Source organism: Streptomyces morookaense (assembly GCF_013030945.1).
GTDB lineage: Bacteria > Actinomycetota > Actinomycetes > Streptomycetales > Streptomycetaceae > Streptomyces > Streptomyces morookaensis.
Window position 1 is genome coordinate 1 of sequence record NZ_JABBXF010000077.1, and the last position, 50,741, is coordinate 50,741.

The following is a 50,741-nucleotide window of genomic DNA, read 5'->3' on the forward strand; positions in this document are numbered from 1 at the left end:
GCCGGGTGACCAGCCACACCTGCGGGCGCACCCCGTCGGGCAGTCCGGCGCAGGCCTCGGCCAGGGCCCGCAGGGCGGCCGCGCAAGCGGTCGTGCGGGCGACGACGCTCTCCGTACCGTCCGGCTCGGCGAGCAGGAAGGCGATGCCCAGTTCCCCTGCCTCCGTGGGCAGTTGCGCGATCCAGTTGGAAGGGTCGTCCGTTGCCGTGACCGTCCCGGTGCCGCCCAGCAGGTCGGAGACTGCTCGGCCCGTCGGCACCTCGGCGGGACCCTCCACGGCGACGACCCACGCCATGCCGGCAACCGGCTCCGGCAGGGCGGGCTCGCACACCGGCGGCCGGTCGGCGGCGGCGAGGAGGACGGACCGCTCCTCGGTGCCCGTGCGCACAGCATCGGTGAAGCCGCACTCCCCCAGCAGCCGCATCCACCGGTCCCAGGGCAGCAGCCGGTGCTGCGGGCGCAGTGCACGGTCGCTGCGCTGCCAGAAGGCGTCGGTGCTGCCGTCCAACAGGCCGAGCCGCTGCACGTGGTGCGGTTCCGTGGCGAGCAGCAGGCCGCCGGGGGCGAGCACGGTGCGGAGGCGGCGCAGGGCCGCGGTCAGGTCGGTTGCGGTGTGCAGGGCGTCGTCGGCGACGACCAGGTCGAACTCTCCGCCGTGGAAGCCCTGGTCGACGGGATCGGCATCCAGGTCGAGAACGCGGTGGTGGACGAAATCGTAGGCGGCGAAGCGCTGTTCGGCACGGCTCGAACCGCTGAGGCCCGAACCACTGGTGGTGCAGACATAACGGGTGCGGTCCGCGGGCAACAGGGGCAGCAGAGTCGCGGTGAGGGCGTGCGTTCCGGCACTCACCTCCAGGACGCGCAGGGGACGGTCCCCGGGCCAGTGCCGGACGATCTCGCCCACCAGGGCCCGGGCGACGCCGTGGGTGAAGCGGTGGGCGGGGGCGGTGGCCCGGAGTTGTTCGTACGCGGTGCCGTCGAGCGGTTCGTCGGTGCCGCGGAGCGCCTCGGGGAGCCGGCGCAGCTGCCGGTTGAGGAGGACGGTCTCGGAGTGGAAGGCCGGATGGTCCTCTACCAGGCTGCGCAGCAGGGCCGTGTGCCGTGGTGCGGTGTCCGTCAGCCGCCAGTAGCCGTCGCGGGCGGGTTCGGCGAGGCCGTGCCGGGCGAGGAGGGGGAGCATCAGCCGGACCAGCCGCCGGTGCTGCGGCCGGAGCCCGCGGGTCACGAGGTCGGGGAGGCGGAACGGCGCGCCGGGGCCGGCGACGGCGAGCAGCCCGTCCAGGGCTGCGCGCCAGCAGTGAGCACCGGTCTCCTCGACGGCGGTCGTGAACTTGGCGTACCCGGTGGCGTCCAGGGCCGCCCGCAAGGCGGCGGCCCGGTCCGCGACGGCCGCCATCAGGCCCGGCGGCGGGGGCAGCGGGGAGGGGGCGGCCGGGACCGCGGGGAGGGGGGCGGCGCGCAGGACCGTGTGCCGGACCGCCGGCGGGACGTGATCGGTGGTGAAGGTGCGCCGGGTGCGGCAGCCCTCGATCTCGACCGTGACGGTGCCGTCCGTGTCGGCGTAGGTGACGTCCCAGCAGAACTCGGTCCCGGTGCGGCTGCGCCGGCGCAGATGCACGATGCCGGCGGGTGAGGGGGTGCGCCAGACCCGTACGGCGCCGAACGCCGACGGCAGGTGGAACTGCCCACCGCCCGACTGCTGTTCGTCGAGGGCGACGGCGGCCTGGAGCGGGCCGTCCAGTACCACGGGGTGCACCGTGTACGGGTCGCCCGGCTCCTCGTAGGCGTAGGAGGCCAGCAACTCGTCCGTCCCGACGTGCAGTTCGCGCAGCAGCCGGAACGCCGGCCCGACGTCGAGGCCGTCGCGGTGGCAGGTCCGGTAGTGGTCGGGTCCGTCGACGGTGCGGGGGCAGCGGGCACGGATCGCGCCGGGGTCGAGCGGCGCGGGTGCCGTCCCGGTCAGAGTACGGACCTGGGCGCGGACGACGGTGTGGCAGGCGGTGCCGCGGCCGTCGCTGCTGCTGAGGGTCAGTGTGCCGTCCTCGGGGGTGACGGCGGTCTGGAGCGTGACGCCGCCGGGGTCGGGCCAGCCGACCTGCAGCGGTCCGGTGATCTCCAGATGGCGTACCTCGACCGGCCGGTCCAGTGCCCGGCGTCCGGCGGACAGGGCCATCTCGACGTACGCGGCGGCGGGCATGAGCACGGCCCCGGCGATCCTGTGGTCACCGAGCCAGGGCACCAGTTGGGGCTCGACGGCACCTTGCCACAACGGGTGCGGCGCCGGGAGGCGTTCGCCCAGCAGCGGGTGCTCCAGGAGCCCGGTCCCGCTGGTGTGGAGGACGAAGTCCTGCGGTGTGCCGTGCCAGTACCGCTCGCGCTGCCAGGGATAGCCGGGCAGGTCCGCCACTCGGCCGGGGCGGGGGAAGTGCATGCGCCAGTCCACGGCGGCGCCCGCCGCGACGAGGGAGGCGACGGCGGCGGCCGTCTCGCGCGGGCCGTCGCCCTCGCGGTGCAGGGTGGGGATGCAGAGGGCGTCCGTGCGCCGCAGGCAGGGGCGCAGCACCGGGTGGGGGCCGATCTCGACGACGATGTCGGCCGCGTCGGCCAGGACGTGGGACATGGCGTCGGCGAAGCGGACGGGGCCGCGGACGTTGTGCCACCAGTAGCGGGCCGTCAGCTCCTCTCCGGGCAACGGGGTGCCGGTGACGGTGGAGACGAAGGGGATCCGGGCGGCGGCGGGGGCGAGTCCGGTCAGGGCCGTGCACAGCCGGACGGCGATGGGGTCCATGGCGCGGCTGTGGAAGGCGTAGTCGAGGCCGAGGTCGCGGAAGAAGATTCCGCGGGCCTTGAGTTGGATGCCGAGGGCGGCCAGCGCGTCGTGGCCGCCTGCCACGGTGACGTCCCTGTCGCTGTTGACCCCTGCGATCTCCAGGGCGGTTCCGTAGCGGGCCAGCACCTGCCGGGCCTCCGGTTCGGGCAGTCCGACGGCGGCCATCCGCCCGGTGCCCACGGTGGTGCCCTGGGCGCGGCTGCGTTCGGCCACCAGCTGTGCGGCCTGGTCCAGAGTCAGTGCCCCGGCGACGAGGGCGGCGGCGGCCTCTCCGACGCCGTGTCCGACGACGGCCGCCGGGCGCAGCCCGTTGGCGGCCAGCACCGCGACGAGGCCCATCTGCACGGCGAACAGGACGGGTTGGGCGACTTCGGTGCGCTCCCAGCGGGGTGCGACGGGGTGGGTCAGCTCCTTGGCCACCGACCAGCCCAGGTGCGGGGCGAGGGCGCTGTCGGCCTCCTCGACGGCCGCGGCGAAGACGGGGTCGGCGTGCATCAGGTCGGCGGCCATGCCGGGCCATTGGGAGCCGTTGCCGGAGAAGACGTAGGCCACCGTGTCCCGTCCGGCCTTGCGGACGCCGACCGTGTCGGAGGGGGCGTCCGTGAAGAGCCGGTCCAGCCGGTCCGCGGCCTGCTGCGGGCCGCTGGCGAGGACGGCGGCGCGGTAGGGGTGGGCGCTGCGGCGCAGGGTGGTGGTGTGGGCGAGGTCGTAGAACTCCGCGTCCGTCGTGCGGCGCAGCCGTACGGCGACCCGTGAGGCCAGTTGCTGCAGCGCCTCGGGCGACCGGGCGGAGACCACCACCGGTACGGTGCCCGGGCCGTGTTCCTGCTGGACGGGCAGGCGCGGGGGTGCGGTCAGGACGACGTGGGCGTTGGCCCCGCCGAAGCCGAAGGAGTTGACGCCCACGGCCGCCCGCGCCCGGCGCGGCAGTCCCACGGGGGCGACGGTGGGCGCCAGGCCGAGGCCGGCGAAGTCGATGTCCGGGTTGAGCGGCCGGGCGTGCAGCGTGGCGGGGGCCAGGCCGTGCCGCAGTACCAGCATCGCCTTGAGCAGGCCGGCCATGCCGGAGGCCGGTTCCAGGTGGCCGAGGTTCGATGTGACGGAGCCGACGGGCAGCGGGCCGGTCGTGCGGCGCTGTCCCAGCGCCCGGCCGATCGCGCCGGCTTCCGCCGGGTCGCCGACGGTGGTGCCGATGCCGTGCGCCTCGAAGTAGACCAGGTCGTCGGGTGCCACCCCCGCCTGCCGGTAGACGGAGCGCAGCAGTGCCTCCTGGCTCTCGCTGCTGGGCAGGGCCATGCCCCGGGTGCGGCCGTCGCAGTTGGTGCCGGTGCCGGCGATCACCGCGTGGATGCGGTCACCGTCGGCCAGGGCGTCGGCGAGCCGTTTGAGGACGACCACTCCCCCGCCCTCGGCCCGGACGAACCCGTCGGCCTCGGCGGAGAAGGCCGCGCACCGGCCGCGCCGCGAGAGCATCCCCGCGTGCGAGAAGCCCGTGAACGAGAAGGGGCTGACGAGCACGTTGACCCCGCCGACGAGAGCGGTGCAGCTGGTGCCGTCCATCAGGGTGCGGCAGGCGCGGTCGAGGGCGACCAGCGCGGAGGAGCAGGCGGTGTCGACGGACATGCTCGGGCCGCGCAGGTCGAAGCAGTACGAGAGGCGGTTGGCGGCGATGGAGAGGGAGGCGCCCGTCATGGTGTACGGGCTGGTGTGGTTGCCCAGCGCGGCCTGGAAGCGGCCGTAGTCCGGGTCGGAGACCCCGACGAAGACGCAGGTGTCCGAGCCGGCCAGCGACTCGGCGGGGATTCCGGCGTCGTCCAGGGCCTCGACGGCCATTTCGAGGAGCAGGCGCTGCTGGGGGTCCATGTGCACGGCTTCCTCCGGGGCGATGCCGAAGTAGGCGGCGTCGAAGCCGGCCACGTCGTCGAGGAAGCCGCCGGCCGCGGTGTGGCTCCGGCCCGGGCGGACGGCGCCGGGGTCGACGAAGCGGGCCTTGTCGAACCGGTCCGGCGGTACCTCGCCGACCATGTCCCGGCCTTCGCGCAGGGCGGCCCACAGGCCGTCCAGGTCCGTGATACCGCCGGGGAGCCGGCAGCCGACGCCCACGACGGCAAGCGCCCTGTCGATGCGTTCCATGGTGGCTCCGTCTCCTGTCGTGCGTGCCCGGCCGGACTCCCGGAGGTCAGAAGTCCCGGGCGAGGTCGGGGAGTTGCTGCAAGCGGGCGGGGGCGGCGCGGCGCAGCGAGTGGGGTGGACAGACGGCTGCCGTGCCGAAGCGCGGGCTCCAGCCGGGCGGGCCGCACACCCCGGCGCCGAGCGGGAGCGCTCCGCGGACCGGCGCCTGTCGGCGGATGCCGCCCGGGGCAGGGCAGTTGCCGCCTGACCTGAGATGCCCTCTGCCGGGTTCGTCGAGGGGCACCGCCGGCCCGCTCAGGTCGAAGTCGGCTTCGGCGACGGGCCGGCCCGCGTCCGCGGCTTCCTCGGTCCGTTCCCGGAAAACGTGGTGGCGCAGGCGTCGGGCGTCCCGCAGCACGTCCTGTTCGCCGCGGGCGAGGGAAAGGGTGTGGCAAGGGAATTGCCGGCCGGGGGGATCGGAGATGCCGGAGGCCTCCGTGGGAATCATGGACATTCCGTTCGTGTGTCGCGACGCAATCGTGCCACTCGAACAGTCAATTGCGTTGCGCGTCACGCTACGGATCAGGGATGGGGTTGTCCACGGACACGCCCGCAGGCCGAATTCAGCGGCCTTGCAATGCCCTCGCATTGTCGCCGAACGTCCACCCCTGTGAACCGTCCCAGTTGGCGGACCAGGTCATCAGCCCTTTCAGTGCGCCTGAGTAGGTGTTCCATGCCTTTGCCACGGTTTCCGGGGGCATGTATCCGCCGCCGGCTCCCGGTTGGGCGGGAAGTCCGGGGACCTGCCGGTCGTAGGGGACGCGGATGGTGGTGCCCTGGACGACCAGTCCGGCGTTCAGGCAGTCCGTCTGCGCGGTGAAGCCCGCGACCGTTCCGGCTTCGTAGGAGTCGCCCGAGCATCCGTACATGCTGCCGTTGGACGACAACTTGCCGCCGCTCTTCCCGGCCTTTCCCGGTCTACTCCGACAGTCTCCCGTTTACGCAGGTCAGAGGAGGTTCACCCAGGCTGACCTTCCTTGCCTTTCCCAGGTCTTCCCGGTCCTTCCGGCCACACCGTGGCCACACCCAGGCCCCACAGGGGAGCCCCCGGAAAGCCATCGCCTCACCTCAGGGACGACGGCACCTGCCAAAGCGACGGTGCAGGTTGCGGTGGTGAGCATGGGAAGCAACAAAGAATCGGGCACCATTTCATGGTGCAGCGCCCTCTTCACAGACTCGAACGCGGGCCGACAGCCACCCTCTTGGATAGCTCCACGCCGTCGCGTCTGCATGAGATGTTCGGGGATCAGCGTCTCCGGGCTCATGGCGCCGCCGCTCAGGCGGCAGCACCTCTCCAGCTATCGTTTTCGGCCATTGTTTGTCCCAGCCCGAGGAAGGCAGTGGGGCGATTGGGTAGCTTGAGTTCTCAATGGGAGCAACCACCCTATGGGATCGGATTCAGAGCGATTAGTCGATCTTTCGGGCGACGCTCGGCGCTTCAGCGTTCCAGGCAGTCGGCAGCACGCGGCCGCCCATGGTCTCGTAGCCCGAGGAAAGGAGCTCCGTAGCGTTGCCCGGGAGCTGGGCCTGGCCCGCAATACCATCCACCACCTCGCCCACGCTCGCGGCCCCGCCGAACTGCCGATCGGGCAGTGGACCGCTACGCGCTCGACTTCGGCCTCGATGTCTTCGATCGCCACGTCGCCGGCCTGGCGGCTCCACGAAACCCGGAGGAGCACGTCATCCACGGCCAGTCGTAATCGCGGATTTGGTGACTCTGTGCGGTTCAGGGCGGGCTCGGGGGTCTGTCCTGCCGCTTTCGGAGTCACCCGTGGGATGCACGGTAGGGGTGGCCTTGCACAGGCTCAAAGGGCGCTTGTGCGCCGATTGTACGCACTTTTCAGACACGCAAGACGATCTTGCAGGCGTTCGCACTCCTTTTCGACTGTGATGTGCCGCTGGTAGGTGCAGTGCCTACCGGTGATCACTGGAGGGGGGATCTCTCGTGCGTCCGAGGGCCAAGATCCGAAGTCGGATTATTGCCTTGCTCGCGGCTGCGGCCACCGCAGGGCTTGTTCCGCTGGTCATGCCGACCGTCGCTCATGCGGCGGTCGAGCAGTCGGTCGAGACCTACTTTGTGCGTGGTAACCCGCCCGCGCCGACGCTCGCCCAGTTGCGAAGCCGTCTTACAGCTCACCGATCGGCCGGCCTGGCCCAAGAGGATGACCAGGCCCAGGTTCCCTTGGAGACTGTGGGGCCGGCCGCTTCGTGGGCGCCGAAGACCTCAAGGCCTGCTGTCACGCCACGAGCAGGCGACCCTCAGCAGCCAGCCCTGGCCGCTGGGGTGTCGTATCCGGAACCGGCGCGCAGCATGACTTTGAAAGAGTGCCAGGATCACATGGGCCCTAGCGACGTCATGTACATCAAGTCACGCTTCGCGGTCTGCACTTCGCTCCAGGCGGACCAGGTATGGATTCAGAACGGGACGCCCGTCGGTATGAGCACGCTCACGTTGTTCATACGCGGAACGGTGCCGAAAGAGTCGGACCGCACGATGTACTTCGACTACGACATCACCAATTTCCGTAAGGACGGAAAGACTGGGACGGCGGGTCTCACCTACACCATCGAGCCGAAGTTCCCGATGATGTCGCCGGCGAAGGCGCAGGTGCAGAGTGGTGGCCCACTGCCGCTCACTCTGACCTGGGATGAGCTGTCAACTAGACGGCCCACGGCACACTTTGAGCACACCGCGCGGGTGGCTCCCGGCCAGGGGACGGGCTCCGGCAAAGCGGACGCGGTCTTCGCCGCCTACCAGCCGGTCCTGACGTCTCATGTTCCTCCTGGCTGGCAGGGAAATGGCACGTCGGGCAGTCCGTTCATGATGGCTCCTCGGTGGGATGCGGCAAAGTATCTTCGGAACTCGACCGGGCAGGGAAACCCGGACAACCGCGGCTCGGCAGCGTTCAGTGTGGTGACGCCCTTGAAGTACAGCAAGGCTGATGGCGCTCCGGAGCGGGGTGTTGCGCTCCATGTCGAGAAGGCGTTCAATGACCCGAACCACACCCTGCCGCCCACTCCGGAAGGTAAAAAGATCCCGGGCCAGGTCCCTGGCTCGCCGCTGCATCGCCTCCTTACTGAGACCTCTCAGTACGAGCGGAATCGAATCCTGGCGGTCCAAAACTGCAAGAAATACTGGGGCGACGGCTACGCAGAGGATGGCGCCAAGGAGTGCGACGAATTTCCCATGGCGTCCACCTATGAGGGCGCGGCGCAGTCCGAGTACGACCCTCACGCCCCCAAGGGCAACTTCTCGGTCCTACCGGTGCCCGCAACACAGAACCGGGACGCCGGCACCATACTCAAGGCCTTTTACATGAGCAATCGCATCATCGAGGGTCTTGATGACGGCTTCACCATCAGCGTCACCGGCGAGGCCGTGGAGCATGGCGGCCTGCTGATCAACAGCAGCAAGAAGTGCCTGGAGATCGAGAACTCCAGCGAGGACAACGGCGCTCGGGCGCAGCAGTGGGACTGCAACGGACAGCCTGGGGCGGACTGGTTGGTGCAGCCCACCGATGACGGCCAGTATGTGAACATCGTGAACGCGAACAGTGGCAAGTGCCTCGAAATCGTCAACTCGCGCACGGACAACGGGGCTCCTGCACAGCAATACGACTGCGTAGGCATAGCGACACAGAAGTGGCAGATGCAGGGCAACGCGGGCAATCGCATCATCCGTAACGTGAACAGCGGAAAGGTGCTGGAAGTGGAAAACTCAAGCGCCGAGAACGGTGCACGCGTGCAGCAATGGGACAACGGTGGACAGACTGGCGCGGTGTGGACGCAGGGCTGATGGCAAAGCGTTCATGACACTGCTGTTGTTGTGACGGCGCCGGGCGCTGTCGTGTAGAAGATGTGGGTGTCGCTCGTGGGCGGCACCCACACTTGTCCAATGGGGTGTTGGGATGGAACTGCGGCCTTGTTGAAGGAGTGCCATGGCCACCTTGCTGAGTGAGCAAGACTTCGATGTTCGTGTGACCTACTGTCAATTCAGCGTTCAGGAATCACATGACACTCTGATTCCATCCCCATACCCGGATGGTGCTGAATCCGGTACGTTCCTGAAGCCATATCCCATGCGCTTGGACTTCGGTAGCGCCGGCCATACCCACACGGCCTCCGCCGTGGTTCAGGTCTGGAATGCGGAGCCGGATCCCGACAGTCGACAGAGCTGGGATGAGACGGCCGAAAGCCAGATTGAGACCGTGAGTGGAGAACTCGGGATCTGGAGTATGGAGCGCGCGGACGAAACGATCAAATTGGGCAGTGCAGGCCGGTGGCGGGTTCGCGTCTCATCAGGCAACCGGAACGAGGTGGCACGGGTGACCCGGGAGGTCGGCGTCGCCTACGGAGTCGAGCGGTGGCTGCTGCAGTTCTGGCCGGAAGCGAACCGTGACCGTAACTCTGCTGAGGCTGCGGCCAGTCAGCGTCGCAACGACGGCTCCGGTCACACGCCTTGAGCCGGGGACGGTGCGCAACGGACTGCGCTGGGACCTGAACATCATCGCACCTGAGGTCTGATCGTGTGCCCCCTCCCGAAGTCCCGGTCCTGTCTGAGATAGAACAGATCGCGTGCCGGCTGGGAGGGGTTTACGTTGGACCGGCTGCACCTTGTTGCGTCGGGGATGATCAAGGCGTCCATGGGCATGGTGGACGTCGTCATGCCGGGGGCCCGGGACACGGCGATCGGCCTGGGGGCGGAGCTGTCCCAGCAGGCGGGGACGGACATTGCAAAGCGTGGGCAGAGGCGGCCGGGCACCGTTCCCGCGGTACGGCTCGCGTTCAGCTCCGCCTGCGCGGAGCTCACGCAGCCCTCGCCCTGGTACGCGGCCGCCCGCTGGTCCGCTCCGCGCAGGCGGAGGTGTCCCGTAGTACTTGATCCTGTCGTAGTACTGCATGTTCAGCCCCACAGGCGGTCGTTGTCCGCGTATTTCTTGACGATGGGCAGGCAAGCGCCCCAGATCGAGCCATAGGTAACGCTGCCGCCGGTGACGTAGGCCGTCTCGGGCGCCATGGTCAGACCGAAGCCGACAGGCATCCGGTTGGCCTGCGAGGCCGACAGTTCACCAGGCCGGTGCCGTCGGAGCAGATGACGGGGAATACAGCGTCGAGGACGGTCTATCCGTGGTCGCGGATACGGGCGTCGGTGATCGAGATCCAGCCGAGCGGCAGGTAGGAACCGTTGGCCGCTCCGTCCCAGTTCTCCCAACACCCCTGTCGCACCGGGCCGGCGGTTTGTCGTCGGGCCCTCGGGCCCCCTCGCATTCGTCAAAAAATAAAGTTGTCCGTGACCACCGTCAATGGCCTCGGCACCCCGTGCGGCTTGCTCGAAATGCGGGAAGCATATGCCCGCATTTACGCTTCCACTGCCACTCACGTGCCACTCACGCGATTTTCTGGGAGCGCATCATGGGAAAGCAGACCAGCCCTGCCCGCAAGGCCCTTCCCCGGTTCGAGGAGGCCGCGGGCCTGGGCCCGGAGGACGAGCGGTTCGTACGGGATCTCGTGGCCGTGCTGGAGAAACACGGCAACCTCGACCGCTTCGGCCTGTGTCTGCTGCACGACCACTTCCCCGTCGCCTCCGACGAGATCCTGGTCGAGACCCACGACATCTCCGCCCGCACCCTCCAGGTCAGCGTGGAGAAGGCGGCGACGACCGAGCACACGCGGCCCTCGCAGTGGCGGTTCGTGAAGAACGGCGACGAGAAGGCCGCCGGCCACGCGTACCAGGTGATCCTGCAGTGCAACCTCGCCAGCGGGTGTCCCGGAAACAGGAAGAAGGCCCGGAGCGGAGCAGCGTAGGGATCCTGGGCCCGATGCGGCAGGACGCCCGGGATACGGCGCACTGGTGGAGGCAGTGCGCCGCCCTGCTGCTGGCAGGGCTGGTGGTGTGGTGGGGGGCCTGCCCCGCCCGGGCGGACTCCGCAACCGCGGGCAGTTGCCGCGCCGAGCAGCTCGCCTCGGCCCGGACGCAGGCCGAACTCCGCATCATCAACCACGGCCATGCCGTCGTCGAGGCCTCGGGGACCATGAACATCCGGGTTCCCGCTGCGTGGCCGTACGCCAACGACCTTCTGCTGAAGGAGGATTCGGACGCCTACCGGCACGCGATGGGGTGTCTTCTGCGCGGCCCGCAGCCCGGTCTGCGCCGCGACGAGTGGCGTCCGCACAGTCCGCGGGTGACCGAGGAGGCGTCCTGGGTCGCCGTCCGCTACGACACGCTCTTCTGGTTCAAGCAGCCGGGGACGTCCGCGGTCGGTCCGTGGACGATCGACGTGCGGACGGGGAAGTGGACCATGGCCCTCGCGCCGTCGCCGGCGCTGATGAGCTCCCACTGGGACCACGTCGAGATCGATCTGGACGGCCTGGACGCGTCCGGGGTGTCCCCGAGGCCTTCGACCGCCGGCAACGGGCGTCTGGTGTGGACCGGGCTCGGCCCGCTCACCGGGGCCGGCCACATGGTGACGGTGCAGGTGGCACCGCCCTGGCAGCGCGCCTGGACGGCGAAGATCGGCAAATTCACGGCACCGTGGCTGGTGGCCAGCGCCGCAGGGGAGACCACATGGTGGCTGGGGACCTCGGCCGTGATCGTGCTCGCCGCGCTCCGGGCCCGTCGCCAGCCCGCCGGTGACGGGATCACCGAGCAGGAGAAGAACAGCAGTACCTCGCTTCTGCAGTGGGGGCTGCTGAAGGCCACCATGGGCATCTCGATCCTGCTGCTGTACCGGGCGGTTCTCTATGTCGCCACCGAGGCGGGGGGTACCCAGCACTGGCTCGGCGATGCAGCCCGCTGGCAGACCCTGATCGGCTTCCTGGTGGGCTGGGGCCTTGTGGCATCCGCCCGACCACCGAGGTCGGTCCTGGTGATGTGCTCGCTGGTGGCGGTGGCAGGCGGGCTGGCGGCCACGGTGCCGTCCCTGTTCGGACTGCCTCCGTCCTTCACCCCCCTCAAGAACCTCTCCGCCGCCGACATCGCCGTGCTGACGCTGATGAGCGCGGCCTTGCTGTGGCTGTGGCTGACCGGCCTGCTGCTCTGGGCCCGGTCGCTCGCCCGCGCCGGCGGGCTGCTGCGTTTGTCGGCGGCCCCCTGGCGGCCGAGCCGGATCGGGGCATGGACGGCCGTGGTCGCCTTGCTGTTCACGGGATGGGCCACCTGGGCCGACGAGCGCCACTGGCAGCGGATCAGCTGGCTGACGGACCGCAGCGCCGCCGGGTACCGACCGCAGTATCTGGTCTCCCTGGGCCAGGATCTGGTGAGTTTCTCCGCTCAGGTCCCGACGTGGTGCTACTCCTCACTGGCCTGGGTGCTGACGGGTGTGGGGATCGTGGCGCTGCTGCGGGCCAGGGAGCTGGGGCGGGATGTGCCGTGCGCGAGCCCCGGCCGGCTGGACTGCCTTCTGCTGGCCGTGTTCTTCGCCATCGTGGTGGCCTGGCGGCAGGGCTCGTACGCGGGCAGCCAGGTGCTGGCCAGTCTCTGGCTGGCGCTGGACATCGTCGCGTTGTACGGCCTGTTGGCGGTCGGGCAGCGGCGCTCGGTCCTGACTCAGCACTTCGAGGGGTACGAGGGCGCTCCGGCACTGGGCGAAACGATCACCGAGACGGCCCGTCACGACCTCATCGCCCGCGCACGCCGCTACCGGGAACTGGTGGGTCTGCTGCGGGGCCTGGAGCAGGGGCATGGCGAGGGCGGGCTCAGCCGGCACGCGCTGGAGAAGGAGCTGAGCGGGCTGCACCGCTGGCGGCCGGCGGCCGGGGCGGCCGGTGCCGTGCGGCCGTCACTGCCCGGCAGCATCACGGTCGTGGACGTGGCGCTCAGCTGGGGGCCTCATGCCAAGTGGTGGGACAACTCCCGCCGTGCCGCACTGCTGGCGGCCGCTTTCGGCGTTCCCGGCAGCCTGCTCTTCGTGTGGCTGACCTATTCACCGGAGCATCAGTGGATGCGCACGGGGCAGTACTACTTCGGGGCACCCGAGGTCGTGTGGACGTTCGTGTCCTGGGAGCTCACCTGGGCGGGCGCGGGCCTGGTGCTGGGTGCGCTCTGGCGTCTGCTTCCGGGCCGCCGCGGCCCGTCGCGTGCCTTGAGTCTCGTGATCGCCTACGCCCTGCTGATCGGGCTCGGCAGCGTGGGCAACCTCATCACCGACCAGGAGGTCGGCACCGCCATCTTCGGGATCTTCGTGATGCTTCTGGTGCTGACCTTCACCGGTCTCGCCATGGATGCGGACACCTTCCGCTCCGAGCGGCGCTTCTGGCCCAACCGCCTCGGACTGCTGCTGTCGGTCTACCAGATGAGGAGCTTCTCCGCGCAGATCGCCTATGTGCTGGTCCAGTTGGTGGCAGTGCTGACGGTTCTGAGGTACTTCACCGAATCCGGCAGCCGGTTGAAGCCGTGAGCCAGCCGGTGGTCTCCCACCGCGCTGCGCGCCCGGGGTGTGCGCCGGTACCGATCCCCGGCTGTCCAGGGTCTTTGCAACTACGGGGATAAGTAGCTTCACCACACTTCTTGTTGATGGCTGAAACATGAACCTACCGCTCTTGTGCTGATCGGCAAGATAGGTGACCGTTGCGTATCACACCGAACTTTTCGGCGCGTTCGCCCTGTGGCTTCGCGTCCGTCCCCGTGCGCCCGCCAACCGCGGCTCAGCTCCGAGCGAGCCGGGAAAGGATGCGATGCACCCCGAACCCACCACCATCGCCGTCTCCGGTGCGGAGTTCGGCTGGGGCAGCTCAGGGAAGCTGAACGCCGTCCTGTCCGCACTGCGCAACCGCTCCCGAACCCCCCTGCGATTCATCGGCCTGGCGTCCGGCCTCGGGCGCCCCCTGCTGGCCGATCAGCCCGTCGGCCCATGGCACGACCTGCCCGACACCGTCCCCGAACTCCGGGCCGGCGTACAGGAGATAACCCGCACCCAGCACGTTCAGGCCGCACTGGTGGTCCTGGACGGCCCCGTCGCCACGGCACTCGAAAACGCCGGCGTCCCCACCGTCTTCGTGGACAGCCTCCCGTTCATGTGGTCCGAGGGGGACCGCGACGCATTGCCGCTGAACGCCACCGTCTACTGCGCCCAGCAGTGCCTCGACCTTCCGCCCGAGTGCCGTGACGTCCTGGCCTCCGTCCCCACCCTGCGCTGGGTGGAGGCGGTCATCGACACTCCCCCGCCCGTCCCCCCGGGCAGGTCCGCTGCCGCACGGCCGTACCGTACGGCCCTGGTCAGCCTCGGGGGTCTGCGCTCCCCCTACCTCGCGGACTGGACGAGCTACCCGCGCGTCGTCGTCCCCGCCGCGCTCGCAGCCCTCGCCGCCCACGGGGTCGCACGAGCACACCTGGCAGGCAACCTCCCGGCCGCCCTGACCGACCGGCTCACCCACCATGCGCCCGCATCCTTGGAGTTGACGACCGGCGCCCTCTCCCCCAGTGCCTTCCTGTCCGAACTGGCCCACTGCGACGTCCTGCTCACCTCCCCCGGGCTCACCACCCTGCTGGAGGCCGGCAGATTGCAGGTCCCCACGGTCTGCCTGCCGCCGCAGAACCTCAGCCAGATCTTCAACGGCCGCTTCCATGCCCAGGCCGCCGGCGCCGACGTCCGCGCCACCTGGCCGGACGACGTCTTCAGCGAGGGCGAGGCGCTCACGCTGCGGGCCAAGGGCGAGGACCACGCCCTGGCACTGATCTACGACGGGATCGGCGCGGCGGCATCGGACGGCGGGCGGACCGCCGCCACCCTGCGCGACCGCATCCTCGACGCGCTGCAACGCTCCGCCGCGGTCACCGACTGGGGCGCCCTCACCACCGCCGTGGGCACCGGCGGCGCGGCCCAGGTGGCCGATGCGCTGCTGGAGATCCTGCCCGCCTGAACCGTCGCCCCCCACCGCCCGTGAACGGCCCGAAAGGTTCCGTTTCCATGTCCGGACGTCGCGAACGCCACCGCTATCTCTTCATCAGGATCCTGGAAGCCTGCAACGCCGACTGTTTCATGTGCGAGTTCGCGCTCTCGCGCGACACCTACCGGTTCTCCCCCCAGGACTTCGCCGAGCTCCTCCCCCGGGCCCTGGCCGCCGGCGTGGGGTACGTCCGGTTCACCGGCGGTGAGCCGCTGATGCACCGGGACGTCGTGGACCTGGTGCGCGCGGGCTCGGCCGCCGGCATGCGGATGTCCCTCATCACCAACGGAATGCTGCTGCCGAAGATGGCGCAGCCGCTTGCCGAGGCCGGCCTGGCCCAGGTGATCGTGAGCCTGGACGGTGCCTCGGGCGCGACCCACGACGTCTACCGCCGCTCCCCCGGCATGTTCGACAACGGACTGCGCGGACTGCGCTCCGCCGCCGGGCTCGGCATCCTGCCCAGGGTCAACACCGTGGTGGGCCCGCACAATTACGCCGAGATGCCTCGGTTGCAGAAGGTCCTCACCGACGCCGGGGTGCAGCAGTGGGAGCTGTCCGCCCTCAAACTCGACCGCTCCATCACCTACCCCGACCCCGCCGATGTGCGCCGGGTGTGCGACCCGGTCTACGACGCCGACCCCGCCCATCTGCTCGTCCCCCTGGGGAAGCGGTTCTACGGCGACACCCCCGAGGAGCAGCAGCAGTACTTCACCCGCTCGCTGACACCGCGCGCGTCCCGGCCGGTGTGCCATGTGGTGGACGATGTCATCTACGTGGACGGGAAGTTCGGGCGGATGTACGCCTGCAGCTGTCTGCCGCACCGGGAGGACGGGAGCGGACCGGGTGGTGCGCCCCTGCACGAGGGAGGTGCCGTCGCTCTCGACACCCCGGCGTTCCGGGCGCACGCCGGTTTCTTCCGCGAGCGCGGCCCCGAGGTGTGCAGCGGCTGTTCCACCACGGCGGCGGGGTACAGCGACGATGTCGCCCGGCTGGGGGCGGTGCCGGCATGGCACTACTGAACCCGGCGGGCCGCCGCATCGCGCTCGTCTCCCGGGACGAGGAGCTGGATTCACTGCTGGCCTGCCGTCGCATCGCCGCCCATCTCGACGAACTCACGCCGGTCCACGGGCTGTCCGAACCGCCGGACGTCGCGCTGGTCTGCGACGACGAGGCGGCCACGGAGGAACTGCTGGAGCGGGACGTGCCGGTGGTGCACCTGTCCTCCGCGCACCGGATCACCCCGCCGCCGTGCCCGGCCGGACGGGCCCTGCGCCGACTGCACCGGCCAGGCTGGCTGCCCGGACCGTGGCCCGAGCGCCATGGCATCCGGGCGACCGGTGCCCTCGCACCCGCCCGGCTGTCCAGGAAGCGGCAACGCAGCGGCACCCTGATGCTGTTGTCCCTGTGGGACGTTGCGGAGCATGAGGCCGAGGCGTTTGCAGCCGGTCCGCTACGGGCCCTGGTCCGGGCCGCGGTGCACCGCACCGGGCACTGCGAGGTGGTCTGCGACACGCGCCTCCCAGCGGCCCGCGCCGCACTCGACGGCATCGGGAGCGTACGGGCCACCCGCGCCGCCGACGTGGACGTGGACGCCCTGCACGCCGATGCCGAAGTCTTCCTGGCCGCACCGGTGTTGGGCACCCTGGCGCTCGCCCAGGCGCGGCGCGCACCGCTGGTGTTCCTGCCGCCGCTGGGGCCCGTACAGCGCGACCTGTGCGAGCGCGTGACCCGCACGGTCCCGGTGCCGGTGGTCACCGACCCCGGTGACCCGTCCGTATGGGCACCGCCCGCCGGCGACGGGCCGTGGAGAACGCTGGACCCCGCGCTGGACGACCTGCGGGGCGCCCAGCGCGTCGCCCGCAGCCTCCGCCAGCTCTCCCTCGCCCCGCTGTGACCGTTCGCCGACATCGCAAGCCACTGGAGCCGCCATGCCCGGCACACACGACGCGACCGCAGACCCCGCTTCCTTCCGGCCCCGCATCCCGGCCGAGCAGTGGAACGACTGGCGCTGGCACATGCGCAAACGCATCACCAGCGTCGACAGGGCCCGGCAGTGGATCCGCCTGAGCCCCGACGAGGAGAAGGCGATCGCCGGATCCGCCGGCAAGTACCGCTGGAGCATCACCCCTTACTACGCCTCCCTGATGGACCCCGACGATCCCGCCTGCCCCGTGCGTATGCAGGCCGTGCCCGCACTCGGCGAGCTGACGGAGTTCCCCGGTGCCGAGGTCGACCCGGTCGGCGACATGTACTACCGCAAGACCAACCGGATCGTGCACAAGTACCCGGACCGCGTCATCATGCTCATCACCGAGGCGTGCCCCGTCTACTGCCGGCATTGCACCCGCAAGTTCCACACGACCGATGTGAGCGGAACCTACTTCCGTGACAACGAGGGCGGTTCGTTCGAGGAGGACCTGCGCTACATCGCCGACCACCCCGAGATCCGGGACGTACTGCTGACCGGCGGGGACCCGCTGTCGTACCAGGACGGCAAGCTGGAGGAGATCGTCTCGGGGCTGCGCGCCATCCCCAGCGTGGAGATCATCCGCATCGGCAGCCGGTTCCCGGTGCTGCTGCCGCAGCGGATCACCGACGGGCTGTGCGAGATGCTCGACCGCTACCAACCGGTGTGGCTCAACACGCACTTCAACCACCCCAAGGAGATCACCGAGGAGTCCGCCGCCGCCGTGGACCGGCTGCTGCGGCACGGCATCCCGGTGGGCAACCAGACCGTGCTGCTGCGCGGGATCAACGACGACGTCGCCACGATGCGCACGCTCATGACGGAACTGCTGCGCATCCGGGTGCGGCCCTACTACCTCTACCACTGCGACAACGTCACCGGCGTCTCGCACTTCATGACCTCCGTCGAGAAGGGCTGGGAGATCATGGAGGGCCTGCAGGGCCACATCACCGGCTTCGGGGTGCCCCAGTACGTCCTGACCACCAAAATCGGCAAGATCCCCGTCGCCCGACCGTACTTCACCCGTACCCCAGGCGGCCTGCTGCTCCGCAACTACCGAGGCCAGGAGATGGCCGTGGGCGATGCGGTGCACCCGATCACGGAGCCCGATGCCCCATGAGTCTCGACAAACGGCTCGGACAGCGCTTCCTCCCCTACGGCGCCAACTACCTCGACTGGTCGGACATGCACGAGCTGCGCGAGGCCGTCGGCCACGGCGTGCTCTTCCGATACCAGACCGAGAGCGAGAGCATCGCCTCCCGGCTGGAGCGGCGTGTCTCCCAACGGCTGGGCGCTGCCCACGTGCTGGCGGTGCACAACTGCACCGAGGCCCTGCGCCTCGCCCTGATCTCCACCCGCCCGCGCACCGGTGCCCTCGTCCACATCCCGGCCGTCACCTTCGTGGCCGTCGCGGGCGCCGTCCTCTCCAGCGGCCTGGTCCCGGTGCTCGTGGACGTCGACGACTCGCTCTCCCTGGACGCGACGCTGCTGCCGCAGGACACCGAGCGGGTGATCGTGGCCCACATGGAGGGAACGGTCGCCCCGCTCCCCGAGGGGGTGCCCTACGTCGTCGAGGACTGCGCCCAGGCCCTCGGCGGCCGCTTCCCCGACGGCCGGCACGCCGGGACCGCGGGCTATGCGGGCACGTTCAGCTTCCACCACAACAAGGTGCTCACCTCCGGGGAGGGCGGCCTGATCGTCACCGGCGACCCGGACGCCTGGGCGACGATGCGCTGTTACCACGACCACGGCTCGGCCCGCGTGCCCGGCCGCTACCCGACATGGAACGCGGACGCCCACTACGGGGAGAACTTCGTCACCAGCGAGGGCGTGGCCGCCATCCAGTTCCAGCAGTTCCGCCACCTCGACGAGCTGCTCGCCGGACTGGAGCGCATGCACGCCCTCGCCATGGACGAACTCCCCGACCGCTCCGGGCTGGAGGTGCTGCCGCGCGCCCCCGGCGACGTCAAGATCAGTCTGCGGTTCCGGTGCGAGAGCCGGGAGCTGCGCGACACGGCCGTGGCCACCCTCACCGAGCGGGGGATCGCGAACTGGACGCTCGACAAGTACTTTCTGCCCGCACATCCGGTGCTCGCCGGGCGGCGTTCGCTGTATGCCGACGGCTTTCCCTGGAGCCTCGCTCCGGCCGGCCTGCCCCTCGCCCTCAGCCGCGACGGCTTCGCCCGTACCCGCGACCTGCTGGACCGGACGCTGTGCGTGCCGCTGTCGCCCGAACTGCCCGAGCAGGAACAGGTTCTCGCGGTCAAGGCCGTCCGCCAGGCCCTGGAGGCGGTATGAGCGAGGACGGGCCGGCGCTGCTGATGGTGGACGACCGCGCCTCCACCTTCACCCGCTATGCGGCCCGCGCCCTTGCCGGCCGACTGGTGCTGCTGCGGTTCGCGGAGCTCCGCCGCGACCTGTCCGACGACCATCTGCGGCACACCGCGCACCTGCCGGCGTTCTGGGTGCGCGAGGGCGTGCCGCTGGAGGAGGAGGCCCGCCGCTACACGGCGTGGGCGGAGGCCGCCCTGCCCGTGCCGCCCAGCCGCTTCTGCAACCCTTCGGAGCCACGGCAGGCCGTCGCCCAGCGCTTCGCCGCCCTGGCCGGCCTCCCGCACCTGACCGAGCAACAGGTCACCTGGGCACGGGACAAGGCCGCCATGAAGGACCTGTTCCGCGAACTGGGCCTGCGCACCGCCTCGTACGCACGGGTCGGCGCGGCGGCGGACGTGGAGCGGTTCGCCGCGGTGCACGGGTGGCCGCTGGTGCTCAAGCCCGTGGACTCCTTCGCCTGCGTCGACACCTTCCGTCTCACCGGCCCCTCCTCCCTCAGCGGCATCGACTTCGGGTCGCGTGACTGGATGGTGGAGGAACACCTCGGCGGGACGGAGTGGGAGGTGTGCGGGCTCGTCCACGACGGCGAGGTGCTCGACGCCTGGCCGAGCGCCATGCCGTGCCGGCCGCTGGACATCGTCGACGGTGCGATGAACGCCAACATCAGCGTCGGCACCGACGAGGCGCCGCCCGTGGACCTGCGCGCCCTCCTGCAGACCGTCGCCACCGGCATGCGTCTCGACCACGGCTATCTCCACATGGAGTTCTTCCTGGTCGACGGCCGCCTCCACGCCGGGGAGATCGGCGTGCGGCTCGCGGGCTGCGAGATCACCGCGAACCACGGACACGCCTACGGATTCGATGTGTTCGGCGCCACCCTGGACGTCTACCGCGGCCGCCGTCCTTCCCTCCGGTACGGTGAACGCCGCTGCGCGGGCGACCTGCTGCTGCCCCTTCCGGGGTCGGGCACCGTCCGCCGCATCACGCCCAGGGAGGAGCTGCTGCGCATCCCCGGAGTCGTCGACGCCGTGCTCAAGGTGGCCGTCGGCGACGCGGTCGCCGCACGCCGCGCCTCGCACAACGCGTCCGGGTACGTCCATGTGACCGGCACATCGATCGGCGAGGTGGAACAGTGCATGCGCAGCGTCCTCGACGCCTTCACGATCGACGTCGTCCCCGCCGCGGCACAGCGGACCGGCGCCGCCACGAACGGAGAACCGACGCAGTGACCAAGGGCCTGCCCAGCCGTTTCCTCGACCTGCTCACGCGCCGCCGGGTGGCGGGGCCCGCCTGGTGGAGCGTGGTCGCCCGGCTTCCGGTGTACCTGATGTCCCTGGCCATGGTGCTGGTCGTCCGTGAGCAGGGCGGCAGTTACGCCCAGGCCGGCTTCGTCGCCGCGCTCTACACCGTGGGCATGGCGCTGGGCAGCCCGCTCGTCGCCCGGCGCGTGGACCGCAGGGGCCGGCGTCCCGTGCTCGTCGTCACCGGCCTGGTCTACCCCTCGGCGCTCACCGCGCTGGTGTGGGCCACCCGGCCCGGCGACTGGGCGCAGCCGGTGACGGCCCTGGTCGCCGGGGCTGCTCTGCCGCCGGCCAATGCCTGCATGCGTTCGCTGTGGGCCCGCCTGCCGCTCAAGGAGGACGAGCGGGAAATCGCCTACCTGTGGGAGGCGTTGCTCACCGAGGTGCTGGTGATCGGCGCGCCGCTGATGCTGGCGGGTCTGATGCTCTCGGGCTCCGCCGGGATCGCCCTGACGACGGTGGCCGCGATCGGCGGCGCGGGCGCACTGGGAATCGCCTCCACCAGGCTGCCGGAGGGGACCGGGGAGACGGCCGACGAGCCGTCCCCGCGCAGTCTTCTGGGACCGCTCGGCTCACCGGCCATGCTCGCCCTCATGGCCATCATGGCGGTGTGCGCGGTGCCCATCGGCCTGATGACCCTGGCCATTCCGGCCTTCGTCGACGCGCACGGCAGCCGCGGCAGCACCGGTGTGGTGTACGCCTGTTGGGGTGTGGGCAGTGCGGTCGGGGCCCTGTGGCTGGGGCGGTCGCAGTCCGAGGTCGCGCCGCACCGGCGCTTTCCGCGTCTGGTCCTGGCCTTCGCCGTGGGCACGGCCCTGCCGCTCCTGGCCACGTCCCAGCCGACGCTGGGGGTGGCCCTGGCTGTGGGCAGTGCGCCCATCGCCCTGGTGTCGGCCAGCGAGATGACACTGGTCAGCACCGTCGCGGACAGCCGGCTGCTGACCGAGGCGTTCACCTGGGCGTCGCTGGCGACCGTCGTGGGCGACGCGGTGGGCCAGCAGGCCGGCGGGCTGCTGATCGAACCGGTGGGCCCGCACGGCGTGTTCGCGGTGGCGGCCGGCGTGGCGCTGGCCGGGGCCGCTCTCGCCTTCGCCTGCCGCGGGCTGCTGGGGCGACGGGCCGGCGTCCCGGCGGAGTGTGCGGTGTGAACGCGGCCCGCCCTCCGCCCTGTCCCTTTCCCTTCTCCTCTCCCCCTGTCAGGCCGGCGCACGCACACGAGGAAGACCACCCATGAACCGTCCCATCCCCGAACAACAGCATGAGCACGGCCCGTTCCGTCCGGTCACCCGCGAACGGTTCGCCGCTGCCGTGAAGGAGTTCCTGGGGGACCCCGGCCGCACACCCGTGCCCGTACCGGTCGAGGGCCGCGCCGACCTGGCGCGGAGCGCGGAACTGGCCGCGGGCCTCTACGCGGACAGGTGCTTCCCGGCTCCCCTGGACCTCGGTGTCGTGCTGGGTGCCGACGAACTGCTCGACGGCATCGCGGAGTTGTGCCGCCCGCTCGCCCTCCGGTGGTGCGGGGAGCAGGAACTGGCCGATGCCGCCGGATTCGCCGCGCGGCATACCGGCTCGCTCCTGGTCGTCGGCTGCTACGACCGGATCACCCTCGCCCCGGTCCGGGACCTGCTGCTGGCCACGTACCGCGGCACGGAACGTGCCCTGACTCTGCTCAGCGGACGGGACGACGCCTCCCTCGCCTGGAACGCGGCCAAGCAGTACGCGCGTCCGGCCCCCGGTGTCGACGCACTGGGCCTGTTCACCGACACGGACCGGCCGCCGCACCCGACCGGGGTGCGGGTGTACGACGACCGGGACTTCGAACGCACCGACATCCAGGCCGAGATCCTCGGCACCCGCTGGCGCCGGGTGGTCTTCCAGGGGCACGGCAAGGACGACAGCGTCAACCTCGGCGAGTTCACCGTCTGCGGCCTCAACCCGGCCGCCCCCGCCGCACCCGGGCTGCTCGGCCCCCGCTGCGCCTACGGGCTGCCGTGCTACAAGCCCGAGGACAAGCTGGTCCCCCTGAACCGGGTGGAGGCCGTGGAGGTGGTGCTCAGCGCCTGCAACAGCGGCCCGCTCGCCGACCTCGCGCTCTACGACCCCAAGTACCAGCTGCTGCTCAACGCCCTCGACGGGCCCGCCCGCACGGTGGTCTCCGCCGTGTCCGTCCACGACTCCGACCGGCCCGAGAACGTCGCGTGGATGCACGCCGCCACCACCGGCGCGGACTCCGTCGACACCCTCAACGCCAGTCTCGCCGGCTCGCACCCGTACCCGGCGTTCATGCGCTTCGGCATGCCGGACGCGCCCGGCCGGACACCCGCCGCGCCCGCGCCCTCCGACCACCGCCCCGACCCGCTGCTGCTCACCACGGGCCACCGGCTCACCGCGCTGCTCGCCTCCGAACTGCTGCCGCACAACCACGCGTTGCGCCCCCGGCTGGCGAAGCTGGCGCGGAAGACGGACCTGTGGGTGGCCCGCCCCACCCACCTCGCCGACCAGTCGCCCGAGGAGATCCGCTCCTCTCTCGCAGGGGACCTGCAGTCCCTCGACCACGCCATCGCCGAGCAGATCACGGCGAACCCCGAGAACGAGATCATGAACTACCCCGCCCACTTCGGCGACCGCAGCTCCCTCGACCCGCACGTGCGCGAGGTGACCTGCCACTGCGGCCGCCCGGCCCAGGAGTTCACCCGGCGCGGACTGCTGCCGCACGTCCTGGACACCGTCTGCGTGGTGTGCATGCGCTGCGGCGACGTCACCTTCCGCGTTCCCGGCGCGCCGTCGCTGTGGGCGTACGCGGCCGACGAGGCCGAGCAGGGCGGCGTGCTGGAGGTGCGCGCCGCGCTGACGGCCGCGCGTCCCGGGCCCGTGCGGCTCGGCCTGTTCGTCCCGACCTACCTGCGCGAGGACACCACGGTCGAGCCCGCCACGGTGAAGGTCCGCGGCTCCGCCGACGGGCCCCGGGACGTCACCTTCCGGGTGCGTTTCGCACCCGGCACCGCGCCACAGGCCTACTACTTCACGGTCTTCGCCGTGCAGGACCTCGCCGTCTCGACGGCCCGGCGCCACTTCGGCGTCGTACCGCGCACCTGAGACGGCCCCGGCACCACCCTCGGACCCACCCATCACCGGACGGACGAAGGACGGCTGTCATGGAGAACCCGGCCACACCCGAGATCCACCTCGTCGAGCAGGACGGCGAGGTGACCCTGAGCATCGGCGGCGAGCAGGCCATGCAGGCCTGGGAGCGCGACCTGATGTGGGCGAGTGCGGACCTGCTGTGCGAGTACGGTCACGACTTCTACGAAGTGGGCCTGGGCCTCGGCCTGTCCGCGCTGCGCATCGCCGGGAACCCGGCCACCCGCAGCCATACGGTCCTGGAGCTCTTCGACGAGGTGGAGGACCTCTTCCGCGAGCAGCACCCCGAGCTGCCCGACAATCTCGCCATCGAGCGCGGCGACTTCTTCACCCGCGTCTTCGAACTGCCCTCGGAGAGCATCGACGGGATGTTCTTCGACCCGGCCCTGGAGATGGACGTCTGGACGGACAAGGAGCTCTGGGCGAAGACCATGCCCGAGGTGGTGCGCATCCTGCGGCCCGGCGGGGTCTTCATCCCCTTCTTCAGCACCAAGCCGGAACTGCGCTGGCAGTACCTGCCGCACTTCCGCCGCATCCGGGTCGAGCGGCACCCGTACACGGCCTACGACACCACGACGTACACGCACGGCACGACCGGCGACGCGTACATCCAGTGCTTCCTCAAGGACTGACCCAAGGACTGACCTGACTGACCGGCCTCATGCCGCACGGAGGTATCAGCATGGCCCCCGACATCCGCTCGATCTTTCTCGCCGGCCCCTTCCTGCAACTCCTGGACCCCGCCACCGGGGAGATGCCCGCCACGGCGCGGGCCCCCTTCGACATCCTCATCAAGCACTTCGAGGCACAGGGCCTCTCCGTGCACAACGCACACCGCCGCGAGGCGTGGGGCGCGGAGCTGATGCGGCCCGAGGAGTGCACCCGGCTCGACCAGGAGGAGATCCTCAAGGCCGACGCCATGGTCGCGATCCCGGGCTCCCCGGCCTCGCCCGGCACCCATATCGAACTGGGCTGGGCCAGCGCCTTCGACAAACCCATCGTGCTGCTGCTGGAGCGGGGGCGGGACTACACCTTCCTCGTCCAGGGGCTGCACACGGTGGCCGCGGTGGAGTCCGTCGTCTGCACGGACATCGCCGCCGCCCTGCCGGCGGTCGACGCGGCGCTGCGCCGGGCGGTGGCCCGGGCCTGCTCCTCTCCTTCTTCCGCTTCTTCTGCTTCTACCGCTTCTTCCGCGGTGGTGCGGCCGGCGAGCCGTCCGTAACGCCGGCGGGCGGCCTGCGGGGTGCCCGGCCCGGGACCGAAGGCGATCCCCTGCCGGGTCGGAGCATCCCGCAGCCGCGTGCCATCCACGGCCCGGGACCTTCCGCTGTGCACCCAGGCCCTCACCGAATGTTAGGGAAACGTTCGAATAGTGGGCGTTCACGTCATACGCGCAGCCTGTCCCCGCAGACTCGAGGAGCTCACTGTACGTCTCACGTAATGAACAGGTGCGACCATGAGTCGGACGATCACCCGGTCCCCCGAGGACTCCCCGCCCACGACGGAGCCTGCCACGCCCGTGCTGTCGCACGGCCTCAAGCAGCGCCATCTCTCGATGATCGCGCTCGGCGGGGTCATCGGCGCGGGGCTCTTCGTGGGCTCGGGCGTCGGCATCGCCGCCGCGGGACCGGCCATCGTCCTGCTCTTCGCGGGCACCGGCGCGCTCGTCATGCTGATCATGCGGATGCTCGGCGAGATGTCCGCGGCCCGCCCCTCGACCGGATCGTTCTCCGTCCACGCCGAGGAGGAGCTCGGCACCTGGGCCGGGACCACCTCCGGCTGGATGTACTGGCTGATGCTGTGCGCCGGCGTGGCCGCCGAGGCCACCGCGGCGGGCGCCATCATGCACAACTGGGTGCCGTTCGTCCCCGCCTACGGCTGGGTGGCGGTCTTCATGGTGTTCTTCTGCGCCAGCAACCTGACCGCGGTCAAGAACTTCGGCGAGTTCGAGTTCTGGTTCTCCGCCGTCAAGATCACCGCGATTGTCGCCTTCCTCGTCCTGGGCCTGCTCGGCATCCTCGGGGTCTTCGGCAGCTCCCCCGGCACCGGCAACCTCACCGGCCACGGCGGTTTCTTCCCCGCCGGAGCCGCCGGGCTCGCGGCCGGACTGCTCACCACCGTCTCCGGGTTCGCCGGCCTGGAGACCGTCACCATCGCGGCGGCGGAGTCCGACAACCCCAGCCGCAACGTGGCGCGCGCGGTGCGCACCGCCGTCTGGCGCATCGCCGTCTTCTACATCGGCTCGATGGCCGTCGTCGTCACGCTCGTGCCGTGGAACGACCCGCGTGTCGCCGCCAATGGTCCCTACGTCACCGTGCTCGACACCCTCGGCATCCCCGCCGCCGGCACGATCATGCAGGTCGTGGTGCTCGTGGCCCTGCTCTCCGCGATGAACGCCAACATCTACGGCTCCTCGCGCATGGCCTACTCGCTGGTCAGCCGGGGCCAGGGCCCGCGCTTCCTGGCCAAGGTCAGCCGGGGCGTGCCGATGGCCGCGGTGCTGGCGTCCTGCGTGTTCGGCTTCGCGGCCGTGGTCGCCGGGATCATCTGGCCGACGACCGTCTTCGCCTGGCTGCTGAACATCGCCGGCTGCGCGGTCCTGGTCGTCTGGTCGATCGTCTGCCTCACGCAGCTGCGCATGCGCCGCCGCCTGGAGCGCGAGGCGCCCGGGCTGCTGTCGGTGCGGATGTGGGGCTTCCCGTATCTCACCTGGCTGGCGTTCGCCGCCATCATCGGCGTCTTCGCCGTCATGGCCTGCAGCGGGGACGGACTCAAGCAGCTCGCCGGCACGGCGATCGTGGTCGCGGCGCTGGCCGCCGCGGGCCACCTGAAGCAGCGCCGTTCCTGAGGCCTTGCGCCCGTAAGGGGCGCTGGGGGCACCCCCCAGCGCCCCTTACGGGACGCCGTGCTCGCGCCACCACGCCACCGTGGCCCGGATCTGCTCATCGAGCGGGGTGGCGTGCACCGCGAACGCGGACTCGTAGGCGGAGGAGTCCACCACGAACGGCCGGTCGAACTGGTAGCGGATCTCGCGCAGTTCACGGATGAGGGGCGAGAAGAGCGACGCCGCGCCCAGCACCGCCGGCGGCGTCCTCCGCACCGCGACCGGGCCCGTTCCCGCCTCGGCGGCCAGCCGGCCGACCATCTGCCGGGCCGACTGCGCGGGAGCCGTCGGCACATGCCAGGCCCGCCCCCAGGCCTGCTCCGCCCCGGCGGCCTCGACCAGGGCCGCGGCCACGTCGGGCAGATACGTCCAGCTGTGCGGCGCATCCGGGTCGCCGAGCACCGAGACGGACCTGCCCCGCAGCAGGCGGGGCACGACCCGCGAGGCCAGGTGGCCCCCGTCGGTGACACCGGGCCCGAAGAAGTCCGACGCACGCACCTCGACCGCCCTGATGCGGCCCTCCTCGTGCAGCGTGCGCACCTGCTCCCATACGGCGGCCCGCGCCCGCCCCTTGGGGCCGGTCGCCGCGAGCGGCAGGTCCTCGGTCATGGGACGGTCCACCGGGCCGTAGCCGTAGAGGTTGCCCAGCACGACCAGGACGGCCCCGGTCGCCTCGGCCGCCGCGCCCATCGACGCGGCCAGTTGCGGCCATTGCGCCGCCCAGCGGTGGTAGGGCGGCGCGGCGCAGCCGTGGATCGCGACCGCGCCCCGGGCGATCCCGGTCAGTCGCGCGGAGTCGGCGGCGTCCGCCGCGACGTGCTCGATGCCGGGCTCGGGACGGCGGCCGGACCTGGTGACGACGCGCACGGAGTGCCCTTGCCCGGCCAGCAGCCGCGCGGTGGCCGCACCGGCGGGCCCGTATCCGATTACCACATGAATGCTCACGCCCGCACCCTAGCGTGAGGGACCGTCACCCTTTGAGGCGGACCAGGACGGCGATCCTGCCCGGTTGTGCACCGGCGCATTTCCCTGCGGCCCGTTTTCCGGTTCGTGCGGACATCGCCCGGGGAATTATCCGGACATCCCCCGGCATCCACGTACCGCGGAATGGTGCCGACATCATAATTCCCGGTCATCGGCACAGCAGGAGAACGGGATGTCCTCGCCCCACCGCACCCACGGCCGCCCCGGTCAGCGTCCCAACAGAAGGCTCCGTGCCCTGCTGGCGGAGGCCCGGTGGACGCAGGGCGCGCTCGCCCGTGCCGTCAACGCGGCTGCTGCCGAGGTGGGTCTGAGTCTGGGCTACGACCGTACGTCCGTGGCGCACTGGCTCAGCGGCACCCGGCCCAGGGCGCCGGTGCCGGAGCTGGTGGCGGAGGTGCTCACGCGGCGCCTGCAGCGCACCGTCTCCCCGGATGCCGCCGGGTTCACCGCGGCGTCCGGACCGCGGGCGAAACGTTCCCCCGAGGCCGAACTCGTGGCCCTCGCCGGCACCGAGACCGACCCCGCCCGCACGATCACGGCACAGCAGCAGCCCTACCGCGAGGCACTGCTCCGCACCGCCCGCCTGGACATCCCGGTGCCCCGGAATACCGGGCCCCGGCACGGCGGTTCTCCCGCCGAGGCGGAGACCCGCATACTGCAGTATGCCGAGCGCTTCTACGCCGCATCGCTCGACGCCCACGGCGGCCGCAGCGCCCGCTCCTCCCTCGCGGCCTACCTCACCCAGGACGTCACCCACTGGCTCCGTTCCGCACGGACGGAACACGCGCGCAGGGCGCTCCTGGTGGAGGCCTCCCGGCTGACGTTCCTGCTGGCCAGGATGTACGAGGACGCCAGGGTGCACGGGCTCGCGCAACGATGTTTCGTCACCTCCCAGCGGCTCGCCGCCGAGTCCGGCGACCGGCTGGCCTGGGCGATCGGCCTGCGCGGGCTCAGTGCGCAGGGGCTGGCGCTCGGACATCACCAGGCCGCCCTGCACGCCGCCGAGGCCGCGGCGGAGGCGGGGCAGCGGGCGGACGGCGGCGGGCCGGGGGCGTATCTCTTCTCCCAACTCGCCGCGGCCCAGGCCGCCTGCGGCCTCCGGCGCCAGGCCCTGCGCTCCCTCGGCCATGCGGAGCGCTGCCTGGAATCGGCCGCGGAACAGGGCCACGAGCACGGGCCGTTCACCACGTACCCGCCTGCCGCACTGGACTTCCAGCGCGCCAGGGTCCTGGGCTTCCTGGGGGATTTCTCCGCCGCGTGCGAGGCGCTGACCCGGTCCCTGGCCCTGCGTCCCGCGACGGACCGGCGGGGACTGGCGCTCAGCCATGCGCAGCGGGCGGAAATCCTGCTCCGCAACGGGCATGTGGAAGAGGCCTGTATCTCGTGGCACTCCTTTCTGGAGCATTACCGGTACTTGCGTTCCGGTACAGCCGACACCGCCGCATTCCGGCTGCGCCGTCTGCTGACTCCTTATCGCCGGATCCCGGCCGCCGCACAGGTTCTCGCACGGGCCGCGGCAGAACGGGCCGGACGATACCGGCGCTTACCGGCACGCGCACGACGGCTTTCACTCCGTTCAACACTTCCGCTGCCGGTCGCACAACTCCCGGCGCGTCCGACATCGTTGAATTGAGCAAGGAAAAGCCTTTCCGGGCTCGGCGGGCCGGTGAAAGGAGTCTGTGCCGTGAGCATTGTCCATCTCTTCCCCGGGCAGGGGGATTTCTCGCTCAGTGCCCTGCTGCGGGCCGCCCGGACGCACCGGCCCGTACGCGACGCCCTCGCCGGTGTGCTCCGGCAGGCCGACGGTGTCGCCGCCGAATTCGGCATCAGGCCGCTGGGTCCCTGGCTGCTGGGGAGTTCGCCGCCGAGCGGCCGCGAGCTGGCCGCGGCCGCGCCGGGGACGCCGCAACTGGCCCTGTTCTGCTCCTCGCTGGCCGTCAGCCGGGCCCTCGGCGCCGTCGGTCTGGAGCCCGAGCGGGCCCTGGGGGTGAGCTTCGGCGAGATCGCCGCCCTCACGGCGGCCGGGGTGTTCGACGTCGCCGGAGGCGCCCGCATCGCCTGTCTGCTCGCCCGCTCCCTGGCCCGGTGCGACGGGAGCATGCTCCTGTTGCAGACGGGTGAGGAACAGACGCTCGTCCTCATGCGCGCCGCGTGCACCCGGGGGCTGGCCCTGGCCTGTGTGAACGACCCCGGCGAGACGGTGGTCAGCGGGGCCTCGCCCGCCGTGGCGGCCCTGGAGCGCCTCGCCCGGCGGCGGGGTGTGACGGCCACCCGGCTGCGGCTGCCCTTCCTCTCCCACCACCCCTCGCTCACCGACGAGGCGCACTGCTTCGCCGCGTCGATCCGCCGTGTCCCCGCGGCACCCGCGCGCTTTCCCGTGCACTCCGCCGTCCTCGGCCGCGCGTACGGCAAGGAGGACGACGTCCACCGCGGGCTCGCCGACTGCCTCGTCCGTCCCGCGCGGGTGCCCGAGGTGCTGCGCCAGGCGTGGACGTCGCCGGTCACGCTGCTGCTGGAGGCCGGCACCGGACAGGCCCTGACCCGCAGCGCCCGCAGTACGCTCCCCGCCGCCGCGCCCATGGCCCATGCCCCGCTGGCGGAGCCCGGCTTCCCCTGGCGGCACCCCGGGCGCCTGCGCCTCCGGGCCGCCTCCCCCGCGGAGGTCCCGCGATGATCCCCCGCATCGGGGCAGAGGCCGAACTCGCCCGCATCGTCGGCGGACCGCACCCGGCCGAAGCACGCGAACGCCTGACGGCCGCGCTCCTCGCCGGCGCCGCGCCGGAGGCGGCCCACGCGGGCCACGGGCGGCGGACCCACCATGCCCTGCGCCGGCTGGCCAAGGCCCTGCCGCCGGCCCGGGACCTGCTCGCCGACCCGTACCTGCTCGCCCTCATGAGCACCTGCACGGCCGCCGCCGACCCGCCCCTGTACCTGGCCGCTCTCTCCCACTATGTGCTCTGCATGGGCTCCGTGCTCTCCCTGGCGGGCGACCCCGCGGAACTCCGGGCGCAGCTGGACGCGTTGGAGAGCGGCTATGCCAAGGGCGTCTTCCTGGTGACGGAGACCGGGGACGCGGGAAGCCATCTGGCGCTGCGCACCACGGCCCGGTTCGACGCGGCGCGGCGGGAGTTCGTCCTCACCACTCCCGACGCGGGGGCGGCGAAGTTCTCCGGCGTCGGCGCCCCCGGGGAGCCGCAGACCGCGGTGGTGTGCGCGCGTCTGCAGACCGCGCAGCAGGACTGCGGGGTGTTCTCCTTCCTGGTCAACCTCTGTGACGAGCAGGGGCTGCTGCCCGGGGTGCGGATCTCCGCGCCCGTGGACCTGGGCGCCCTGCCGCTGGACTACGCCCTCGTCCAGTTCGACGGCGTACGCCTGCCCTACCGGAACTGGCTGCGCGACACCGCCCGCATCGACGAGCACGGCACCTTCCACGATGTCCTCCCCGGCCCCGACGCGCGGCTGCACCGCACGCTGGGGGTGGGACAGGCGCTGTGGGCGACCCTGCCCTCGGCCCTGGCCGCGATGGCCCGGCAGTGCGCGGTCCTGACGCTGCGTCACTCCACCCATCGCCGCAGCCACGGGCTGCTGGCGCCGGGCTCGCCCGTGCTGGTCTACCGGACCCAACAGCACGCCGTCCTGGGGGCGTTGGCGGAGTCCTTCGCCCTGACGTGCGTGGGCAACGCGGCGCTGGACGCGTGGCAGCGGGCGCCCGGCGCGGCGCGTTCCGCCGGGAGGGCCTTCTCCCCCTGGACGGCGGTCGACCCGGTCCTCGCGGTGTACAAGGCCCATGCGGCGAGCACCACCGCCCGGCTGGCCGCCGAGTGCCAGCACCGCTGCGGGCTCGCCGGATACCTGGACCTCAACCGGCTCGCCGCGTACCAGGGGTTCGCCCACGCCTTCGACAGCGCAGGCGGCGACAACCGGCTGATCCTCCTGGACACCGGACGTTCCCTGGCCGGCCGGCCCGATCCCGCCGAGACGGGAACTCCCCCGCCCTCGCGCATCCCGCCGCGCAGCCTCACCTGGTGGCCGACGGCCGCCCGGGCCCACGAGGCGCGCCTGGCGAGCGGACTGCGCCGGTCCTTGCGCCGGGGAGAGGAACGCGGGCTGGGCGGCCTGGAGTTGTGGAACCCGCTGCTGTCCACGGCGTACGAGCTCGGCGAGGCGCACGCGAGCCGTCTGGCCGCGGAGCAGCTGGTCCGCACGGTCGGCGACGTGCGCGATCCCGAACTCGCGGCGGCTCTGCGTCCGTTGGCGGCGCTGTACGGGGTCGCGGAGGCGCGCCGGCTGTCCGGCGGGCTGCTCGCCACTCAGGTCCTGGGTCCGGGTACCGTGCGCGCCCTGCCGCATGCGATGGACGAGCTGTGCGATCTGCTGCTGCCGCGGCTGCGCCTGCTGGAAGCGGTCATGGGCTCCCCCGGCACCGGGCGTCCGGTCCCGCTCGGCGCGGCCGACTATGCCCGTGCCCTCGCCGACTCCCTCGCCTGGCACACCGGAGGACTTCCCTGACATGAATGGCATGCACCGCTCTGCACCGCCCGTCGGCGTGCTGGGGACGGGTACGTACCTTCCCCGCGGCCGCCGGACCAACGACGACATCGCCGCGGTCCTCGGTGTCACCCCGGAGTGGATCCTCCGGCGCACCGGGGTGCGCACCCGGCACGTCGCCGAACCCGGCCAGGCCGCCTCCGACTTGGCCGCGGCCGCGGTCCGTGCGGCCGTCGCGGCGGCCGATCTCGACTCCGACCGGATCGGCCTGCTGATCGCGGCGACCTCCACGCCCGACGAGCTGGGCCCGTCCACCGCCTGCCGGGTCCAGGCGCTCGCCGGTGCCCGCAACGCCGTCGCGCTGGACGTCGGGGCGGCCTGTTCGGGCTGGCTGTTCGCGGCCCGGGTCGCCCACGACTGGCTGCGTACCGACCGATGCGCACGGTACGCCGTGGTCGTGGGGGTCGAGGCGTACTCGAAGTTCCTCGACCCCCACGACCGCGGGACGGCGGTGCTCTTCGCCGACGGGGCGGCTGCGGCGGTCCTGGGGCCGGTGCCGGACGGCGGGGGGTTCGCGGACTTCGCTCTCGGCTCGGACGGCACGCTCGCCCACCACGTCCTCATCCCGGCCGGCGGCAGCCGCATGCCGGCCGGCGCCGACACCGTCGACGGGCGCAAGCACCGCATCCACATGGACGGCCGCGCCGTACGCGACTTCATCGCCGGGATCTTCCCCCGGCTCGTGGCCGAGTGCCTGACCCGCAACCGGCTGCGGCTGGACGACATCGACGTCTTCATCGCCCACCAGCCCAACCCCGTCCTGCTGCGCGGCCTCGGCGACCGCATCGGCATCCCGCCGGAGCGGCTCGTCATCGTCGGGGACGAGGTCGGCAACATCGGGGCCGCCAGCGCTCCGTACGCCCTGGCCACTGCGGCCGCGCGCGGTCTGCTGCCGCCCGGCGGGCGGATCCTGCTCACCGTCTTCGGCGCGGGCGTGACCTGGGGCAGCGCCCTGCTGACGTGGACCGGGGCCTCCTCCATCCGCGTCGCGCCCCGCACCGCCGCCGTTCCCGCCGGTGCCCCATGACCGGCCGCGGCGCACCCCACGAGGCAAGGAACATCCCGGATGCACCAGGACCTTCGTACTGCAGTGCTCTGCGGCATCGGCACCTGTCTCCCGCCGCACGTGCTGACCAACACCGATGTGACGCGGCTGGGCGGGCTCGACACCACCGACGCCTGGATCCGTACCCGGACCGGCATCTCCCGCCGCCACCGGGCCGGGGCCGGCACGAGCACGGGGGACCTCGCGGTGGCGGCGGGGCGGGCCGCGCTCGACTCGGCGGATGCCGGCCGCGCGGATCTGCTCCTGCTCGCGACCACCACCCCGGACCGGCCCTGCCCGGGCACCGCCCCGGAGGTGGCCCACCGGCTGGGGCTGGGCCCGGTGCCGGCCTTCGACCTGGCGGCGGTGTGCTCGGGGTTCGTCTACGGCGTCGCGATCGCCGGTGCCATGGTGACGGCCGGGCTCTGCGCCCGTCCCCTGGTCGTCGGTGCCGAGACGTACTCGGCCGTCATCGACCCCACGGACCGCGACACGGCCGTGCTCTTCGGCGACGGCGCGGGCGCGGTGCTGCTGCGCGGCGGGGAGCGGGCGGAGCCGGGGGCCGTCGCCGCCGTCGATCTGGGGGCGGACGGTGCGGGGTGCGATCTCATCGCCATTGCGGCGGGCGGTTCCCGGCTGCCCGGCACCACGCCCCGGCTGTCCCGGGAGTCGCGCTACTTCCGCATGCGGGGCCGCGAGGTCTACGGGCACGCCGTGCGCCGCATGACGGAGTCGTCGCTGGCCGTGCTCGACCGGGCCGGCTGGCCTCCGGGCAGCGTCGAGGCGTTCATCGGCCACCAGGCCAACCAGCGCATCCTCGACGCCGTCGCCGACCGCGTCGGCATCGCCCCTCGGCACCGTCACGGCAACATCGGCGAGGTCGGCAACACGGCCGCCGCCTCGCTCCCCCTCGCCCTGGCCCACGCCGCGGCGCGCCACGCCGTCCGGCCCGGGGCGCGCACCCTGCTCACCGCGTTCGGCGGCGGGCTGACCTGGGGGTCGGTCGCCCTGACGTGGCCGGCGGCCGAGCCCCGCAGTCAGGCCCCCGCCCGGCGCGGCTCCCCCGCACCGCGGCCGTCTTCACCGGCATAGACCGGCATACACCGGCATGGACCGGCATAGGAGGAACCCTGCAATGCACACCGTGTACGACCACCTGGTGACCGTGCTCACCGGCAAGTTCGAGGTCGGCCCCGAAGAGATCCGGCCCGAGGTCACCCTCGACGAGCTCGGCCTGGACTCCCTCGCGGTGACCGAGCTCCTCATCACCCTCCAGGACCGCTGGGGCGTCCCGCTGGAGCCCGACGACTCCGCGGCGGGGCAGAGCCTGCGGCAACTCGCGGACGCCGTGCAGGCGCACCTGGCCGCCGCCGGTCAGGGGTCCGCGGGGCCCGGGGCCTTGCCGTGACCGGGCGGCACGGCGGCGACGGGGCGCTCGCCGTCACCGGCATCGGCCTGGTCACCCCGGCCGGCATCGGCACCCGGCGGACCTGGGAAGGGGTGTGCGCGGGCCGGTCCACCGCGGCCCGCGACCCCGAACTGGCCGGTCTCCCGGTGGATTTCGCCTGCCGGGTGCCCGGCTTCGACCCGCATCGGCACGTGCCCGGACCACGTCCCTGGCGGCACGACCGGTTCACCCAGTTCGCCCTCGCCGCCGCCCACGAGGCGGTCGCCGACGCGCAGTTGGACCCGGCCGGATGGGACGCCGCCCGGGTCTCCGTGGTCCTGGGCTCCGCGGCCGGCGGGGCCGGGACCCTGGAGGCGCAGCACCACAAGCTGCTGCACGAGGGCCACCGGGCGGTCTCGCCGTTCACCCTGCCCGCCTTCCTGCCGAACATGGCGGCCGGCCAACTGGCCATCGCCCTGCGGGCGCACGGCCCGGCCCTCCACACCGCCACCGCGTGCGCGTCGGGCGCCACCGCGCTCATCACCGCGGCCATGCTGCTGAACGAGGATGCCTGCGACATCGCGGTCGCCGGCGGGGCGGACGCCATGGTCACCCCGCTGTGTGCCGCAGCCTTCGGCACGCTGGGCGCGCTTTCGCGCCGCTCGGGCGAGCCGGCGGCCGCGTGCCGCCCGTTCGACCGCGACCGGGACGGCCTGGTCCTGGCCGAAGGGGCGGGCGTGCTGGTGCTGGAGCGGGAGAAGGACGCGGCGGCGCGTCACGCTCCCGTCCACGCGCGCCTGACCGGCCATGGTTCGTCGGCCGACGCCCATCACCTCGTGACCCCCGATCCCGAGGGCCGCGGGCTGCACCGGGCCGTCCGGCTGGCGCTGCGCGACGCCTGCGCCGACGTGCACAGCGTCGACCACGTCAACGCACACGGAACGGGGACGGTCCTCAACGACCGCACCGAAGCCGCCGTGCTGCACCGGGTGTTCGGCACTTCTCCTCCCTCGGTCACCTCGGCCAAGGGCGTCCTCGGGCACACCATGGGGGCGGCCGGCGCGGTCGAGGCCGCGCTGACCGTGCTGAGTGTGGAGCACCAACTCGTGCCGCCCACGGCCAACTTCGTCCGGCCGGAGCCCGCCATGGCCCCCGTCGACGTGGTGCACACCGCGCCGCGGCGGCAGGCAATCCGCACCGCCTTGAGCATTTCCTGCGGGTTCGGCGGCCACCATGCGGTGCTCGCCTTCGCGCCGGCCTCGACTACGACGTGAGGGGCCAGGGCCAGACCTGGATGTCACGGACGGACGCGCTCACGCCTGTGTACGAGGAGGCGCAGCAGCCGTACGTACGGGCTCCGCGGCACGCCATGTCGTCACGTGGAGCCGCGCCCACCCGGAGGAGGCGGCTCTTCTCCTCTACGGCGCCGAGGAGTTCGGGCGCACAGACTGGTCCGAGGAACACCTCCGGCGCGCGGACCGCGGCAACCAGCGCGTACGCGCCGCCCTCGGCTCCCTGGCCACCGCCCTGGGCGCCGAAGGCCGGCAAGCCACCGAGCGGGTCGCGCTCGCCGTGGTCGACCTGCCCCTCTCCCTGGTCCGCCGCCACCTCCGGGCCGGCGATCCCCTCCCCGCCCACGCCGAGGCCCTCGCCGAGGAGTGCACGGCAGCGCTGCTCGGCTAGCCTCCTATGGCGTCGGCGTCCGCTGCCACAGGCTTGCGAGGATCGCCGAAGGTACGAGTGGGAGGATCCGCGCGGTGGACGACGTGAAAGAGACCTCCCGCCAGGCCCTGCTCCGCCGGGGTTTCGCCCTTGAGTACGTGACCCTGGGCTGGAACGTGATCGGCATCGTGATCCTCGCGATCGCTGCGATCACCGCCCGCTCGGTCGCGCTGGCCGGCTTCGGCCTGGACTCCCTGATCGAGATCGGCGCCTCCACCGTGGTGATCTGGGAGCTGTCCGGCACCGGCGAACAGCGCCGGAAGCGGGCGCTGAAGCTGATCGGGATCGGATTCGCGCTGCTCGGCCTCTACCTGCTCGCACAGTCCACGATCGTCCTGGCCAGCGGCTTCCACCCGCGCCACTCCCCGCTCGGCATCGCCTGGACCGCCGTCACCGCCGCCGTGATGTTCGCCCTCGCCTACGGCAAGGCCCGCACCGGCGCCGCCCTGGACAACCCCGTCCTCAGGACCGAGGGCCGCGTCACCCTCATCGATGGCCTGCTCGCCGCGGCTGTCCTGCTGGGCCTGGTCCTCAACAGCACGCTCGGCTGGTGGTGGGCCGATCCCGCAGCCGGCTACGTGCTCGTCCACTACGCCGTCCGCGAGGTCCACGAGATCTTCTTCGGCGAGCACTGAACCACGAGACGCTGCGAGTCGCACGGTGCAGAGTGTCGGGCACGAAGGACTCGCTTGCGCAGGAGGGCGAAGCCGGAGTGTCCCCTGATCCGGTACGTCAGGGGCGGACGGCGGCCACCAGCTCGCCGGTTGTCACCACCCGGGCGAAGCCCCCGCCGTGCAGCGAGACGGCACTCGCCCGGGCCAGCTCGTCCGCCGTCAGGCGCCAGCCGTTCGGGCCGGTCAAGTCGAAGGTGTGGGTGGCGTCGAGGGCGACCAGCACGTCGTAGCCGAGGTTGCCGCCCATGCGGGCGGTGGTCTCCACGCACATGTTGGTCTGGATTCCGGTCAGTACGACCTGGGTGATGCCCGCCGTCTTGAACCAGCCGTCCAGGTCGGGGGTGCCGTAGAACGCCGAGTTCACGGACTTGGTCACGAGCAGCTCCGGCCCGCCGCCCTTGCCGCGCCGTTCCTGGACGTACTCCTTGAAGTCGTTGCCCCCGTACCCGGGCCGCAGGGGCGAGCCGGGCTTCTCGGAGTCGTGCCGTACGAAGACGACCGGCCGGTCCGTGTCCTGCCATGCCGCGATCAGGGAAGCGATGTTCTCGTCGGCGGCCGGGTTGTTGCGCGGGCCCCAGAACTCCGACTCGTCGAAGCCCTTCTGCACGTCCACCACTACCAGCGCAGCGTTCTGTGTGATCTCCATGCCCATGATCCTGCCGCCGGGCCGGGCCCGTTCACAGAAGGAAGAAAGACAGCGATCGATGGTTTACTGCCAGGATGACCCGACCGGCCCCGGCCCACCGCATCGCCCTGCTCGCCTTCCCCGGTATCCGGGCCTTCGACGTCTCGGTGATCACCGAGGTGTGGGGCGCGGACCGCACCGACCGCGGGGTCCCCGCGTTCGAGCTGCGCCGGGTGGCCGTCGGCCCCGAACCGGTGCCCATGCGGGGCGGGCTCGCGCTCGCACCGGACCGCACCCTCGCCTGGCTGCCCCGCGCCGAACTGATCCTGGTACCGGGCCTGGACGACCATGTCACCCCGGCACCCGAACCGCTCCTCGCCGCACTGCGCCGCGCTCACGCCAGGGGCACCACCATCGCCGCGCTGTGCGGCGGAGCGTTCACGCTCGCCCAGGCGGGCCTGCTGGACGACCGCCGGGCGCTGACCCACTGGGCACTGGCCGATGAGCTGCGGGCCCGGCACCCCCGGGTGCGGGTCGAGCCGAACGCCCTGTTCGTCGAGGACGGCAATCTGTGGACCTCTGCCGGCACTGCCGCCGGCATCGACCTGTGTCTGCACCTGGTGCGCGCCATGCACGGCGCGGAGGTGGCCGCGACGGTCGCCCGGTCCATGGTCACCGCACCGTTCAGGACCGGCACCCAGGCCCAGTTCATCGAACACCCGACCCGGCACACCGACCGCGACGCGGACACGCTGGCCGAAGTACGCGCCTACGCCCTGGCGCATCTCGACGAGCCGCTCACCGTGTCCGCACTCGCCGCCCGTGTCGGGATGTCGCCGCGCTCCTTCGCCCGGCACTTCACGGCGGCCACCGGAACCACCCCGCTGCGCTGGCTCGTCGACCACCGCATAGCAAAGGCCCAGAAACTCCTCGAACGTACCGACCTGCCCATGCCCGAGGTCGCCCGCCGGTCCGGTTTCGGCAGCGAGATCACGATGCGCCAGCACTTCGCGTCCCGCCTGTCGACCAGCCCGCGCGCCTACCGCAACTCGTTCGCCGAGCAGCCGCCTTCCGGGCAGGGGTGCATGGTGGATACTTGAACCGATACGCCCACCGAGAGGTCGACGCCATGCCCACCGCCAGGTTCTTCTTCGACGCAGGGTCAGGCGCAGTCCTGTGGGCGGACCCGGAGGACTGGGAGGTATGGGGGCAGCCGGTTGATCTGGACCGACTTCCGATCAGCCACGGCCTCCGCGAGAATCTGAGCAGGCTGATAGCTCGCTACGATACGTCGTTGAACCGGGACTACCCCCCGGACCCGGGGCCGTGGCGTGAAGCGGAGTGCCACGACTTCAACGAGGCGGTATGCCAAGCGCTCGGCCGCCTTCGCACCGAACTCGGCCCGGCATGGCAAATTCACGACAAGTTCTACCCACTCCACGAAGACCCGGACCTCGACCGTTACTTGGCCGACCCGGCCGGATTCGTTCGCACCTGACCTCGCCGGACGCACCAGAAGAAGGCCCTCAACCAGCCTGCGAGTCAATACCGAACAAAGATGCCGCGTTGCCGGAAGAGAACTGCTCACGTTCCGTCTCGGAAGAGAAGTGCCCCAGGAACGAACGAATCTCCTCTCTGGTCGGCCGTTGGAACGGGTAATCGGTGGCGAAGAGCAAACGGTCGACCGAGGTCACCGACAGAGCATGCTGCAGGTGTGCCGGATTGAGCATGCCGGAGGCCGTGATGTGGAAATTCGATCGGATGCAGTCGGACACGGAGCGCTGCAGGCCGGCGATCCGGGAGATGCTGTCGGCCCGGTCCAGCCAGAACAGCAGCCCCTCTCCCCAATGGCCGAGCACGACCTGAAGGTCGGGGTGGCGGTCGAAGGTACCCCGGAGGATCAGCCGCAATGCTGCTGTTGCGGTGTCCATGTGCCATCCCCAGCCGAAAGTGGCCAGGACGAGTTCCGTCATGGGGTCGAAGCCGCGGTAGGAGGCATCACGGACATCGCTCGAAGGCAGTTGGGGGTGGATGAACACGGGCTGGCCGAGTTCCGATGCCGCGCCGAAAAAATCGTCGTAGACGGGATCGTCGAGAAACAGGTCACCTGACCGCCCGTACACCATGGTTCCCACGTGCCCCATATCCGCGGCTCGTTCGAGCTCGGCCGGAACGTCCTTCGGTGAGGACATGGGCAGGGTCGACAGCGAGCGGAAACGGGCAGGGTTCCGGGCGACAGCTGCCGCGGCCGCGTCGTTCGCAGCGCGGCTCAGCGCCGGGGCTTCTGCGGGTGGCAGCGGCTGGGTTCCGGGCGGAGTCAGGGCGAGGATCGACACGTCGATGCCCTGCGCGTCCATCGCCGCAATGCGGCCCGCGTCCAGGTCCTCCAAACGCCCCTTGTTGTCGCCCATTTCCCCGAGGACGAGACTTTCGTCCGGGTGCGGCAGGGCGCGAAGTGCAGCCGTCAGATCCGGCATGCTCCAGTGTTCTTCGATGGCGATGATCGGCACGATCTGCTCCTCGAGGCGTTCCAGGCCGGCGAAAGCGCGGCGACCGGCGAGAGTTGGGAGGTGGGCCGCGGGTTTCACCAAGGGACGGTCCGGCCGAAGCGGTCCAGATACGCCACGCCGGGCGTGCCCAGTCGGGAGAGCAGGACGTCCACGATCAAGGGGACGGTCTCCTCGATGGTGAACGGCGCATCCGGGCCGCCCAGAGCGGTACGTATCCAGCCCGGTGCCATGAGGACGAAGGCGCGCTGCGTCTCGCCTTGCCGGGCCGCGAAGCTCCGCAGGAACATGTTCAGTGCTGCTTTGCTTCCCCGGTAGACCTCGCGGCCCCCGGTCGTGTTGTTCGTGATGCTGCCCTGCCCGGAGGACATCACCCCGATGAGTCCCGCCGGGGACACCAGGTCTTCGAGGGCCTCGATGACGCGCATGGGGCTGAGCGCGTTGGTGACCATCACGTCGATGAAATCGGCCGTCGCCACCGCTCCGATGGGCGTCTGCTCATTGCTGGTGGTGCCCGCGTTGACGAAGAGCACGTCGAGTCGTCGGTGCGCCAGGCGCTCGTGCAGCGTGGGCAGTTGGCCGGGTTCGTTGATGTCGAGATGCTCGACGGTCAGCCGCCCGTCGGCGCGGTCCGCGAGATCGCGCAGCGGCGTTCGGGCCGTGGTGTCGCGAACGGTGCCGACGACGTTCCAGCCCCTGTCGAGGAACTCCGCCGTCATCGCATGACCGAGGCCGCGCGAGGCCCCGATGACGAGGGCGGTCGGCGGGTGTTGTTCGGTGCCGGTCGATGGCATCCAGCATCGTCTCCGTTCTACGAGCGTTGTTGCGCTCCGTGTGCTCCAAAGCTTTTCGTCCGCCCCGCACCGCAGGCGAGTCCCGAACGCGCGTTTGTACGATTGCCGTCATGGCAAGGCCGTTCATGAAGGAATCCGCGTCGGTACAACCTGACGACGTACGAATCATCCGGGCGCTGCAGATCGCTCCGCGGGCTTCGTTCGCCGCGATCGCGACCGCCCTCGGTCTGACCGAGGGCGCCGTCAACCGCCGGTATCGCCGCCTGCGCGCCGACGGCGTCATCCGCGTGACCGGCGTGGTCAACCCGGGCGCCCTGGGGCAGAGCAGGTGGCTGGTGCGACTGCGCTGCCGCCCCGGCAGTGTCGCGGCGATCGCCGATGCGCTCGCCAAGCGTGACGACGTCAACTGGGTCGCCCTGGGCGCGGCGGGCTGCGAGGTCACCTGTGCGACGCAGTCCCGGTCGCGGGAACAGCGCGAGGATCTCCTGGGGCAGCGGCTGCCCCGCACGGCTGCGGTGCTCGACATCAACGCCTTCTCCATGCTCCGCCAGTTCCTCGGGGGCCGCGCCCACTACTGGTCCGCCCTGCAGGGCACGCTGTCCGAGAAGGAGGAAGCAGCGCTGGGAAGTTGCGGGTCCCCTTTTGTCGAGTCCCCGATCGTCACACGCGAGCCGCTGAGTCTCACCCCCGAGGACGAGAAGTTGCTCGATGCGCTCGCTGCGGACGGCCGCGCCAGTCTCGTCGATCTCGGCACGGCCGCCGGTCTCACCCCGGGACGCATCTCACGGCGCCTCGATGTTCTGCTCCGGCACCGTGTCGTCCACATCGACGTCGAGATCGCCCCAGCAGCCCTGGGCTATCACGCTCGCGCGCACCTCTGGCTCCGCGTGCATCCGTCGGCGGTGAAGAGCGCGGGCCGCGCACTCGCGCAGGAACCCGAAATCGCTTTCGCCGCAGCCATCTCCGGGCCCTGGAACCTTCACGCCGTCGCCCACTGCCGGGACCTCGACGAACTCTTCGAGTTCACTTCGGACCGCATCGGGTCCCTGGCCGGGCTGCAGAGCATGGAGGTCTCACCCGTGCTGAAGTACGTCAAGCAGGCCGGCACTCGTCTCTCCGGCGATCGCCTCGTCGAGCCGTCCTCCAGCACTCGCCCGCGACGCTGAGAGCCCGGGTCGCGACCAACGCCATTGCCATTTGGGTGCCTTCCTCGTTGAGCCGGCTGGAGTGGGTGGGCTCGGCCCGGAGGGCCCACCCAGGTCGAGACCTGGGGGCGGGCATCATGACCAATACGGCATCTGGTGTCACTGTGGAACCAGGGACCATCGTGGTGTTCGCAGAGATCGCATCTCCTTGGGCACACCTGGCAGTTCACCGGCTACACGAAACCCGCCGTCGGCTCGGTCTGTACGAGCGGGTGCTCTTCGACATCCGCGCCTGCCCACTGGAGCTGATCAACGGGATCCCCACGCCGAAGCTCATCATCGACTCCGAGGTACCGGTGGCGGCCGTCATGGAACCGGATGCCGGCTGGCAGCTGTGGCAGGGGCCGGCGCACGAGTGGCCGGTGACAACGCTCCCGGCGATGGAGGCGGTCGAAGCAGCCAAGGATCAAGGGCTGCGAGCCGGTGAGAGCTTGGACCGTGCGCTACGCCGGTCGTTCTTCTCCGAAAGCCGCACCATCTCGATGCGCCACGTGATCCTGGACGTCGCCGCGAGCTGCCCCGAGGTCGACGCCGACGCCCTCCGGAACACGCTGGGCCAGGGCTCGGCCCGGGCGGCCGTGGAACGACACCTGTCCGTGGCGCAGAGCGATGCCGTACAAGGCAGCCCCCACCTGTTCCTCCCCGACGGGACCAGCGCGTTCAACCCCGGCATCACCTGGCACTGGCAGGGACAGCCCGGACGGGGATTCCCCGTCGTCGACAGCGACGACCCCGCCGTCTACGAGCGCCTGCTCCGCCAGGCCGCATCCGCGTGACCAGCCCACCGCACCGGCGAGTCGCACAGAGCCGCAGGCGGGGCGCTTGTCGAGGGAACGCGCCATCACCACGCCACCAGCCATCTATGCCATCCGGAATTGCGTCGACGTGGCCGTGGGTAGTCACAGCCGGTTCGGAGCGAACCGTTCAAGAGGGGGCAGTGATGGGCTTCGGCAGGAGAAGTGTGGCAGCGGCGCTGTGCGGCCTGGTACTACTGACCGGCTCCTCGTCGGCGGCAGCGCCACCGGCCCTCGCCCACGAGCCGGTCCTGTGCCTCGGGTCGGAGAACACGGCCTTTTTCCCAGGGCTGTCCCTCACGCCGCGGCCCACACAGATCGACGGCCACGCCTCCTACTCCTGCTCGGGCGGGGCCGCAGAGCCCGTGGCGGCGGGCGGCCACATCCACGGTGAGGCATCTGCGGCCTCCTGCGTCGACGTCCACTCGCTGCCCGCACAGCCCAAGCCGTCGAAGGAGATCGTTCACTACGCCGACGGCGCGAAATCCGTGATCGACTACACGTCGGCTCCCCTGGTCACCCGCGTCGCCGGAGCCCTGGTGCTCACCCTGCACGGGCCAGTCGTAGCCGGACGGGGCAAGGACGCGGAAGCCACTCGCACGATCACGCTCCTCCCCGGTCGGCTCCCCACCGCCTGCCTGGCCGCGGAAGGCCTGGGGCACTGCACGGGGCCGGTCAGCCTTCTCATCGCACCGCGCTCATAGGGGTCACGGATCAGCAGGCGTATCACGTGACCACCGAGGACTCGGCGACCGCAGACCCACGTGTTCAGAAAGGACACCCGCCTGTGCCGCTCGGCGTCAGGACCGACGGCCTGATCGTGCCGCCGGGAGCAGGGCGTACTCTCACTTCCCCCGTACAACAGGTGACGTTCAAGGTCACCGGCGAGCATTCCCCGGCCGCGTCCAGTTTCGAAGTACTCGTCCCGCCTGGCTTCGACGTGGGTGCCCACCTGCACACCCGGAGCGAGGAGCTGTTCTATGTCCTGGACGGCGTACTCGACGTACTCGCCTTCGAACCACGGGTGCGCACCCGAGACCACTGGCGGGACTGGGAGTCTCCATCGGGACAGCGGTATATCAAAGCGACGGTCGGAACCGTCGTCGTCGTGCCCCCGGGATGCCCCCATGCCTTCGCCAACCCGACATCCGAACCCGCGCGGATGTTCCTCCAGGCTTCACCCCCGCCTGATCACGAACGCTACTTCGAGGAGCTCTTCGAAATCCTCAACTCCGGTACGGAGTTGGATCAGGCGGCAATCGGCGCGCTACGTCGTCGTTACGACATCGAACAGCTCACCCCCATGGACTCCGGCTGACCCAGCGGCCCACCACATCCACACCGAGGGCCCACCAGCCGCCGCCCACCTACCCGTGCGTGCCCTATGGCTGCTTCGACACGCTCCGCAGGCTTGCGACGCCCGGCGACGATCGTCACCACCTGCTCCGACTGGCTGGTCCACCTGCCGAAGTACGTGATCGACTCGGGTTCGCGTCCGGGCTCCGCGCGGGCCTGCCGGACGGACTGCTCCTGGGGCCCGTCGTCGGGCTGGGCTTCGGCCTGATATACGGGCTCGTGATCGCGTACGGCCGTGTGGCGTTCGAACCGGCGCACGCCCAGATGCGGTTGTTCGGGTGGAAGAGCCAGACCCCCGGGGTCCGCACCTTCACCGCGTGGGGCCAGTGGCTGCTGTTCTCCCGTATCCGGCTCCCTCTCACCGGCAGACTCCCGTGGGCCGTCACCCCTTTCCCCGAAGACGCCTACCACCGCGGAGTACTGCGCCAAGGGGCCGGACCGTTCCGCGCCCTCGCGACGGTGAGCGAACCGAATCGCACGACGTCTCCGGTCCACGCAGGCCCGCCGCCCGCAGCGGCCGGTAGCGCAGGCCCAGGCTGCGGTACAGGTGCAGGGCCGCCGGGTTGTCGTCGTCCACCATCAGGGCGGCCGTGCCGTGCCGGGTCAGTGCTTCGTCCAGGAGCAGCGCGCACACCTGGCGGGCGAGACCCCGGCCGCGTGCCTCGGGGAGTACGGCGATGCCGGAGAGGAGGCCGACGGTGGGTGCGGACCAGGCGAGGGCGCCCACGGCGACGAGCCGACCGGCGCCGTCGCGCACTCCGGCCCAGCGTCCGGCCCCGGGGCCGCCGGGCTGCGCGTAGGAGTCCGGAAATCCGGCTGCTACCACGGCACTTGCTTCGTCCAGTGCGTTCCGCGGCAGCCACTGCGCGGCCCCTGCGGAGGGGAGGGACGGGCCCGGCCGGGTGCGGTCCATCCAGCCGAAGGCGGGGGAACAGGTCAGGCCGGGCAGTTCGGCCGCCAGGGCGTCGATCAGGGTGCGGTCGCCCAACGGGCGGTAGGCCGGGCCGAGTTCGTCCAGCACGGCGCGGACGAGAGGGACGGCTGAGCGGGGGTCGCCCCATACGGCCAGCCGGTCCCGCATCGACAGCGCGCGCCCTGCCACGGCGAGCGCGCGTCCGTCGGCGCTCGCCCAGGCGCGGTTGCCCTCGCCCAGGCGCTGGGCCGCCCAGCGGCACAGCGAGTCGCCGCGGCAGCAAGCGGCCAGTTCCTCAAGGCTGTTGATTTCCCGCACGGCGCAGATTCTGGCAGCCGCAGGCGCACCGGCAGCACATCGGGTCCCGCACACCCCCTTCTCTTCTTGGCGCGGGCATGCCATCCTCCGAGCGTCGGCCTGACGGCTTCGGCCCCCCGCGGAGCGCCGCACCGCATCTCCGGCGTCTCCCGCAGTCAGCGCCGTCGGACGAAGGACCGGCTGCCCGGACCGCCGCAGGGCCCTGCGCACGGCCACGGCAGCCGGCAGTGGCGCGCGCCCGGTCGCCGCTCTCCGGCCCGGCCCGCGCGCGGTACCGCTACCCCCCACGGAAGGCCATCCATGTCCCGCACACGCTTGGCGGCGCTGGCCGCCGGCGCGACGGCCCTGGCCGCCGCGGCCATGTTCCCGCAGGCCTCATCAGCAGCGGCAGGCAACACCGCCGCCCCGTCGCCCTCCCCCGACACCGCGGTCGTCTACCGGGTCCCGGCACACCACAAGCAGGACGCGCAGAAGCTCGTCCAAGCCGGCTACGACCTCCTCGAACGCCGCCAGGGCGACGACCTGTTCGTCCTGGGCGACCGGAACTCGGCCGCCGGGCTGCGCCGGCTCGGCTTCACGCCGACGGTCGAGTCGACGATGCCGAGATCCCGGCCCTCGGCACACGCCCGTCCCGACGCGGACGGCACCTACGACGGCGGCTACCACACCGTCGACGCCCACTACGCGCACCTGGACCAGGTCGCCGCCGCGCACCCGGACATGGCGACGGTCGTCACCTACGGGCAGTCCTGGCTCAAGCAGGCCGGGGCCGGCGGCCACGACCTCAAGGCGATCTGCATCACCAGGATCAAGCCGGGCGACTGCCAGTTGAACCCCAACGCGGCCAAGCCCCGCTTCTTCCTCATGAGCCAGATCCACGCCCGCGAGATCACCACCGGCGAGATGTCCTGGCGCTGGATCGACACACTGACGAACGACTACGGCAAGGACCCGGACATCACCCGGCTCATGGACTCCACCGAGATGTGGGTGGTCCCCATCGCCAACCCGGACGGCGTCGACATCGTCGCCCAGGGCGGCGACAACCCCGTCCTGCAGCGCAAGAACGCCGACAACGCCAACGGCGTCTCCTGCGGCTGGACCGGGCAGACCGGCGTCGACCTCAACCGCAACGCCGGCACCCACTGGGGCGGCCTCGGCACCTCGACCCAGCCGTGCAGCGAGGTCTACCTCGGGCCCGCCGCGGACTCGGAGGCGGAGAACACCGGGCTGGAGAGCCTCTTCCGGCAGCTGTACCCGGCCGTGCGCACCGGCACGGGCGACAGCGACCCCGCGCCCGCCGACGCCAAGGGCATGATGATCAGCCTGCACAGCGACGCGAGCATGGTCCTCTTCCCGTGGGAGGCGGATCACACCATCCACTCCGGCAACGACGCCACGCTGCGTGCGCTCGCCGCACACATGGGGTCGATCACCGGCTATCAGTCCGGGCAGGCCGGGGAGATCCTCTACGACGCCTCCGGCGGCACCGACGACTGGACGTACGACAAGCTCGGCCTGGCCAGCTTCACCATCGAGATCGGCGACGTCGACGGACGCGGGTGCAGCGGCTTCACACCCTCCTTCTCCTGCCAGGACAGCTATTTCTGGCCCAAGATCAAGCCCGCTCTGCTCTACGCCGCCCAGCACGCGGCCGCGCCGTACCAGGCCTCGTCCGACGAATCCGACGGGTCCGCCGGACCGGCCGGGGCCGCCGCGCCGGACCGTCGGCACTGACCCCGCCTCACCCGCCCGGCCGTGCCCGCCTGCGGCGGCACGGCCCCGGTGCCAGGCTCGGTGCGTGAGCATACGCAGCCGCGTCCGGGACATCGTGCTGAAGCTGGCGGCGGGGATCACGACGGTCGCCGCCGCCTCCGCCGCGGCCTGTTCCCCCGGTCCCGCCGGTCCCGGGCACGGATCCGGGAGAACGCCCGGCGTGACCGTCACCGACCAGACCTACGCGGTACCCCGGCCGCTGCCGCCGGGCCAGGCCGGGGCGTTGATCGCCGCCACCGACCACGGCCCCGACCGGGTGTTCGCCGGTGCCCGGCGGTGGACCGTGCTGTACCACTCGGCCGACGCCCACGGGGCCGACATCCCGGTGAGCGGCACCGTGCTCGTGCCGGGCGGGCCGCCCCCGCCCGGCGGACGGCCGGTGGTGTCGTGGGCGCACGGCACCACCGGGGTCGCCGACAAGTGCGCGCCGTCGCACGCACCCAACCTCGGCTTCAACTCCTACGCCCAGGAGCTGGGGAGCATGCTGCGGGCCGGTTACGCCGTCGCCGCGACCGACTACCCGGGGCTCGGCACCCCCGGCATGCACACCTACCTGGTCGGCCCCGACGAGGGCAACGCGGTGGTCGACATCGTCACGGCCGCCCGTCACCTGACGCCGGGGCTCTCCCCCACCTGGTTCGCCGTCGGCCACTCGCAGGGCGGGCAGGCCGCGCTCTTCGCCGCCAACGCGGCGCGGCGCGCACCGGACACCCGGCTCGGCGGCACGGTGGCGATCGCGCCGGCCAGCCATCTGGAGACGATGCTGCCCGGGGTGATCGCCTCGCATGTGTCGACCGAGTTCTCCTTCGCCCTCTACTCGCTGGCGGGGCTGAGCGCCACCGACCCGTCGACGGACCTGCACACCCTGCTCGGGCCGACGGGCTCGGCGACCGCGAACCAGGTGCTGAACGAGTGCCTCAAGGCGAGCTACCAGCCCCTCTCCCAGGTCACCACCGAGGCGACGCTGCCCCTGGACGAGGCCCAACTGGCAGCGATCGGCGGCAAGATGGGCGCCTACGGCGACCCGGACCGGGCCGCGATCGGCGGTCCGGTGCTGGTGGTGCAGGGCGCGGACGACCACGACGTGCCGCCGGCGTGGACCGCCGAGGTCGTCGGGCACCTGCGTGCGCTCGGCTCGCCCGCGGTGGCGGACCGCACCTACCCGGGTGCGGGTCACGACGATGTGCTCGGCCGGTCCGTCTGCGACGTGCTGTCCTTCTTCGCGGCGCACGGCGGCCGGCCGGCATCGGGGTGCGTACCGTTCCGCACCGACGTCAGCGACAGCCGTGCCCGGCGGCATGCGCCGGCCTCCCGTCCAGGGGCCGGTTAGCAAAAACTGGCTAAAAGTAAATACAGTAGGCGTTCGATTCGTGTATCCCCACGCCAGAACGGATGCCCACTGTGGACATGAGCGCGGCCAATCGCAAGGGCCTCAGTCTCTTCGCCCTGATCATGATCGGTCTCGGGTCCATCTTCGGCTCCGGCTGGCTCTTCGGAGCCGGGCAGGCCGCCCAGGTCGCCGGACCCGCCGCGCTCGTCGCCTGGGTGATCGGCGCGATCTTCATCGGCATGATCGCCATGTCGTACGCCGAGGTCGGCGCCGCCTATCCGCTGCCGGGGGCCATGGCCCGCTTCGGCTCCCTCTCGCACGGCCCGGTGCTCGGCTTCATCACCGGCTGGGCGGTGTGGATCGCGACCGCCTCGCTGATACCCATCGAGGCCATCGCCGGCACCCAGTACATGTCCTCCTGGAGCTTCGGCTGGGCCCGCGCCCTGGTCGCCGACGGCAAGCTCTCCGCCACCGGCATGGCGACGGCCCTCCTCCTCACCTTCGCCCTGTGGCTGGCCTGCTACTGGTCCGTGGCTCTGCTGGCCCGCGCCAACAACCTGCTCACCCTCGTCAAGTTCGCCATCCCGGTGCTCGCCGTCGCCGCGCTCATCGCCTCCGGCTTCCACACCGGCAACTTCACCGACCACGGCGGCTTCGCCCCCAACGGCTGGTCCGCCGTGATGACCGCCGTCACCACCTCGGGCGTCGTCTTCGCCTTCAACGGCTTCCAGGCCGTCGTCAACCTCGGCGGCGCCGCCAAGAACCCCGGCCGCGCCATCCCGCTCGCCCTCGTCGGCGCGCTCTCCCTCGGACTGGTCATCTACCTCGCCCTGCAGGTCGCCTTCCTCGGCGCCGTCCCGCCGGAGAAGCTCGCCGAGGCCGGCGGCTGGAGCGGCATCAACTTCGCCTCGCCCTTCGCCGACCTCGCGAAGCTGCTGATGCTGCACTGGGTCGTCACCATGCTCCAGTTCGGCGCCTTCATCTCCCCCAACGGCGCCAACATCGGCAACGTCGCCTCCGCCGCCTACCTGGCCCAGAACCTCGCCGAGACCGGCTTCTTCCCCAGGAAGATCGCAGAGGTGCACCCCCGCTACGGCGTCGCCCGCCCCGCGATGTGGCTCAACCTGGCCTTCTCCGTGCTGCTGCTCCTGACCATCGGGCACAGCTGGGAGGCGCTCGCCAGCGTGGTCTCCGCGGCCATGGTCGTCTCCTACCTGATGGGCCCGATCGCGGTCGGCGTCTTCCGCAGGACGAAGCCGGATCTGCCCCGCCCGTTCCGCCTGCCCGCCGCCTCGGTGCTGTGCCCGCTCACCTTCGCCTTCGCCGCCTGCGCCCTGTACTGGTCGAAGTGGCCCAACACCGGCAAGGTCGCCCTGCTCACCCTGATCTCGGTGCCCATCGCCGCAATCGTCCTGCGCCGCCGCGGCGAGACGGACCTGCGCCGCCAGTTCGCACCGGCCTGGTGGATGGCCGGGTTCCTGCTGTGGATGGCGGGGCTCTCCGCCCTCGGCGGCAAGGAGTTCGGCGGCCACGGTGTGATCACGGGCGGAGCGGACATCGCGCTCGTCGCCGTGTCGGCCCTCGGCTTCTACTTCTGGGCCGTCCGCGCCGGCGTCCGCGCCCACCAGGCGGGCCTGCCGGACGCGGACCCGGTCCTCGGAACCGCCCGCGAGACGGCGCCGGAGTCCGGGGACGAGCCGGCGAAGGTGACCGTCGGGGCCTGAGCAGGCGTCCGGTTCGAGCACCTGACAATCTTGTCCCAGTCCTGACGGGCCGCGTGACGGAACGGCTCTACAGGCCCCCTGCACTCTTCATCGCGCGGCGCGCCGTGGAGCGCAGGGCGTGCGCGGTGTCGATGGCTGCGGTACGCGCCCGGTGAGCGGCTTCCCGGGGCGGGCCGAGCGAGCGTCGGCCGGGGCCTCGCCTGAGCAGGTCCTCGTAGAGGGCGAGGTGTTGCTCGGCAATGCGGTCCGGGGCGTAGCGGGCCGAGTTGCGCCGGGCCGCCTCTCCCATGCGGCGGCGCAGGGGGGCATCGCGGATGAGGCCGCGCAGCGCGGCAGCGAGGCCTTCGGTGTCGCCGGGGCGGACCAGAAGCCCGTCGACGCCGTGGGTGACGATCTCGCGCGGCCCGTTGGGACAGTCGGTGGCGACGACGGGGAGGCCGCAGCGCATGGCCTCGACGATGGTCATGCCGAAGGACTCCCGGTCGGAGGCGGAGACGGCGATGGAGGCCTTCGCCAGCTCGGTCTC

At 71.5% G+C, this 50,741-nt stretch carries 41 protein-coding genes and 3 pseudogenes; 34 read left to right on the forward strand and 10 right to left on the reverse strand.

Annotated features, from left to right (window positions below):
* The 3 genes and pseudogenes from HG542_RS27185 to HG542_RS27195 form a co-directional block, all read right to left on the reverse strand.
* Positions 1-4,963, reverse strand: a 4,963-nt coding sequence (locus HG542_RS27185; RefSeq protein ID WP_171085938.1) for a type I polyketide synthase, incomplete at its 3' end; no start/stop codon positions are given.
* Positions 4,964-5,009: 46 nt separating this feature from the next.
* On the reverse strand, positions 5,010-5,450 hold the full coding sequence (locus HG542_RS27190) for a hypothetical protein (protein WP_171085939.1): 441 nt from the start codon (positions 5,448-5,450) through the stop codon (positions 5,010-5,012).
* Between the two features lie 115 nt (positions 5,451-5,565).
* Positions 5,566-5,880 (reverse strand): annotated as a pseudogene (locus tag HG542_RS27195) (chitinase); the annotation flags it as partial.
* 1,106 nt (positions 5,881-6,986) lie between these two features.
* Here HG542_RS27195 and HG542_RS27200 point away from each other — a divergent pair.
* Both HG542_RS27200 and HG542_RS27205 read left to right on the forward strand, forming a co-directional pair.
* Positions 6,987-8,798: an RICIN domain-containing protein gene (locus HG542_RS27200; RefSeq protein WP_171085940.1), complete on the forward strand. Its 1,812-nt coding sequence runs from the start codon at positions 6,987-6,989 to the stop codon at positions 8,796-8,798.
* A gap of 142 nt (positions 8,799-8,940) precedes the next feature.
* Positions 8,941-9,465: a hypothetical protein gene (locus HG542_RS27205; RefSeq protein WP_171085937.1), complete on the forward strand. Its 525-nt coding sequence runs from the start codon at positions 8,941-8,943 to the stop codon at positions 9,463-9,465.
* Between the two features lie 411 nt (positions 9,466-9,876).
* Here HG542_RS27205 and HG542_RS27210 read toward each other — a convergent pair.
* Positions 9,877-10,270 (reverse strand): annotated as a pseudogene (locus HG542_RS27210) (hypothetical protein); the annotation flags it as partial.
* A 144-nt stretch (positions 10,271-10,414) separates the two neighbouring features.
* On the opposite strand from HG542_RS27210, the gene HG542_RS27215 reads away from it, so the two are divergent.
* The 13 genes from HG542_RS27215 to HG542_RS27275 all read left to right on the forward strand — a co-directional run bounded on the left by HG542_RS27215 (position 10,415) and on the right by HG542_RS27275 (position 26,477).
* Positions 10,415-10,807: a hypothetical protein gene (locus HG542_RS27215; protein WP_171085941.1), complete on the forward strand. Its 393-nt coding sequence runs from the start codon at positions 10,415-10,417 to the stop codon at positions 10,805-10,807.
* A 14-nt stretch (positions 10,808-10,821) separates the two neighbouring features.
* On the forward strand, positions 10,822-13,398 hold the full coding sequence (locus HG542_RS27220; RefSeq protein ID WP_171085942.1) for a DUF6185 family protein: 2,577 nt from the start codon (positions 10,822-10,824) through the stop codon (positions 13,396-13,398).
* Between the two features lie 277 nt (positions 13,399-13,675).
* The gene (locus HG542_RS27225) at positions 13,676-14,860 is read left to right on the forward strand and encodes a hydroxymethylcytosylglucuronate/cytosylglucuronate synthase (protein ID WP_171085944.1); all 1,185 of its coding nucleotides are present in this window, start codon (positions 13,676-13,678) and stop codon (positions 14,858-14,860) included.
* 47 nt (positions 14,861-14,907) lie between these two features.
* Complete coding sequence (gene blsE, locus HG542_RS27230; RefSeq protein WP_171085946.1) at positions 14,908-15,906, forward strand: cytosylglucuronate decarboxylase; 999 nt, start codon at positions 14,908-14,910, stop codon at positions 15,904-15,906.
* Positions 15,894-16,781: a CGA synthase-related protein gene (blsF, locus tag HG542_RS27235; protein WP_171085948.1), complete on the forward strand. Its 888-nt coding sequence runs from the start codon at positions 15,894-15,896 to the stop codon at positions 16,779-16,781. The genes blsE and blsF overlap by 13 nt, the downstream gene beginning before the upstream one ends.
* 34 nt (positions 16,782-16,815) lie before the next feature.
* Positions 16,816-17,973 (forward strand): arginine 2,3-aminomutase, encoded by a 1,158-nt coding sequence (blsG, locus tag HG542_RS27240; RefSeq protein ID WP_171085950.1) that lies wholly within the window; start codon positions 16,816-16,818, stop codon positions 17,971-17,973.
* On the forward strand, positions 17,970-19,151 hold the full coding sequence (locus HG542_RS27245; RefSeq protein ID WP_171085952.1) for a DegT/DnrJ/EryC1/StrS family aminotransferase: 1,182 nt from the start codon (positions 17,970-17,972) through the stop codon (positions 19,149-19,151). Before blsG ends, HG542_RS27245 begins: the two co-directional genes overlap by 4 nt.
* Positions 19,148-20,416 carry an ATP-grasp domain-containing protein gene (locus tag HG542_RS35700; protein ID WP_171085954.1) on the forward strand — a complete coding sequence of 423 codons (1,269 nt, stop codon included), beginning with the start codon at positions 19,148-19,150 and terminating at the stop codon, positions 20,414-20,416. The genes HG542_RS27245 and HG542_RS35700 overlap by 4 nt, the downstream gene beginning before the upstream one ends.
* Positions 20,413-21,636 carry an MFS transporter gene (locus HG542_RS27255; RefSeq protein ID WP_171085956.1) on the forward strand — a complete coding sequence of 408 codons (1,224 nt, stop codon included), beginning with the start codon at positions 20,413-20,415 and terminating at the stop codon, positions 21,634-21,636. The genes HG542_RS35700 and HG542_RS27255 overlap by 4 nt, the downstream gene beginning before the upstream one ends.
* Before the next feature lie 82 nt (positions 21,637-21,718).
* Positions 21,719-23,584 (forward strand): hypothetical protein, encoded by a 1,866-nt coding sequence (locus HG542_RS27260; protein ID WP_171085958.1) that lies wholly within the window; start codon positions 21,719-21,721, stop codon positions 23,582-23,584.
* A 59-nt stretch (positions 23,585-23,643) separates the two neighbouring features.
* The gene (locus tag HG542_RS27265; protein ID WP_171085961.1) at positions 23,644-24,261 is read left to right on the forward strand and encodes a class I SAM-dependent methyltransferase; all 618 of its coding nucleotides are present in this window, start codon (positions 23,644-23,646) and stop codon (positions 24,259-24,261) included.
* A 50-nt stretch (positions 24,262-24,311) separates the two neighbouring features.
* A complete protein-coding gene (locus HG542_RS27270; protein ID WP_227722370.1) occupies positions 24,312-24,851 on the forward strand; it encodes a TIR domain-containing protein in 540 nt (179 codons plus the stop codon).
* 234 nt (positions 24,852-25,085) lie between these two features.
* A complete protein-coding gene (locus tag HG542_RS27275; RefSeq protein ID WP_171085963.1) occupies positions 25,086-26,477 on the forward strand; it encodes an amino acid permease in 1,392 nt (463 codons plus the stop codon).
* A gap of 45 nt (positions 26,478-26,522) precedes the next feature.
* On the opposite strand, the gene HG542_RS27280 is transcribed toward HG542_RS27275, so the two are convergent.
* Positions 26,523-27,458, reverse strand: coding sequence for an NAD-dependent epimerase/dehydratase family protein (locus tag HG542_RS27280; RefSeq protein ID WP_171085965.1), 936 nt, complete (start codon positions 27,456-27,458; stop codon positions 26,523-26,525).
* A gap of 211 nt (positions 27,459-27,669) precedes the next feature.
* Here HG542_RS27280 and HG542_RS27285 point away from each other — a divergent pair, with 211 nt between their 5' ends.
* The 9 genes and pseudogenes from HG542_RS27285 to HG542_RS27325 all read left to right on the forward strand — a co-directional run bounded on the left by HG542_RS27285 (position 27,670) and on the right by HG542_RS27325 (position 36,834).
* Positions 27,670-29,130 (forward strand): NsdA family TPR-like regulatory protein, encoded by a 1,461-nt coding sequence (locus HG542_RS27285; RefSeq protein WP_171085967.1) that lies wholly within the window; start codon positions 27,670-27,672, stop codon positions 29,128-29,130.
* Between the two features lie 51 nt (positions 29,131-29,181).
* Positions 29,182-30,171 (forward strand): acyltransferase domain-containing protein, encoded by a 990-nt coding sequence (locus HG542_RS27290; RefSeq protein ID WP_229922725.1) that lies wholly within the window; start codon positions 29,182-29,184, stop codon positions 30,169-30,171.
* Complete coding sequence (locus HG542_RS27295; RefSeq protein ID WP_171085969.1) at positions 30,168-32,006, forward strand: acyl-CoA dehydrogenase family protein; 1,839 nt, start codon at positions 30,168-30,170, stop codon at positions 32,004-32,006. The genes HG542_RS27290 and HG542_RS27295 overlap by 4 nt, the downstream gene beginning before the upstream one ends.
* 1 nt (position 32,007) lies before the next feature.
* Positions 32,008-33,072 (forward strand): 3-oxoacyl-ACP synthase III family protein, encoded by a 1,065-nt coding sequence (locus HG542_RS27300; protein ID WP_374228560.1) that lies wholly within the window; start codon positions 32,008-32,010, stop codon positions 33,070-33,072.
* A gap of 39 nt (positions 33,073-33,111) precedes the next feature.
* Entirely contained in the window at positions 33,112-34,182 is a 1,071-nt protein-coding gene (locus HG542_RS27305; RefSeq protein ID WP_171085973.1) for a beta-ketoacyl-ACP synthase 3, read from the forward strand.
* A 43-nt stretch (positions 34,183-34,225) separates the two neighbouring features.
* Positions 34,226-34,498, forward strand: coding sequence for an acyl carrier protein (locus HG542_RS27310; protein ID WP_171085974.1), 273 nt, complete (start codon positions 34,226-34,228; stop codon positions 34,496-34,498).
* On the forward strand, positions 34,495-35,751 hold the full coding sequence (locus tag HG542_RS27315) for a beta-ketoacyl-[acyl-carrier-protein] synthase family protein (RefSeq protein WP_171085975.1): 1,257 nt from the start codon (positions 34,495-34,497) through the stop codon (positions 35,749-35,751). The genes HG542_RS27310 and HG542_RS27315 overlap by 4 nt, the downstream gene beginning before the upstream one ends.
* 82 nt (positions 35,752-35,833) lie before the next feature.
* Positions 35,834-36,160 (forward strand): annotated as a pseudogene (locus tag HG542_RS27320) (TetR/AcrR family transcriptional regulator); the annotation flags it as partial.
* Between the two features lie 74 nt (positions 36,161-36,234).
* On the forward strand, positions 36,235-36,834 hold the full coding sequence (locus tag HG542_RS27325; protein WP_171085976.1) for a cation efflux transmembrane domain-containing protein: 600 nt from the start codon (positions 36,235-36,237) through the stop codon (positions 36,832-36,834).
* A gap of 97 nt (positions 36,835-36,931) precedes the next feature.
* Here the strand turns inward: HG542_RS27325 and HG542_RS27330 are convergent, their stop codons facing one another.
* Positions 36,932-37,519, reverse strand: coding sequence for a cysteine hydrolase family protein (locus HG542_RS27330; protein WP_171085977.1), 588 nt, complete (start codon positions 37,517-37,519; stop codon positions 36,932-36,934).
* A gap of 74 nt (positions 37,520-37,593) precedes the next feature.
* Here HG542_RS27330 and HG542_RS27335 point away from each other — a divergent pair, with 74 nt between their 5' ends.
* Both HG542_RS27335 and HG542_RS27340 read left to right on the forward strand, forming a co-directional pair.
* The gene (locus HG542_RS27335) at positions 37,594-38,598 is read left to right on the forward strand and encodes a GlxA family transcriptional regulator (protein WP_171085978.1); all 1,005 of its coding nucleotides are present in this window, start codon (positions 37,594-37,596) and stop codon (positions 38,596-38,598) included.
* Positions 38,595-38,996, forward strand: a complete 402-nt coding sequence (locus tag HG542_RS27340; RefSeq protein ID WP_229922726.1) for an immunity protein CdiI family protein — start codon at positions 38,595-38,597, stop codon at positions 38,994-38,996. The genes HG542_RS27335 and HG542_RS27340 overlap by 4 nt, the downstream gene beginning before the upstream one ends.
* A 28-nt stretch (positions 38,997-39,024) precedes the next feature.
* On the opposite strand, the gene HG542_RS27345 is transcribed toward HG542_RS27340, so the two are convergent.
* Together HG542_RS27345 and HG542_RS27350 are read right to left on the reverse strand one after the other, a co-directional pair.
* The gene (locus HG542_RS27345; RefSeq protein WP_171085980.1) at positions 39,025-40,008 is read right to left on the reverse strand and encodes an amidohydrolase family protein; all 984 of its coding nucleotides are present in this window, start codon (positions 40,006-40,008) and stop codon (positions 39,025-39,027) included.
* 74 nt (positions 40,009-40,082) lie between these two features.
* Complete coding sequence (locus HG542_RS27350) at positions 40,083-40,799, reverse strand: SDR family NAD(P)-dependent oxidoreductase (protein WP_171085982.1); 717 nt, start codon at positions 40,797-40,799, stop codon at positions 40,083-40,085.
* Between the two features lie 110 nt (positions 40,800-40,909).
* Between HG542_RS27350 and HG542_RS27355 the strand changes: the two genes are divergently transcribed.
* The 5 genes from HG542_RS27355 (at position 40,910) to HG542_RS27375 (ending at position 44,362) form a co-directional block, all read left to right on the forward strand.
* On the forward strand, positions 40,910-41,965 hold the full coding sequence (locus tag HG542_RS27355) for an Lrp/AsnC family transcriptional regulator (RefSeq protein WP_229922727.1): 1,056 nt from the start codon (positions 40,910-40,912) through the stop codon (positions 41,963-41,965).
* Positions 41,966-42,108: 143 nt separating this feature from the next.
* Positions 42,109-42,780 (forward strand): DsbA family oxidoreductase, encoded by a 672-nt coding sequence (locus HG542_RS27360; RefSeq protein WP_308699112.1) that lies wholly within the window; start codon positions 42,109-42,111, stop codon positions 42,778-42,780.
* A gap of 185 nt (positions 42,781-42,965) precedes the next feature.
* Positions 42,966-43,502 (forward strand): hypothetical protein, encoded by a 537-nt coding sequence (locus HG542_RS27365; RefSeq protein ID WP_171085986.1) that lies wholly within the window; start codon positions 42,966-42,968, stop codon positions 43,500-43,502.
* 83 nt (positions 43,503-43,585) lie between these two features.
* A complete protein-coding gene (locus HG542_RS27370) occupies positions 43,586-44,116 on the forward strand; it encodes a cupin domain-containing protein (RefSeq protein ID WP_171086004.1) in 531 nt (176 codons plus the stop codon).
* Positions 44,117-44,209: 93 nt separating this feature from the next.
* Positions 44,210-44,362 (forward strand): hypothetical protein, encoded by a 153-nt coding sequence (locus tag HG542_RS27375; protein WP_171085988.1) that lies wholly within the window; start codon positions 44,210-44,212, stop codon positions 44,360-44,362.
* 174 nt (positions 44,363-44,536) lie between these two features.
* On the opposite strand, the gene HG542_RS35835 is transcribed toward HG542_RS27375, so the two are convergent.
* Positions 44,537-45,385, reverse strand: a complete 849-nt coding sequence (locus tag HG542_RS35835; RefSeq protein WP_229922729.1) for a GNAT family N-acetyltransferase — start codon at positions 45,383-45,385, stop codon at positions 44,537-44,539.
* Positions 45,386-45,685: 300 nt separating this feature from the next.
* Between HG542_RS35835 and HG542_RS27385 the strand changes: the two genes are divergently transcribed.
* The 3 genes from HG542_RS27385 to HG542_RS27395 all read left to right on the forward strand — a co-directional run bounded on the left by HG542_RS27385 (position 45,686) and on the right by HG542_RS27395 (position 50,215).
* Positions 45,686-47,122, forward strand: a complete 1,437-nt coding sequence (locus tag HG542_RS27385; protein ID WP_171085992.1) for a M14 family zinc carboxypeptidase — start codon at positions 45,686-45,688, stop codon at positions 47,120-47,122.
* A 64-nt stretch (positions 47,123-47,186) separates the two neighbouring features.
* Positions 47,187-48,491 (forward strand): alpha/beta hydrolase family protein, encoded by a 1,305-nt coding sequence (locus tag HG542_RS27390; RefSeq protein ID WP_171085994.1) that lies wholly within the window; start codon positions 47,187-47,189, stop codon positions 48,489-48,491.
* A gap of 71 nt (positions 48,492-48,562) precedes the next feature.
* Positions 48,563-50,215, forward strand: a complete 1,653-nt coding sequence (locus HG542_RS27395; protein WP_171086006.1) for an APC family permease — start codon at positions 48,563-48,565, stop codon at positions 50,213-50,215.
* A gap of 67 nt (positions 50,216-50,282) precedes the next feature.
* Here HG542_RS27395 and HG542_RS27400 read toward each other — a convergent pair.
* Positions 50,283-50,741, reverse strand: a 459-nt coding sequence (locus HG542_RS27400) for a glycosyltransferase (protein ID WP_171085996.1), incomplete at its 5' end; no start/stop codon positions are given.

What these genes read in the sequence shown, in the direction of transcription:
- HG542_RS27190 (WP_171085939.1), bottom strand. Translation starts at nt 5,450, where the DNA reads ATGATTCCCACGGAGGCCTCCGGCATCTCCGATCCCCCCGGCCGGCAA.
- HG542_RS27205 (WP_171085937.1), top strand. Translation starts at nt 8,941, where the DNA reads ATGGCCACCTTGCTGAGTGAGCAAGACTTCGATGTTCGTGTGACCTAC.
- HG542_RS27215 (WP_171085941.1), top strand. Translation starts at nt 10,415, where the DNA reads ATGGGAAAGCAGACCAGCCCTGCCCGCAAGGCCCTTCCCCGGTTCGAG.
- HG542_RS27220 (WP_171085942.1), top strand. Translation starts at nt 10,822, where the DNA reads ATGCGGCAGGACGCCCGGGATACGGCGCACTGGTGGAGGCAGTGCGCC.
- HG542_RS27225 (WP_171085944.1), top strand. Translation starts at nt 13,676, where the DNA reads ATGCACCCCGAACCCACCACCATCGCCGTCTCCGGTGCGGAGTTCGGC.
- blsE (WP_171085946.1), top strand. Translation starts at nt 14,908, where the DNA reads ATGTCCGGACGTCGCGAACGCCACCGCTATCTCTTCATCAGGATCCTG.
- blsF (WP_171085948.1), top strand. Translation starts at nt 15,894, where the DNA reads ATGGCACTACTGAACCCGGCGGGCCGCCGCATCGCGCTCGTCTCCCGG.
- blsG (WP_171085950.1), top strand. Translation starts at nt 16,816, where the DNA reads ATGCCCGGCACACACGACGCGACCGCAGACCCCGCTTCCTTCCGGCCC.
- HG542_RS27245 (WP_171085952.1), top strand. Translation starts at nt 17,970, where the DNA reads ATGAGTCTCGACAAACGGCTCGGACAGCGCTTCCTCCCCTACGGCGCC.
- HG542_RS35700 (WP_171085954.1), top strand. Translation starts at nt 19,148, where the DNA reads ATGAGCGAGGACGGGCCGGCGCTGCTGATGGTGGACGACCGCGCCTCC.
- HG542_RS27260 (WP_171085958.1), top strand. Translation starts at nt 21,719, where the DNA reads ATGAACCGTCCCATCCCCGAACAACAGCATGAGCACGGCCCGTTCCGT.
- HG542_RS27265 (WP_171085961.1), top strand. Translation starts at nt 23,644, where the DNA reads ATGGAGAACCCGGCCACACCCGAGATCCACCTCGTCGAGCAGGACGGC.
- HG542_RS27270 (WP_227722370.1), top strand. Translation starts at nt 24,312, where the DNA reads ATGGCCCCCGACATCCGCTCGATCTTTCTCGCCGGCCCCTTCCTGCAA.
- HG542_RS27275 (WP_171085963.1), top strand. Translation starts at nt 25,086, where the DNA reads ATGAGTCGGACGATCACCCGGTCCCCCGAGGACTCCCCGCCCACGACG.
- HG542_RS27285 (WP_171085967.1), top strand. Translation starts at nt 27,670, where the DNA reads ATGTCCTCGCCCCACCGCACCCACGGCCGCCCCGGTCAGCGTCCCAAC.
- HG542_RS27295 (WP_171085969.1), top strand. Translation starts at nt 30,168, where the DNA reads ATGATCCCCCGCATCGGGGCAGAGGCCGAACTCGCCCGCATCGTCGGC.
- HG542_RS27300 (WP_374228560.1), top strand. Translation starts at nt 32,008, where the DNA reads ATGAATGGCATGCACCGCTCTGCACCGCCCGTCGGCGTGCTGGGGACG.
- HG542_RS27305 (WP_171085973.1), top strand. Translation starts at nt 33,112, where the DNA reads ATGCACCAGGACCTTCGTACTGCAGTGCTCTGCGGCATCGGCACCTGT.
- HG542_RS27310 (WP_171085974.1), top strand. Translation starts at nt 34,226, where the DNA reads ATGCACACCGTGTACGACCACCTGGTGACCGTGCTCACCGGCAAGTTC.
- HG542_RS27330 (WP_171085977.1), bottom strand. Translation starts at nt 37,519, where the DNA reads ATGGAGATCACACAGAACGCTGCGCTGGTAGTGGTGGACGTGCAGAAG.
- HG542_RS27335 (WP_171085978.1), top strand. Translation starts at nt 37,594, where the DNA reads ATGACCCGACCGGCCCCGGCCCACCGCATCGCCCTGCTCGCCTTCCCC.
- HG542_RS27350 (WP_171085982.1), bottom strand. Translation starts at nt 40,799, where the DNA reads ATGCCATCGACCGGCACCGAACAACACCCGCCGACCGCCCTCGTCATC.
- HG542_RS27355 (WP_229922727.1), top strand. Translation starts at nt 40,910, where the DNA reads ATGGCAAGGCCGTTCATGAAGGAATCCGCGTCGGTACAACCTGACGAC.
- HG542_RS27385 (WP_171085992.1), top strand. Translation starts at nt 45,686, where the DNA reads ATGTCCCGCACACGCTTGGCGGCGCTGGCCGCCGGCGCGACGGCCCTG.